This window comes from Acinetobacter sp. NIPH 542, from assembly GCF_000369825.1.
Taxonomy (GTDB): Bacteria; Pseudomonadota; Gammaproteobacteria; order Pseudomonadales; family Moraxellaceae; genus Acinetobacter; species Acinetobacter oleivorans.
In genome coordinates, this window is sequence record NZ_KB850206.1 from 211,901 (window position 1) to 269,571 (window position 57,671).

General features: G+C 38.6%; 52 protein-coding genes, 1 other RNA gene and 1 pseudogene (2 of these 54 running past the window's edge). 29 read left to right on the forward strand and 25 right to left on the reverse strand.

Features of this window, described 5'->3' with window-relative positions; all coding sequences use genetic code 11:
- Positions 1 to 735 carry the 5' portion of an arginyltransferase gene (locus F886_RS06655; protein WP_005303129.1) on the reverse strand. Its footprint begins 81 nt before the window's first position, so only the first 735 of its 816 coding nucleotides appear in the window; its start codon is at positions 733 to 735; the stop codon falls past the left edge of the window.
- A gap of 18 nt (positions 736 to 753) precedes the next feature.
- Positions 754 to 1,485 carry a leucyl/phenylalanyl-tRNA--protein transferase gene (gene aat, locus F886_RS06660; RefSeq protein WP_005303131.1) on the reverse strand — a complete coding sequence of 244 codons (732 nt, stop codon included), beginning with the start codon at positions 1,483 to 1,485 and terminating at the stop codon, positions 754 to 756.
- Between the two features lie 108 nt (positions 1,486 to 1,593).
- Between aat and F886_RS06665 the strand changes: the two are divergent.
- A pseudogene (locus tag F886_RS06665) lies at positions 1,594 to 1,893 on the forward strand (putative quinol monooxygenase).
- A gap of 65 nt (positions 1,894 to 1,958) precedes the next feature.
- Here the strand turns inward: F886_RS06665 and trxB are convergent.
- On the reverse strand, positions 1,959 to 2,909 hold the full coding sequence (trxB, locus tag F886_RS06670; protein ID WP_005303133.1) for a thioredoxin-disulfide reductase: 951 nt from the start codon (positions 2,907 to 2,909) through the stop codon (positions 1,959 to 1,961).
- Between the two features lie 269 nt (positions 2,910 to 3,178).
- On the opposite strand from trxB, the gene F886_RS06675 reads away from it, so the two are divergent.
- Positions 3,179 to 6,220 carry a DNA translocase FtsK gene (locus F886_RS06675; protein ID WP_005303135.1) on the forward strand — a complete coding sequence of 1,014 codons (3,042 nt, stop codon included), beginning with the start codon at positions 3,179 to 3,181 and terminating at the stop codon, positions 6,218 to 6,220.
- Between the two features lie 158 nt (positions 6,221 to 6,378).
- Complete coding sequence (gene rhtC, locus F886_RS06680; RefSeq protein WP_005303138.1) at positions 6,379 to 6,999, forward strand: threonine export protein RhtC; 621 nt, start codon at positions 6,379 to 6,381, stop codon at positions 6,997 to 6,999.
- A gap of 56 nt (positions 7,000 to 7,055) precedes the next feature.
- Here rhtC and F886_RS06685 read toward each other — a convergent pair whose 3' ends face one another.
- The 7 genes from F886_RS06685 to F886_RS06715 all read right to left on the reverse strand — a co-directional run bounded on the left by F886_RS06685 (position 7,056) and on the right by F886_RS06715 (position 12,108).
- Positions 7,056 to 7,595 (reverse strand): hypothetical protein, encoded by a 540-nt coding sequence (locus F886_RS06685; protein WP_005303140.1) that lies wholly within the window; start codon positions 7,593 to 7,595, stop codon positions 7,056 to 7,058.
- A gap of 147 nt (positions 7,596 to 7,742) precedes the next feature.
- Positions 7,743 to 8,030 carry a PA4642 family protein gene (locus F886_RS06690; RefSeq protein WP_003653274.1) on the reverse strand — a complete coding sequence of 96 codons (288 nt, stop codon included), beginning with the start codon at positions 8,028 to 8,030 and terminating at the stop codon, positions 7,743 to 7,745.
- A gap of 84 nt (positions 8,031 to 8,114) precedes the next feature.
- Complete coding sequence (gene minE / locus F886_RS06695) at positions 8,115 to 8,387, reverse strand: cell division topological specificity factor MinE (RefSeq protein ID WP_000896934.1); 273 nt, start codon at positions 8,385 to 8,387, stop codon at positions 8,115 to 8,117.
- A 2-nt stretch (positions 8,388 to 8,389) separates the two neighbouring features.
- On the reverse strand, positions 8,390 to 9,202 hold the full coding sequence (gene minD, locus F886_RS06700; RefSeq protein WP_005303142.1) for a septum site-determining protein MinD: 813 nt from the start codon (positions 9,200 to 9,202) through the stop codon (positions 8,390 to 8,392).
- Positions 9,203 to 9,268: 66 nt separating this feature from the next.
- Positions 9,269 to 9,997, reverse strand: a complete 729-nt coding sequence (minC, locus tag F886_RS06705) for a septum site-determining protein MinC (protein WP_005303144.1) — start codon at positions 9,995 to 9,997, stop codon at positions 9,269 to 9,271.
- Between the two features lie 121 nt (positions 9,998 to 10,118).
- The gene (locus F886_RS06710) at positions 10,119 to 11,165 is read right to left on the reverse strand and encodes a hypothetical protein (protein ID WP_005303146.1); all 1,047 of its coding nucleotides are present in this window, start codon (positions 11,163 to 11,165) and stop codon (positions 10,119 to 10,121) included.
- A gap of 16 nt (positions 11,166 to 11,181) precedes the next feature.
- Complete coding sequence (locus F886_RS06715; protein WP_005303148.1) at positions 11,182 to 12,108, reverse strand: acyltransferase; 927 nt, start codon at positions 12,106 to 12,108, stop codon at positions 11,182 to 11,184.
- A gap of 245 nt (positions 12,109 to 12,353) precedes the next feature.
- Here F886_RS06715 and F886_RS06720 point away from each other — a divergent pair, with 245 nt between their 5' ends.
- The 10 genes from F886_RS06720 (at position 12,354) to F886_RS06765 (ending at position 22,355) form a co-directional block, all read left to right on the forward strand.
- Complete coding sequence (locus tag F886_RS06720) at positions 12,354 to 13,007, forward strand: YiaD family glycine zipper/OmpA-like lipoprotein (RefSeq protein ID WP_005303150.1); 654 nt, start codon at positions 12,354 to 12,356, stop codon at positions 13,005 to 13,007.
- A gap of 193 nt (positions 13,008 to 13,200) precedes the next feature.
- Entirely contained in the window at positions 13,201 to 15,240 is a 2,040-nt protein-coding gene (locus F886_RS06725) for a UvrD-helicase domain-containing protein (protein WP_005303153.1), read from the forward strand.
- Positions 15,241 to 15,263: 23 nt separating this feature from the next.
- Complete coding sequence (dut, locus tag F886_RS06730; RefSeq protein WP_005303155.1) at positions 15,264 to 15,716, forward strand: dUTP diphosphatase; 453 nt, start codon at positions 15,264 to 15,266, stop codon at positions 15,714 to 15,716.
- Positions 15,717 to 15,914: 198 nt separating this feature from the next.
- A complete protein-coding gene (locus tag F886_RS06735; RefSeq protein ID WP_005303157.1) occupies positions 15,915 to 17,333 on the forward strand; it encodes a phosphomannomutase/phosphoglucomutase in 1,419 nt (472 codons plus the stop codon).
- 15 nt (positions 17,334 to 17,348) lie between these two features.
- Complete coding sequence (gene argB / locus F886_RS06740) at positions 17,349 to 18,254, forward strand: acetylglutamate kinase (protein WP_004794131.1); 906 nt, start codon at positions 17,349 to 17,351, stop codon at positions 18,252 to 18,254.
- A 122-nt stretch (positions 18,255 to 18,376) separates the two neighbouring features.
- Positions 18,377 to 19,159, forward strand: a complete 783-nt coding sequence (locus F886_RS06745) for a GNAT family N-acetyltransferase (RefSeq protein WP_004794129.1) — start codon at positions 18,377 to 18,379, stop codon at positions 19,157 to 19,159.
- Positions 19,160 to 19,266: 107 nt separating this feature from the next.
- On the forward strand, positions 19,267 to 20,115 hold the full coding sequence (locus F886_RS06750) for a class II glutamine amidotransferase (protein WP_005303160.1): 849 nt from the start codon (positions 19,267 to 19,269) through the stop codon (positions 20,113 to 20,115).
- 251 nt (positions 20,116 to 20,366) lie between these two features.
- Complete coding sequence (locus tag F886_RS06755) at positions 20,367 to 20,822, forward strand: bacteriohemerythrin (protein ID WP_013198763.1); 456 nt, start codon at positions 20,367 to 20,369, stop codon at positions 20,820 to 20,822.
- A gap of 151 nt (positions 20,823 to 20,973) precedes the next feature.
- Positions 20,974 to 22,041, forward strand: a complete 1,068-nt coding sequence (locus F886_RS06760; protein WP_005303162.1) for a hypothetical protein — start codon at positions 20,974 to 20,976, stop codon at positions 22,039 to 22,041.
- Positions 22,041 to 22,355, forward strand: coding sequence for an RnfH family protein (locus F886_RS06765; RefSeq protein ID WP_005303163.1), 315 nt, complete (start codon positions 22,041 to 22,043; stop codon positions 22,353 to 22,355). The genes F886_RS06760 and F886_RS06765 overlap by 1 nt, the downstream gene beginning before the upstream one ends.
- A 64-nt stretch (positions 22,356 to 22,419) precedes the next feature.
- On the opposite strand, the gene F886_RS06770 is transcribed toward F886_RS06765, so the two are convergent.
- Entirely contained in the window at positions 22,420 to 22,818 is a 399-nt protein-coding gene (locus F886_RS06770) for an outer membrane protein assembly factor BamE (RefSeq protein ID WP_003653245.1), read from the reverse strand.
- A 111-nt stretch (positions 22,819 to 22,929) separates the two neighbouring features.
- Between F886_RS06770 and fur the strand changes: the two genes are divergently transcribed.
- The gene (gene fur / locus F886_RS06775; RefSeq protein WP_004794120.1) at positions 22,930 to 23,367 is read left to right on the forward strand and encodes a ferric iron uptake transcriptional regulator; all 438 of its coding nucleotides are present in this window, start codon (positions 22,930 to 22,932) and stop codon (positions 23,365 to 23,367) included.
- Positions 23,368 to 23,436: 69 nt separating this feature from the next.
- Here fur and F886_RS06780 read toward each other — a convergent pair whose 3' ends face one another.
- Both F886_RS06780 and F886_RS06785 read right to left on the reverse strand, forming a co-directional pair.
- Positions 23,437 to 24,555 carry a PilT/PilU family type 4a pilus ATPase gene (locus F886_RS06780; RefSeq protein ID WP_004641663.1) on the reverse strand — a complete coding sequence of 373 codons (1,119 nt, stop codon included), beginning with the start codon at positions 24,553 to 24,555 and terminating at the stop codon, positions 23,437 to 23,439.
- Between the two features lie 19 nt (positions 24,556 to 24,574).
- Positions 24,575 to 25,612 carry a type IV pilus twitching motility protein PilT gene (locus F886_RS06785; RefSeq protein ID WP_003653239.1) on the reverse strand — a complete coding sequence of 346 codons (1,038 nt, stop codon included), beginning with the start codon at positions 25,610 to 25,612 and terminating at the stop codon, positions 24,575 to 24,577.
- A gap of 126 nt (positions 25,613 to 25,738) precedes the next feature.
- Between F886_RS06785 and F886_RS06790 the strand changes: the two genes are divergently transcribed.
- Both F886_RS06790 and F886_RS06795 read left to right on the forward strand, forming a co-directional pair.
- Positions 25,739 to 26,431, forward strand: coding sequence for a YggS family pyridoxal phosphate-dependent enzyme (locus F886_RS06790; protein ID WP_005303166.1), 693 nt, complete (start codon positions 25,739 to 25,741; stop codon positions 26,429 to 26,431).
- 107 nt (positions 26,432 to 26,538) lie between these two features.
- Positions 26,539 to 27,381 (forward strand): undecaprenyl-diphosphate phosphatase, encoded by an 843-nt coding sequence (locus tag F886_RS06795; RefSeq protein WP_005303168.1) that lies wholly within the window; start codon positions 26,539 to 26,541, stop codon positions 27,379 to 27,381.
- Between the two features lie 122 nt (positions 27,382 to 27,503).
- On the opposite strand, the gene F886_RS06800 is transcribed toward F886_RS06795, so the two are convergent.
- Together F886_RS06800 and F886_RS06805 are read right to left on the reverse strand one after the other, a co-directional pair.
- Positions 27,504 to 31,100 carry an AAA family ATPase gene (locus F886_RS06800; RefSeq protein WP_005303169.1) on the reverse strand — a complete coding sequence of 1,199 codons (3,597 nt, stop codon included), beginning with the start codon at positions 31,098 to 31,100 and terminating at the stop codon, positions 27,504 to 27,506.
- 9 nt (positions 31,101 to 31,109) lie between these two features.
- Positions 31,110 to 32,378 (reverse strand): exonuclease SbcCD subunit D, encoded by a 1,269-nt coding sequence (locus F886_RS06805; protein ID WP_005303171.1) that lies wholly within the window; start codon positions 32,376 to 32,378, stop codon positions 31,110 to 31,112.
- Positions 32,379 to 32,541: 163 nt separating this feature from the next.
- Between F886_RS06805 and F886_RS06810 the strand changes: the two genes are divergently transcribed.
- Positions 32,542 to 33,015, forward strand: a complete 474-nt coding sequence (locus F886_RS06810) for an OsmC family protein (protein ID WP_005303173.1) — start codon at positions 32,542 to 32,544, stop codon at positions 33,013 to 33,015.
- A 76-nt stretch (positions 33,016 to 33,091) separates the two neighbouring features.
- Here the strand turns inward: F886_RS06810 and F886_RS06815 are convergent, their stop codons facing one another.
- Positions 33,092 to 33,469 (reverse strand): VOC family protein, encoded by a 378-nt coding sequence (locus F886_RS06815; protein WP_005303175.1) that lies wholly within the window; start codon positions 33,467 to 33,469, stop codon positions 33,092 to 33,094.
- A 380-nt stretch (positions 33,470 to 33,849) separates the two neighbouring features.
- Between F886_RS06815 and F886_RS06820 the strand changes: the two genes are divergently transcribed.
- A complete protein-coding gene (locus F886_RS06820) occupies positions 33,850 to 34,302 on the forward strand; it encodes an ABZJ_00895 family protein (protein ID WP_005303177.1) in 453 nt (150 codons plus the stop codon).
- An 83-nt stretch (positions 34,303 to 34,385) separates the two neighbouring features.
- Positions 34,386 to 35,291 (forward strand): TIGR01777 family oxidoreductase, encoded by a 906-nt coding sequence (locus F886_RS06825; RefSeq protein WP_005303179.1) that lies wholly within the window; start codon positions 34,386 to 34,388, stop codon positions 35,289 to 35,291.
- Here F886_RS06825 and F886_RS06830 read toward each other — a convergent pair.
- Together F886_RS06830 and hemB are read right to left on the reverse strand one after the other, a co-directional pair.
- The gene (locus F886_RS06830; RefSeq protein ID WP_005303180.1) at positions 35,283 to 36,398 is read right to left on the reverse strand and encodes an NAD(P)/FAD-dependent oxidoreductase; all 1,116 of its coding nucleotides are present in this window, start codon (positions 36,396 to 36,398) and stop codon (positions 35,283 to 35,285) included. The genes F886_RS06825 and F886_RS06830 overlap by 9 nt on opposite strands.
- Before the next feature lie 25 nt (positions 36,399 to 36,423).
- The gene (gene hemB, locus F886_RS06835) at positions 36,424 to 37,437 is read right to left on the reverse strand and encodes a porphobilinogen synthase (protein ID WP_000222569.1); all 1,014 of its coding nucleotides are present in this window, start codon (positions 37,435 to 37,437) and stop codon (positions 36,424 to 36,426) included.
- Between the two features lie 142 nt (positions 37,438 to 37,579).
- On the opposite strand from hemB, the gene F886_RS06840 reads away from it, so the two are divergent.
- From F886_RS06840 to F886_RS06860, 6 genes are all read left to right on the forward strand, one after another.
- Entirely contained in the window at positions 37,580 to 38,077 is a 498-nt protein-coding gene (locus F886_RS06840; RefSeq protein ID WP_005303182.1) for a thioesterase family protein, read from the forward strand.
- A 267-nt stretch (positions 38,078 to 38,344) separates the two neighbouring features.
- Complete coding sequence (locus F886_RS06845; RefSeq protein WP_005303184.1) at positions 38,345 to 39,496, forward strand: EmrA/EmrK family multidrug efflux transporter periplasmic adaptor subunit; 1,152 nt, start codon at positions 38,345 to 38,347, stop codon at positions 39,494 to 39,496.
- A 6-nt stretch (positions 39,497 to 39,502) separates the two neighbouring features.
- Positions 39,503 to 41,029 carry a DHA2 family efflux MFS transporter permease subunit gene (locus tag F886_RS06850; protein WP_005303186.1) on the forward strand — a complete coding sequence of 509 codons (1,527 nt, stop codon included), beginning with the start codon at positions 39,503 to 39,505 and terminating at the stop codon, positions 41,027 to 41,029.
- Between the two features lie 305 nt (positions 41,030 to 41,334).
- Entirely contained in the window at positions 41,335 to 43,320 is a 1,986-nt protein-coding gene (gene ggt / locus F886_RS06855; RefSeq protein ID WP_005303188.1) for a gamma-glutamyltransferase, read from the forward strand.
- Positions 43,321 to 43,479: 159 nt separating this feature from the next.
- Positions 43,480 to 43,838: a transfer-messenger RNA gene (gene ssrA / locus F886_RS19680) on the forward strand.
- Between the two features lie 122 nt (positions 43,839 to 43,960).
- Positions 43,961 to 44,776: an HNH endonuclease gene (locus F886_RS06860; protein ID WP_005303189.1), complete on the forward strand. Its 816-nt coding sequence runs from the start codon at positions 43,961 to 43,963 to the stop codon at positions 44,774 to 44,776.
- A 9-nt stretch (positions 44,777 to 44,785) separates the two neighbouring features.
- On the opposite strand, the gene F886_RS06865 is transcribed toward F886_RS06860, so the two are convergent.
- The gene (locus F886_RS06865; RefSeq protein WP_005303190.1) at positions 44,786 to 45,676 is read right to left on the reverse strand and encodes an HNH endonuclease; all 891 of its coding nucleotides are present in this window, start codon (positions 45,674 to 45,676) and stop codon (positions 44,786 to 44,788) included.
- 147 nt (positions 45,677 to 45,823) lie between these two features.
- Here F886_RS06865 and F886_RS06870 point away from each other — a divergent pair, with 147 nt between their 5' ends.
- Genes F886_RS06870 through F886_RS06885 form a run of 4 tightly spaced genes read left to right on the forward strand, consistent with a single transcriptional unit; the run spans position 45,824 to position 52,005 of the window.
- Positions 45,824 to 46,876, forward strand: a complete 1,053-nt coding sequence (locus F886_RS06870) for a DNA cytosine methyltransferase (protein WP_005303191.1) — start codon at positions 45,824 to 45,826, stop codon at positions 46,874 to 46,876.
- 9 nt (positions 46,877 to 46,885) lie between these two features.
- The gene (locus F886_RS06875) at positions 46,886 to 49,876 is read left to right on the forward strand and encodes an ATP-binding protein (RefSeq protein ID WP_005303192.1); all 2,991 of its coding nucleotides are present in this window, start codon (positions 46,886 to 46,888) and stop codon (positions 49,874 to 49,876) included.
- 3 nt (positions 49,877 to 49,879) lie between these two features.
- Complete coding sequence (locus F886_RS20200) at positions 49,880 to 51,556, forward strand: response regulator receiver domain (RefSeq protein WP_005303193.1); 1,677 nt, start codon at positions 49,880 to 49,882, stop codon at positions 51,554 to 51,556.
- 8 nt (positions 51,557 to 51,564) lie between these two features.
- A complete protein-coding gene (locus tag F886_RS06885; protein ID WP_005303195.1) occupies positions 51,565 to 52,005 on the forward strand; it encodes a very short patch repair endonuclease in 441 nt (146 codons plus the stop codon).
- Positions 52,006 to 52,227: 222 nt separating this feature from the next.
- On the opposite strand, the gene F886_RS06890 is transcribed toward F886_RS06885, so the two are convergent.
- The 6 genes from F886_RS06890 to F886_RS06915 all read right to left on the reverse strand — a co-directional run.
- Positions 52,228 to 52,710, reverse strand: coding sequence for a hypothetical protein (locus tag F886_RS06890; protein ID WP_005303196.1), 483 nt, complete (start codon positions 52,708 to 52,710; stop codon positions 52,228 to 52,230).
- Complete coding sequence (locus F886_RS06895) at positions 52,685 to 53,383, reverse strand: hypothetical protein (protein WP_005303198.1); 699 nt, start codon at positions 53,381 to 53,383, stop codon at positions 52,685 to 52,687. The genes F886_RS06890 and F886_RS06895 overlap by 26 nt, the downstream gene beginning before the upstream one ends.
- A 2-nt stretch (positions 53,384 to 53,385) precedes the next feature.
- Positions 53,386 to 53,925 carry a PAAR domain-containing protein gene (locus F886_RS06900; protein WP_005303200.1) on the reverse strand — a complete coding sequence of 180 codons (540 nt, stop codon included), beginning with the start codon at positions 53,923 to 53,925 and terminating at the stop codon, positions 53,386 to 53,388.
- 193 nt (positions 53,926 to 54,118) lie between these two features.
- Entirely contained in the window at positions 54,119 to 54,403 is a 285-nt protein-coding gene (locus F886_RS06905) for a hypothetical protein (RefSeq protein WP_005303202.1), read from the reverse strand.
- Between the two features lie 647 nt (positions 54,404 to 55,050).
- On the reverse strand, positions 55,051 to 56,397 hold the full coding sequence (locus tag F886_RS06910) for an OprD family outer membrane porin (protein WP_005303203.1): 1,347 nt from the start codon (positions 56,395 to 56,397) through the stop codon (positions 55,051 to 55,053).
- Positions 56,398 to 56,475: 78 nt separating this feature from the next.
- Positions 56,476 to 57,671 carry the 3' portion of an MFS transporter gene (locus tag F886_RS06915; protein ID WP_005303205.1) on the reverse strand. It continues 190 nt past the right edge of the window, so only the last 1,196 of its 1,386 coding nucleotides appear in the window; its start codon lies beyond the right edge, outside the window; the stop codon is at positions 56,476 to 56,478.

A 57,671-nucleotide genomic window follows, 5' to 3' on the forward strand; every position in this document is an offset into this window, starting at 1 on the left:
TAAGGATCTGTTTAAACGGCGCCATTGCCCATCTAGTAAAAGTTCTAAAGGGGTATATTGAGACTTATAATTCATTTTGGCTGAGTGTGGCACCCAGTAACCTAAATAAAGATATTCTAAACCAAGCGATTTTACATATTCGATTTGGTTCAAAATAGAGTACACACCAAGTGATCTACGATGTTCATCTGGATCAAAAAAAGTATAGACCGCAGACAGCCCATCATCCATTAGATCGCAGGTAGAAACACTGATTAAACGGTTATCTTTCCAAAGCTCTAAAAAGAAACTATCTGTACAACTATGTACTAAAAATTTTTCAAACTGATCTAAGCTTGGTGGAAACATGTCACCATCTGCATGGCGTTCATTAATATAGCGTTCATATAAATCATAATGAATTTGAGCAGCTTGCTGAGTTGGCAAAACAGTCATGGTCAGATCTTGATTTCTTTTCCACGCTTTTTTTTGCATGCTGTTCATTTGGAAATCGGCAACTGGAACACGGCAAGATAAGCATTGTCTGCATAAATGGCATTCAGGACGATAAACGAAGTCACCGCTACGGCGAAATCCTAAACGAGAAAGTTCTGAAAGAGTGACCACATCAATCCGATGAATAGGGTCTAAAAACACCATGCGCGCCGATTTATTTTCTAGGTAGCTGCAATCATGAGGTGGAGTAATATAATACTGCAGATCATTTAAAAGGGACTTCGGGTGATATGATTTCATGATTGGTCCCTCCTGTTATCATTCCATTAATTTTGCATCTAACGCTATTGTTTTACTTGAAAATACACGTTCTTGATACTTTTTCCAATTGATAGAGGGGTGAATAATTACATCTTGTAACGATTTTAAGTAGTCTTGACGAGAAAGTGTACAAGCTCCCAAGCTAATTAAGTGACTATTTACAAGCTGGCAGTCGACCCAAGGGAGCTGATTTTCTTGTCCAATCAGCATTAATGTATAAAAAGCCATTTTTGAAACATCAGTTTCATTACTAAACATTGATTCACCGAAGCATCCTTTGCCAATCGTAATGCCGTATAGACCTCCGACAAGTTCGTTTTGATCCCAGACTTCCACACTATATCCATAGCCAGCATTAAACATCTCACAATAGCCCTGAATAATATCTTCGCTAATCCAAGTTTCATCTGCATAACTTCTTGGTAGAGAACATGAGCGAATAACTTCTTCGAAGGCATGATTAACCGTAATTGTATAATCATGTTTTTTCATGTTTCTAAGGAGTGACTTGCTTGGCTTGTAGTTTTGAGGGTAGATCACACAACGAGGCTCAGGGCTCCACCAACAAATGGGTTCATCTTCATTGAACCACGGAAATAATCCGTGGGTGTATGCTTCATATAGGGTAGAAGGGGAGAGATCGGCTCCAATACAGATTAAACCATGACCATCTGGATCGGCTTCAATAGGGTCAGGGAAAATGAATTGAGAGAGTGGAAGTTTCTGCATAAAAAATAAAATGAAATGGAATGGTTCAAAATTAACGTAACTAAGCTTCATTGACAATTTTTATTGTTCAACTTTAGCATGCATGAACGAATAGAAAAGGTTTGCGTGATGCTAAAACTTATTGCAGAAGATTTTATTGATATTAAGAAAATTGATTTGGTTTTACCACTTTATCAAGAGCTTGTTGATAAAACGCGATGTGAAGAAGGGTGTGTCGCGTATGATTTATATCATGATATAAAAAATTTAGGACATTTTGTTTTTATTGAGGAATGGGTAGACCGGGCAGCATTAGATCGACATGTTCAGTCTGAGCACTTTCAACGGTTAGTTCCTTAGATTGACCAATATCAGACGAGGTCAGGACGTTTTACACATTTAGACCATTTTGAAAATATGAAGAGATAAACATCATAAAACATAAAAAAAGACACCCAATCGTTTATTGGATGTCTTTTTTTGCATCGATTAAATTAAGCGAGATTATCTAGATATTTTTCAGCATCTAGAGCAGCCATACAGCCTGACCCAGCAGAAGTAATCGCTTGGCGATAAATGCTGTCAGCGACGTCACCAGCAGCAAAAACACCAGCTACAGAAGTAGCTGTTGCATTACCAGAAGTACCGCTTTGTACTTGAATATAGCCATCACGTAAGTTTAATTGACCATCAAACATTCCAGTATTTGGTTTGTGGCCAATTGCAACGAATAGACCATGTACCTCTACGTCTTGCTTAGAGTCATCTTGAGTTGATTTAAGGCGAACACTTGTTACACCAGTATTGTCACCCAATACTTCTTCAACTTCGTGATTCCAGATAATGCTGATTTTGCCTTCTTTTTCTTTGGCAAATAAATGATCTTGCAAAATCTTTTCAGAACGTAAGCTATCACGGCGGTGTACTAGCGTTACATGTGAAGCAATATTTGATAAATAAAGCGCTTCTTCAACAGCAGTGTTACCACCACCTACAACCATTACTTTTTGGTTTTTGTAGAAGAAACCATCACATGTTGCACATGCGCTTACGCCTTGTCCCATAAAGTTTTGTTCAGACTCTAGGCCAAGATATTGAGCTGTAGCACCAGTTGCAATAATCAAAGCATCGCATGTGTACTCTTCCATATCACCTTTTAGAACAAAAGGACGTACGTTTAAGTCCACTTCGTTAATATGGTCATAGACGAGTTCTGTACCAAAGCGTTCAGCATGTGCTTGCATACGATCCATTAATGCAGGACCTGTTAAACCTTCAGGATCGCCCGGCCAGTTGTCAACTTCGGTTGTTGTTGTAAGTTGCCCACCTAGTTGTAAACCTGCAATCAAAGTAGGTTTAAGGTTTGCACGTGCTGCATAGACAGCTGCACTATAGCCCGCAGGGCCAGAACCGAGAATAATTAACCGAGAATGACGAGCACTCATTGAGGGTATCCTTATTTATTTCGAGAATTTTGAAAATTATACGTGAATTTGCCGATCAATAGCGTTAAATCAATGTGGATAATATTGATCAGGTCAATCGAATTAAGTTATATAACAATATAGAAGTGCCTCATGTTAACAACAACTGTAAAGAATCATGCACCTTTTTTGTAAGAACAGGTGCATAATATAAAGTTCATTCGTTGAAGATCTAGAATGTAGTTCTTCACATCTCTAAACCAATAATTAAATGGGTTACAGGACAGTATATGACTGCGGTGTCGAGTGTTTATGCACAGCGCTTATTGATGACATTATTCTTGGTTTCTTTTGGGATTTATATGTTTCTGGCAACAGTAACATATACACCATTTGATCCGGGCTGGATGCATATTTCCAGTGATACTCAGCAAGTATCCAATGCAAGTGGTATTGCTGGCGCATGGATTGCAGATTTGCTGTTTGGTTTTTTAGGATGGGCAAGTTTGCTTATTCCAATTTTCCTTTTTATTGAAGCAATACAGGTGTGGTGGCCACGTAGTTTTTTAAACCGCCCATTTCGTTATGCTGCACAATTCTTTTTAATTTTGGTTGTGTCTAGCCTGCTTTATTTACATTGGAATGTGCCGGCAGATACTTTAGATAATGCGGCTGGGGGAATTATTGGTTACGAGTTAGGTCAAAGCCTATCTCAATTGCTAACAATTTACGGTGCGACCTTATTCTTACTCGTTTTCGGAGTGGTTTTGTTTACTCTTGCATTTGGGGTGCAATGGAGCAAAACATGGGTTATGCTCAAAGCGACACCAAGCTATTTACAAGATTTATTTTATAAAAACGTATCACCAAACGAATCGGATTATGACTTAACAACTCAGCCTGCTAACAAAGCAGCGGCAGTTAAAGTTGCACAAAACACTGAGGTAAATGCTTCAGATGAAAAAGAAGCGCCAGTTCAATCTGAAGCCACTCAATCACAACCTACAGCAACACGACATGATGCGGTTGCTGAAAGGTTATTTGCAGATGTATTAGCGAAAGAGCAGAGCCGACCTGAACCTGTAGCAGTTGAGCCAGTTGCAAATGCTCAAAACTTTGAACATACGCTTGAGCAAGCCCATAAGCTTGAAAAAGATAGCCAACGTTTAGTGGCTACGGGTGAAGTATGGCGTGCTTTACAACGTGATGATGCGAGTCATAAGCAAGAAATTGATGCACTTTTAAGAGCAGCAGATGATTCAACAGAACAAGCTCCTGCTCATGATCAATTCCAGCAGACTATTTCACAAGTTCATCAAACTCAACCTGCAGCTAAACAAGACCTACATGGTCTTGACTGGAATGATGATGAAATTTTTGATGAGTTGCTTGCTGCGGTTCCAAACAGTAAAACTGCAACAGATGTGCATACACCATTTGTTCAAGATCAACATGTAGAAGCAGAACCAACTTCGCAATCTGTGAATATTGCGAATGAAACATCTTCACCTTTATCAAATGTAAATCAGTCACCTAAAAATTTAGCAAATGAACAAGTTTTTGAAGACTTTGATGATTTATTAATAGATGAAGATATTGCGCCCGCTGAACCTGTCAGAGCAAGTAGTTATGCGCAATCTTCAGCATTTGTAAAAGCTCCTATTCAAACGACTATTCAGGCCGATAAACTTTCAAAAGAAGAGTTTATTGAGGCATGGCAGGAAACTGCGGGGAAACCTCAAGAAAATCTTGATATTGATGAAGATGATTTCGATTTAGATGCGCCATTAACAGATGCAGCTGGTCGACCAATGTCTCGTGCAATGCAGGTTGCCAAGAAGCGTTTGGATTTACCAACTTTGCCAGGTCTTGATCTACTTGATAAGGTTGATCCGAATAAGAAAGTTAACTTCACTGAAGAGCAGCTTTCACGTTTATCTGAATTACTTGAAATTAAGTTACAAGAATTTAATGTTAAGGCTCAAGTGGTTGAAGCTCAACCAGGGCCAGTAGTTACCCGTTTTGAATTAGATTTAGCACCAGGTGTTAAAGCATCTAAGGTAACCAATATTTCACGTGACTTAGCCCGTTCAATGTCGATGGCCTCTGTTCGTGTAGTGGAAGTAATTCCTGGTAAACCATATATTGGGATTGAAGTACCAAACAGTGCCCGTGAAATGGTGCGTTTGATTGAATTATTGGAAACGCCAACATATCGCGATCCAAGCGCATTAATCAGTATGGCGATGGGTAAAGATATTTCGGGGAATCCCGTATTAACTGATTTAGCCAAAGCCCCACACATGCTAGTTGCGGGTACAACGGGTTCTGGTAAATCGGTTGCGGTAAACTCGATGATTTTATCGATGCTGCTTAAATATACACCTGACCAGTTACGTTTGATTTTAATCGATCCAAAACAGCTTGAACTTGCAAACTATAATGATATTCCGCATTTATTAACCCCAGTTGTTACTGACATGAAAGATGCAGTAAGCGCATTGAACTGGTGTGTGAATGAAATGGAACGTCGTTATAAGCTGATGTCGTTTCTTAAAATTCGTAAATTAAGTGACTACAATCGTAAAGTTGAAGAAGCAATTGCGAATGGGGAAGATCTAATTGACCCAACTTGGAAACCAAGTGATTCGGCGACACAAGAACGCGCACCTCGTTTAACACCATTACCATCTATTGTGATTGTTGCGGATGAGTTTGCCGACATGATTATGCAGGTGGGTAAAAAAGCAGAAGAAATGATTACACGTTTAGCGCAAAAATCTCGTGCTGCTGGTATTCACCTATTGCTCGCAACTCAACGTCCATCTGTTGATGTCATTACCGGTTTGATTAAAGCCAATATTCCAACGCGTGTCGCATTGCGTGTAAACAGTAAAATCGACTCGCGTACTATCTTGGACGCAGGCGGTGCAGAAGATTTGCTCGGTCATGGTGATATGCTGTTCTTAGGGCCTGGTAAAATCGAACCTGAGCGTGTGCATGGTGCATTCATCAGCGATGATGAAGTCAACCGCATTTGTGATGCTTGGCGTGAACGTGGTGAGCCGGATTATGTCGACGAAATCTTGACTCCATTTGACGAAGAACCGACTTCACGTGGTTTTGAAGAGGGGGAGGGAGGTTCTGACCGTGATGCACTTTATGATCAATGTGTGTCATTTGTTTTAGAAACTCGTAAAGCTTCTACATCGTCACTACAGCGTAAATTTAGCCTTGGTTATAACCGTGCTGCTCGTATCATTGATCAAATGGAAGAGAACGGCATTGTGAGCGCAATGGGGCCTAATGGTAAGCGAGATATTTTAGTTTAAGAACTTATCTCAATAAAAAAAGCCTCTCTGGAGGCTTTTTTTATAATTTAAATAAACTGAATCTATTTATAAAATGACTTAAAGATTTTAACGTATAGTAAAAAATGCTAATGTATTTTTCCTAAATAAATAACAACGAATTAAATCTGGAGGAAAACATGTTACTTGCTCTAATCACGTTAGCTTTTATCCATTTTTGTGCACTTATTACTCCAGGACCTGATTTTTTTCTTGTATCTCAAACAGCGATTAGTCGATCACATAAAGATGCTATGTTAGTGGTGGGTGGTATCACAGCAGGTGTTATGTTTTGGGCATGTTTAGCACTGATGGGATTAAATCTTATTTTTGAGAAAATGGCTTGGTTAAAACAAGGTTTACTCATCGCCGGTGGCTTATACTTATGTTGGTTAGGCTATCAGATGTTACGTTCGGCATTTTCAAAAAATCAGCAAGAAGATAATGTTGCTGTAGAGCTACCAAAAGCACCTTATCTATTTTTTATTAAAGGCCTGATAACCAATCTATCAAATCCTAAAGCTGTTATTTATTTTGGTAGTGTTTTCTCTTTATTTTTAGCCAACCCTCAACTTGATCAGGTTCATTGGCTGCTCTTTATTATTGTCACAGTCGAAACAATTTTATGGTTCTGCTTTGTGACTTTTATTTTTTCATTACCAAGTTTTAGATCGGCTTATCGTAATTTTTCAAAATGGATTGATGGTATTTCCGGTGGCATTTTTACCGTGTTTGGTATTTTCCTCATTGGAAATCGATAAATTGAGATAAGAAAAAAGCCTCTTGAAGAGGCTTTTTTTAATTGCTAAATTTTAGATCACTTATATAGAAATAATATAATAAAACTGACAATAATCAGTAGCCACATGATAGATCCTATAATGATTAAAATGATTTGAGGTGTATTGAATTTTTCTTGCTCAATTGTCGTATTTAATTGTTTTTGTGCATAGTTCAACGCTTTAAATGCTGGTATTAAAAATATAATACTGCATAGAGAGATAAGCCAGTAAGGATCGGGTAGGCTAGCTAGTAAAGATGTAATTAGATATGCTAAATACATCCAACCTGAAGAGAAATCATTAGTATACCCTTGTTCTTTGGCGTAGTTTTTTATGTGATTAAATAGTGAATATAAAAAGAATATAGAAAAAATTGCACGAGCAGCAGGCATAATATTTAAATTATCTTTGATTAGAAAAAATCGCCATGCTTTAAACATCCACCAAATTGGGTATAAACCAAAGGAAATTAAGGATAGAAAGATAAACTTATTAACACTAATAGTTTTTAAATTTTCTATATGATTTGATTGGATGGGTTGTGTTTGTTTTAAATTAATAGGTTCTGGGTTCATAAATTTATATTTAGAATAAAATGGTGTTGATGACTTTAAGATTATTTGTAATAAATGTAAATAATTTAGGAAATTGAATAAACCACATAATCTATCTCTTAAGTTTTACTAAGATAGATTATGCAGTCTTATTCAAATAAAAAAAGCTTAAGCAAACTTTGCTAGAACTTCTAAAAATGGTGCCGATTGACGCGGAAATTTGGCAATCACATCATGGATGCGTTGGCCTTCAGGGTCTTTGGCATTAATATCGCGTCCGTCCGCAATAAATTGAGTCAAAAGACGTTCATAGTCTGTTGGACGCATATGTTTGAATGCATGGTAGAGCACATGAAAATCTGCGTTCACACCCGCTGGCGGAAGTTGGTTGAGGTAGGCAAAAACACGCTCATCGGACCATTCTTCATTGAAAGTTGCTGGCTGTGATAATGCCATGACAATCTCCTCAGTTTTAAAAAAGGCAAAATAACTTGCGTTATTTTGCCTTGATTCTGTTTTATTGAATAGTCAGAAATAGAATTATCGTTCTTCAGGTAAATTGATATTCATTTCTAACATTTCGATATTAGCTTCGGAGCGAACCTGCATTTGGATATGCTGTTCACCTACACCGCTGACATAACGACTAACCACTTGCATGATTTCTTTCTTCATCTGATCAATCTTGTCTTGGCTTAAACGGCGGCCTAAACCTTGTTCAGAAGCAACAATAACTTTCAAACGATCTTTGGCAGTTTGAGCACTTGATGGTTTTTCTTCACTGCTAAATAATTTACTCCAGAATCCTGCCATATCTACGCTCCAAATAGTCGTGCTAACCAGCCTTTAGGTTGAGCTGTGATGTGTCTATAAGGACGGTCTTCACCAAGAAAGCGAGCAACCAAATCATCATACCCCTGACCAGCTTTAGTTTCTGAATACAGAATTACTGGCTTACCTTCGTTTGATGCTTGTAATACACTTGGACATTCTGGAATAACACCTAATGTCGGTACGCGTAAAATATCTTTAGAAATATCATCAATGGTCAGCATTTCCTGACGGTCTGCACGTTCAGGGTTAAAGCGTGTAATACATAAATGTTTACGTATACGTCCTTCGTTTTGTTCAACCTTTTTGGTTTTGCTATCTAACATACCAATAATACGGTCAGAGTCACGTACTGAAGAGATTTCAGGGTTTGTTACAATGATTGCTTCATCTGCATGATACATGGCTAAAATCGCACCACGTTCAATACCAGCAGGTGAGTCACAAATGATGTAATCAAATTCTTGAGATAGCTCATCAATAACACGAGCAACACCCTCGTCGCTCAACGCATCTTTATCACGTGTTTGTGAAGCCGGCAAAATATAAAGGTTTTCGATATCTTTATCGCGAATAAGGGCTTGCTGCAGACGCGCTTCGTTGTTAATCACATTGACAAAATCATAAACAACACGACGCTCACAACCCATAATTAAATCAAGGTTACGTAAGCCTACATCAAAATCAATCACAACAGTTTTATGACCACGAAGGGCTAAACCTGTTGCAAAAGATGCGCTCGTTGTAGTTTTACCTACACCACCTTTGCCTGATGTTACGACAACAATTTTGGCCACCGAATCCACTCCTATTATGGTCATTCACCCTTAAAAGGGCTGTTTTTTGGTGATTTGCTTAATAAACTAAAGTTCAATCGCTTCAAATTCAAGCTCTTGCTTTTCATTTAAATAAATATGTACTGGTTTTTTTACCACATGTTTAGGGATATCATCTGCGACACAATACGTTCCGGCAATGGAAACGAGCTCAGCCTCTAAAGATTGGCAAAAAATACGTGCAGCTGCGTGCCCGCCCGCACCAGCAATGACTCTACCACGAACTGTGCCATAAATATGTATATTTCCTGATGCAATCACTTCAGAACCACTATTCATTCCAGCTTTTAAAATAATATCGCCGTTATCTTGTACGAGGGATTGGCCTGTACGTAAAATTTCATCATGATAAGAGGTAATATGAGCAACCGCTATCTTGTTTAGTGGTTTTTTTGTTTCTGCTGAAGACGATTCAGGAGCGGTAGCAGGTTTTTCTACAATTGCGACTTGTTCTGTTGTGGCTTTAATGCGCTGTAATGGTTGATCTGCCGGTAAAACAGGGAATTGAATAGCGCGAGCTTCATCTCCCAAAATACCATCGATTACCGCCATAGGCTGTAGACCCAAGCTCACCAGAAGTTGAATTAATGCAATTAACTCTTGCTCAACCGTACTATCAATAATTACTAAAGTTCCTTGATAGGAACCTTCATTTAATATATTTGATAATTGCTGGCGGATCACATCATGATCATTGGTATCGAAGGTTATCCTGCTAAAGTTAACCATTCTGCCGGTAATCCGGATATCAGCCATAAGTCTTCCTTCAAGGCGTTAAAACGAGCTGTAATATCGTTAAGTTTATTGTAAATAGAGCAAATGCTAGAACAAATCGTGCCAATTCTCTAGCGTGTTTAATAAAAAATTAAGTAAATGCTTATTCTTTGATTCGATCATACTCCGCAAGCGTTTGTTGCCATTGTTTGACCTTGACCTGTTTTCGTACAGACTCCAGTGTCTCGAACACGACAGATTCAACCAATTGCTCAAGCTGACGATTATTAATATTTATTTCACTCACTTTTTGAGAAATTAATTGATAAGTAGAATTCGGACTGTTTGGTGATCCTTCAATTAAAGGTTCAATTAAACCTGCACTAATATTTTCACCTAATCTTTGGCCAATACTTTGAATTTGCTGTTCAATACGACCACCGACTAAAGGAATTAAGCGTAATAATTGGGTTAGCTCAGGTGTATCTACTATGGCCTGATCTACAATTTTCCCAACACCTTTTGTTATTGTCGGTTTTTGTTCTTTTAAAGCAGTCGCTAAAGACTCTTGTAATAATGCTGTTAGGGTAGCAGTAAATTGCTCACGATGATGATTAACTAAGTCGTGAATAATCTGTTTATGGCTAGAACTGGTTTGAAGTTCATATCTAATGCCATCAATCACGGTAATAACAACACGATCAGAAAGTTCTTCCATTACAACGCGATAGTAAAATAATCCAGTCTTTCTCCAGCTTTCCGGAATAACTCGATAGCCCATTTCGTGTAAACGATAAGCAATAATCCCAGCTCGGAATAAACGTAGAAAACGAAGCTGAGGAATAATGGCTAAAATTTCATACCAGTGAATAAAAGGGAAAAAGAACCAACGTTTATGGTGTTTATTGATGATTGCAATGCTCCAGCGCACGAGCAGCTCAACAATTAAAAAACCAATAAACCAAGCTTCTGATGTGATCACCCACGGGTGTAGTGAATTACGGTAAAAGCTTAATATCTGGGGCAAATGAATGTGTTCAAAGAACCATGCCCCAATACTGCTCATTAAAAAGAAATTTGTAGCAAGACAGAACAGGTTAAAAATAATAATAAACACCATAAAGATGTCATAGATCAAAAACAGCTTAAACGAAAGGCTGTTTGGATCTACATGATGATATTTCGTTTTTTTCCCAGCGCTGTTTTGCATAATAACGGATGCTTTCTTAAATATTTGTAGAGGTATATTGAGATTTCATTTGCTCAATAAGTTGATCTTTTTCGGTCCAGATTTCATGCACCCATTGTTGAAAACGTTCACGGTAAACCGCATCGTCTTCATAGTTGCCGCCAAGCACCCAGTCTGGAATTTCAATTTTACGCAAATTTACTGCAATTCTTGAAACATCACCAAGCCAGAAATCGCTATATCCAGGAACGCCATTCGGATAGACAATTGTCATATCAACTAAGGCATCAATTTTGTCACCCAAAATATTCAAGGCAAGTGCCAAGCCACCTGCTTTTGGTTTAAGCAAATGCTTATATGGCGATTTTTGCTGGTCATGTTTTTCTTGAGTAAAACGAGTACCTTCTAAATAATTCAATAATGTGAAGGGCTGACTTAAAAGCTGTTCACAAGCTTTACGTGCTTCCATCATGTCACGATCTTTAAGTTCAGGATTCTTTGCAATCTGTTCTTTTGTGTGACGTTTCATCATCGGGAAGCCTAGAATTTTAAAAGCTTGCCCAACGAAAGGAATAAAGATGAGTTCCCATTTGGTAAAAAAGCGGGTGAGTGGCATACGGGTTAAACCAAAATATTGATTCACCGTCGTATCAACCCAACTTTGGTGGTTACATGTCATGAGATAACGACCTTGCATATTTAGGTCAAGTCCCTCATCAATCGTGATATCCCATTTCAGATTTGGTAAAACATGGTCAATTAACCAATTATTTACCCCTAACCAGCTATTTGTAATTTGAATATTGGTTTCATCTATTTTAGATGATTTTTTTAAAAGCTTAGTCAGACCTAGTGCAAGAACAGGTGGACCATGAAAAAACGTACTTCCTGTAATGACTGTACCTACAGTGAGTCCACGTGTAATTTTTTTTAGCGCAGATTGCTTATTGGGTGCAGTTGACATATGAATGACCCCGAATGTCTAAAATCCATAGAAAAGTTGTTCAACTATAACTGTCATAATATGAAATACAACGATATCTTAGACAACAATGAAGAAATTGTGATGAGGTAGCATCTTAAAGTGCATCAAAATATTACAAAAAAGTAACTAAACTGTTTATTATTAACAAAATATCAATGTTTTATACTTCCTTTTTGTTTCATTATTCACTCAACAACAAAACACTCAAAGTGAGGAGGCATGCAATGCGTGCATTAGTTATTTCAACAGTGGTAGGGGCAGCAGTAGTACTTTCTGGTTGTCAAACAACAGGTAACAACCTTGGTGGCGTTGAATACGATAAAGCCGCATTAGGTACTTTAATTGGCGCAGCAGCTGGTTACGGTATTTCTAAATCAAGTGCAAACTCTAGCCGTCAAAACAACCGTGCTGCAGCAATTGGTGCAGTTCTTGGTGGCGCTAGTGGTTTATACCTTGACCAAAAAGAGAAAAAATTACGTCAACAAATGGCGGGTACTGGTGTAGACGTTAACCGTAATCCAGATGGTTCTGTTCAATTAGTTATGCCTGGTAGCATTACTTTTGATACAAACAAATCAAACATCAAGCCAAACTTCTATTCAACTTTAAACAAAGTTGCTCAAACTTTGGCTGAAGATAACAAGAGTGCAATTCTTGTAACAGGTTATACTGATAACACTGGTAATGATTCAATTAACATTCCATTATCACAAGCACGCGCTCAATCAGTACGTAGTTATTTAGCTAGCCAAGGCGTATCTGCTAGCCGTATCGACGCGCAAGGTTATGGTTCATCTAACCCGATCGCAGATAACTCAACTGCATCTGGCCGTGAACAAAACCGTCGTGTAGAAATCAGCATTTATGCTAAACAATAAGATTTAGTTTATTGTTTCAAAAACCACCTTCGGGTGGTTTTTTTATGGGTGCAGTATAAGAAATAATCACGACATTCTGCGGCGCATAAATTGCATTATTAGACATCATTTATACATATCCGTAGATTTACTATTGGGATTCTAAAACAGAGATGACTATAATCATGCTCGAAAAATTAAGAGGTAATACGCGATGTCATCTGCCAGTCAATTGAACAACAAGCAAGAAGAAGCCATGAAATATACTCAGGGCCCTTTATTGGTGCTTGCTGGTGCTGGTTCAGGTAAAACATCGGTAATTACTCGTAAAATTGCCTATTTGGTGCAGCATTGCCGTATTCCAGCGCATCGTATAACCGCGATGACCTTCACAAACAAAGCTGCACGTGAAATGAAAGAGCGTGTGACCAAGCTTTTGTCACGTGAAGAATCAAAAGGCTTATCGGTTTCCACCTTCCATACTTTTGGTTTAAACCTTTTACGTTTAGAACTTAAAAATTTACCTTTAAAAGCTAATTTTTCGATTTTAGATGCAGATGACTGTAAACGTATTTTGATGGATCTGATGCACCGCGACAATTTGTCGGGTGCAGAAAGCAAAGAATTAATTGCCAAGGCAATGAAGAAAATTTCAGATTGGAAAAACGATCTGATCGTGCCAGAGCAAGCACATTCAACTTGTGAAACACCTGAAGATGTACAGTTTGCGCATCTTTACCAACTTTATGAACGTAATTTACGTGCTTACAACGCTGTTGATTTTGATGACTTGATTGTTATGCCAACACGCTTATTGCAAGAAAATGCAGAAGTACGTGATAAATGGCAAAACCGTGTTCGCTATTTATTGGTCGATGAATATCAAGATACCAACACAGCCCAGTATATTTTGGTCAAGCTTTTAGTTGGGGTGATGGGGCAGTTCACTGCGGTAGGTGATGATGACCAGTCGATCTACGCGTGGCGTGGGGCTAAGCCTGAAAATATGGCTTTGCTTAAACAAGATTTCCCAAATTTACATATTATTAAACTTGAACAGAACTATCGTTCAACGAGCCGTATTTTAAAAGCTGCCAACTGTGTGATTCAAAATAACCCGCATATTTTTGATAAGAAATTGTGGAGTGATAAAGGGCATGGTGAGGTTATCCGAATCATTACATGTCGTAATGATGATGATGAAGCAGAACGCGTGGTCAAAGACCTACTTACTCATAAGCTCATGAACGGTAAAAACTGGAAAGATTATGCCGTTTTATATCGTGGTAACTTTCAGGCGCGTGTATTAGAAACACAGCTTCGCCAAATGCAAATTCCGTATAAACTCTCTGGCGGTACATCGTTCTTCGCTCGTGCAGAAATTAAAGACGTGATGAGTTATTTACGTCTCATTATTAACCCAGAAGATGACAGTGCTTTCTTGCGTATTATTAACACGCCTAAACGTGCGATTGGCCCAGTTACTCTTGAGAAGTTAGGTTTATTCTCACAAGAAAATAATTTGTCTTTACTTGGTGCTTCTGCTGATCAACGTTTAAGCATGGTGCTTCCTAAAAAGGCAGAAACTCAGCTTCATGAATTTGCTGATTTTATCGCGACATTTACGCGTGAATTGTTAGAAGATGATGAACCTGTGCCTAAAGTTCGTCAAATGATGAACGAAGCGGGTTATATGGATTACGTTCGTGAACAGTCTGCAACACCTGCACAAGAGAAAAGTAAGCTCGATAATATTGAGAATTTATTTACCAGTATTCAAAACCTCATTAACCGTGCAGAAGACGTTGATGAAAAGAATATTGAAAGTGTCATTCGAAAACTGGTTCTGCTTGACCTCTTAGAACAGCAGCAGGAAGAAGAAGATACGGACAAAGTTAACTTACTTACTCTGCATGCTGCAAAAGGTTTGGAATTCCCTTATGTGTACATTATGGGGCTCGAAGAAGAACTATTGCCGCATAAAAACTCGATTGCAGCAGAAACCATTGAGGAAGAGCGCCGTCTCATGTACGTGGGAATTACCCGTGCACGCCAAGGTTTAACGTTAACACTGGCAGAACAGCGTAAAAATGGTGGACAGATGAAACAAATGACCCCAAGCCGCTTCCTTGATGAACTTCCGCAAGATGAGCTCGAGTGGTTAGGGCGTAAAAAGAAAATTGCGGCTAATGTTGATCCTAAAGAACAGGCTCAACAATATCTGGCAAATTTAAAAGCTTTATTAAAGCGTTAATTTTTTAATTTTTAGGAAATCCCATGAAAGTTCAAGTGAAATTGCTCGATCCGCGTTTAGGTAAAGAATGGCCTTTACCTTCATATGCAACAGCAGGTTCAGCGGGTTTAGATTTACGTGCCTGCGTCGATGAAGCAATTGATATTGAACCAGGACAAACTGTTTTAGTTAAAACAGGTATGGCAATTTATATTCATGATGTAAATTTTGCTGGTTTAATTTTACCGCGTTCAGGTTTAGGTCATAAACACGGTATCGTGCTTGGTAACTTAGTTGGTTTGATTGATTCGGATTACCAAGGTGAATTGATGGTTTCAGTTTGGAACCGTGGTCAAACAATATTCCGTTTAGAACCAGGTGAGCGCTTGGCACAATATGTTTTAGTGCCAGTTGTACAAGCTGAATTTGAGCAAGTAGAAGAATTTGAAGAAACTTTACGTGGCGCTGGTGGCTTTGGTCACACAGGTAAACAATAAGTTTTTTAAAATATTAACGAAAATCAAACGCCTGTTGAACAGGCGTTTCTTTTTATATCTTGAATGTTACAATGGATTATATTACAACACGCTTTACTCATATTCTTTTAACTTTTTTAGCAAACAAACCTTTCAAAAATTTTGAATAATCTATGTTTTTGCGATAGATCGGATTGATCTTTAAATAGAAGATACGCTATGAATGTAAGACACTCATTTCCAAAAAGTATTTTTCGTGCTTACGATATTAGAGGCAAACTTTCTTACTTAACCGCGGACGTTGTTCGTTCGATTGCCTACGGATTGGCACAACAATACAAACAAGCAGAACAAACTCAATTAGTGATTGGCTATGATGCCCGTCTCACAAGTCCAGCCTATGCACAATTAATTGAAGAGATTTTAGTAGAACAAGGTTTAAAAGTTACCAACATTGGTTGTTGTTCATCACCAATGATGTATTACATTGCGAGAGATTTTGGTGGCAATGGCATTATGGTGACTGCAAGCCATAATCCAAAATCGGATAATGGTATTAAGTGGATTTTAAAAGGTGAACCGCCGTCTCCTGAAATGATTCAGCAGGTGGGTGACGAAGCTCAAAATTATGTACCAGCTCATTCCATTTCTGTACTTGAGTTAACCCTACCTCAATTTAAAGCTGAATTTTGCCAGAAATACCAGCAAGCCATTTTTAAAGATATTCAATTAAAACGTCCTTTAAAAGTTATTTTAGATGGTTTACATGGCTCTGCTGGACACTGTTCAAAATTAATATTGGAAAAAATGGGCTGTGAAGTCATTGCTTTACGAACCCATCCGAATGGCGAGTTTCCAGATCATGCACCAGATCCTTCGCATGCCGCTCATTTAACTCATTTGCGTAAAGCCGTGGTTGAGCAGCAGGCAGATATTGGCATTGCTCTGGATGGTGATGGAGACCGTGTCGTTTTAGTCGATGAAAAAGCCCAGATATTGACAGCAGACCGTTTGTTATCACTTTTTGCGCAAATGTGCTTAGAACAACACCCCGAGCAAGAAATTGTTTTTGACGTGAAATGTTCACGCATGGTTCAAAAAACGGTCGAACAACTCGGCGGAAAAGCAAAAATGATTCGCACGGGAAGTAGCTTCTTAAGAGCTTATTTATCTCAGTCAAATGGACGCGCCATTTTTGGTGGAGAATATGCGGGCCACTACGTTTTTAATGATGGGCGTGGTTTCGGATACGACGATGGTCTATATGCTGCATTACGTGTAATGGAATATTTTACTCAATCGAGTGCGACAACAATTTCTGAATTGTTTGCTCCTTATCCAGAAAGATGTTGTACCGAAGATACCTATATTGGTACGTATCAGTCTGATCCAAAGTATGTATTACAAGATATTGAAATTTTAAGTCATCGTTTAGGTGCCCGCATCAGTAAAATCGATGGCGTACGTCTTGATTTTGATGATGGTTTTGGCATTATTCGAGCATCAAATACTGGTGAATATTTTACAGTAAGATTTGATGCAGATAATCCTTTACGATTAAAGGAAATCCAGCAAAAATTTGTAGATATGTTGCAAGAGCACTATCCGCAAATTGCACAAGAACTTTCAGAGGCCTAAGTAAGGAGAGGCGTAATGCCCCAACATCAGCATATCGGTGTCGACAAAGCAAAAATCTTGATTGAAGCTTTGCCGTATATTCAACGTTTTACTGGTAAAACGCTGGTGGTGAAATACGGTGGCAACGCGATGACTGATCCGGAGCTCGAAAGTTCATTTGCTCGCGATATCGTTTTACTTAAAACTGTCGGGTTAAATCCGATTGTTGTTCATGGTGGTGGACCACAAGTAGACTCATTTTTAAAGCAGTTAGGCCGCGAGTCTGATCGTATTGACGGTATGCGTGTAACTGATGCTGCAACCATGGAAGTGGTTGAAATGGTATTAGGTGGTAGCGTAAATAAATCAATTGTTAACCTGATTAATAAACATGGTGGCCGTGCAATTGGTTTAACAGGGAAAGATGGTAATTTACTTCGTGCCCGTAAATTACTTATGGAAAAGCAAGAAGAAGACGGTTCTATCAAACATATCGACTTGGGTATGGTTGGTGAAGTGACTGGCGTTAAAACAGATGTATTGGAAATGTTCACTCAAAGTGACTTTATTCCAGTGATTGCACCATTAGGTGTGGATGAAGAAGGCAATACTTATAATATTAATGCTGATTTAGTTGCAGGTAAGGTTGCAGAAGCACTAGGCGCTGAAAAGTTAATTTTGCTTACCAATATTACTGGTGTGCTTGATGAAAATAAAAATTTGTTAACTGGTCTTACTACGCAAGAAGTTGATCGCCTCATTGAAACAGGTGTGATCTATGGCGGTATGATTCCTAAAGTAGGCTGTGCACTTGATGCTGTCAAAGGCGGTGTTGTAAGCGCACATATTGTTGATGGCCGCGTACCACATGCAACATTGCTTGAAATCTTCACTGATCATGGAGTGGGTACACTCATTTCTAATCGCACTAAAACAGCTTAAGAAATCCGCTATTCTCAATAAAAAGATCACCCTAGGTGGTCTTTTTTTATACCACTTTAGTTTGGTCATTTTTTTGTCATGAGCTTTGACTAGTGTAAGGGGTGTCACTAGGAGCGTTCATTATGCTGGAAAAATTTAATCAATATCGCCAAACCTGGACTTTACCTTTAAATCGTCATAAAGCAATAAATCAGACACAATTTCGTTTTGAATGGGTTGATAATTTAAAAGAATTACAAGATGTACAGCGGTTTCGTGCACAACAATTTAGCCAACAATTTGGAATTCATTTTGAAGATAACTTAGACCAAGACATTTATGATTTTGGTTGTGAGCATGCGGTCTTACGTGAAAAGTGGACTGGAGAGATTGTCGCGTATACCCGTCTAAAATTATTTCAAGGTCATGAGATTGCACAAAGCTACAGCGCACATGAGTTTGATATTGTTCCTCAGTTATCACATCTTCCTAATGTGTTGGAAATAGGGCGTACCTGTGTTCATCCTCGCTTTCGTAATGGTAAAGCATTATCGACACTGTGGTTGAACCTTGCACCGAAAGTGCTATGGTCAATGCGCGCTAAATATTTAATGGGCTGTGTCAGTATTCATTTGCAAGATAATTTGGCTAGAGCGTACTACACGCATCGCCAGATTCAGCAATTATCTGAAAGTAAAACCATTGATATCCGTTCGAAAAAAATCTACGAACCTGAATATCCTGAATTTAGCTTTCCACAAGATGAGCGTATGCCGAAACTATTTCAAATGTATTTGAGCATGCAATCAAAACTATCGAAACAGGCTTTTTTTGATGAAGAGTTTAACTGTCTAGATTATTTTGTATTTCTTGAAGTGAATAAAGTGGCGACTTCATTTGTCATGAATAAAATGGGTCAGCGTTAATCATATGTTCTATTTTCTAATAGCCAGCACATATTGAGATTTGCAAGCAATTTTACTCTCATGCACAATAGAGCAGATGGGGTAATTAGAAGTAGTTTAAAAGCGATATGTGCCAGCTATTAGGAATGAATTGTGCAACACCAACGGATATTACTTTTTCTTTCCGTGGTTTTTCACAGCGTGCAGGAATTACCTCAGACCATAGTGATGGATTTGGTATCGCATTTTTCGAAGATAAGGCTTGCCGTTTATTTGTCGATAACCAGTCGGCAGTTGAATCTCCAATTGCCGATCTTATCCGTAATTATCCTATTAAATCACGTAACGTGATCGCGCATATTCGTAAAGCGACTCAAGGTAAAATCACTTTAGAAAATTCTCATCCCTTTATTCGAGAGTTGTGGGGGCGTCATTGGATTTTTGCCCATAATGGTGATTTACATGACTTTGATCCACCACTGAGTGGACGTTTTACGCCAGTGGGGAATACAGACAGTGAACGCGCATTTTGTTATTTGCTCGATCAACTTGTTGAAGCTTTTGGCTATGAAGAACCAAGCCTTGAACAGATATTTGAAGTATTAGAAAAAGTTTCGCCACAAATTGCTGAGTACGGTACATTTAATTATTGCTTATCGAATGGCAAGGCATTATTTAGTTATGCGATTACTAAATTACATTGGTTGGTTCGAGAATATCCATTTAATCAGGCTCATTTAATTGATTTAGATGTTGAAGTCGATTTTAGTCAGGTAACAACCCCTGAAGATCGTGTGGCAGTAATAACAACTGAACCTTTAACACATAATGAAAACTGGACAGCTTATCAGCCTGGTGAAATGATTTTATTTCAACATGGTGAGCCAATTAAAAAAGCAATTACTCATGTAGAGAGATTAAAGCGTGAGCAGGAAAATCCTGAACTTAAGCGTATTACTCGTGCAGATCAATATTAATATAAAGTATATTTAAAATATATAAATAGAAATATCTATATATATTAGTCGTTTAATAATAAAGTATTTTGTTTAAAAAATACTTTATTATTTTAGTTGGTTAAATTTTTAAAAAATAAATAAAAACAATAATTTATGTTTAATATGATTTTTATATGATAAACCCGACAAAATAGCTTTGTTTTTATTTATATTCTTTAAATATATCATGATGTTTGTGCAACAGTCATTGAACATCATTGGGGAGATGTATGAAAATGAAATGGGCTTCAGAATATAATACGGGTATTGATGTTATTGATGAGCAACATAAACGAATACTTGATTATATTAATGAAATTGATGATGTAAAAGATGATGAAGATAGACGTCGAATTAAAGATGTTTTAGATAATATTATTGATTACACGCAATCACATTTTACTTTCGAAGAAAGTTTGCAAGAGGAAGCAGATTATAAATATCGTGTACCACATAAACGTGTACATGACTTATTTATTAAAAAAATAGAGTTATATCGTGAGCGTTTTGAAATGGGACATACTGTTGAAAAAGAGCTACAAGAAATTTTAGCAAAATGGTTAATTAACCATATTCAACATGATGATGCTGATTATGTGGGGGCGGTAAAAGAAAATATGATGGGAATTATTAGAGAAAAAGAAAAGAAGAAAGGGAAAAACTGGTTTGCTCGGTTTTTCGCATAACTTAAATAACAAAACTTATAATTTTAGTTAGCGCAGCAAACTATCGTTTCGGTAGTTTGCTTTTTTTATTGAGCAAACTTTGATTTTCAGGCATGAGACGGGCAAAATATCTATAGTCTTTTTCAAGGAATGCATAATGCAGGACATACCTATGTCACGATGGTTATCGCCCCTGATGGCGTTTTGCTTGTCTTTCATCATTATGGCGACATTGGCACCCGCTATGGGGATCCAGATTGATCGTCAAATCGATTTCTGGTTATTGTGGTTGGGCACAATGCTGCTATTGGCTTTGCCAGTTTGTTATTTAGAAATTGCTTTAGCAAAACGGTCAAAGACTACTGCTCTAAATGCTTTATCAAGTTTAACTCGTGAAGCAGATAGTTCACCAAAATGGCGTTTGGCTGGTTGGCTTGCAGTTATTTTTATTCCATTTTTAGCCGGGAATGTACTTAGTACTGCTGGTAATTTACTGACAGTACAGCTCAATAACAGTATTTCTGGGCAAATTGTTTTTGCTGGTCTTGCAGTTGCGGCTTTAATTTTATCTTTTATTCCACGTCAGATTTTAATTGTGTTAATGACAGTCGGTGTAATCGCTTCTCTTGTGCTAGCTAATACAATGGGAACGACTTTACAGCCTTGGCATTGGACAAATGTTGAGTTTAAAGAGTGGGGTAATGCAACTGTACTTGCTCTTGTTGCAAGTGGTTTAGGCTTAGGACTTTACTGGCAAAATAGCTTGTCTGTAATTCACTCTCAAGAAGGCGCTACCCGAACTGTACTTCCAATCTGGTTAGCTCAGTTAATTGCTGTCGTAGCGTTTGGTTTCTTTTCTCTTCAAGCACAGCTTCCTGTTTTTACCTGGATTTTTACTGCGGTAATGACAACAGCGCTGTTTATTCAACTTGCTAAAGAGCAGCTTGCTCAACGTCAACTGATGTACGTTTTACAATGGGTGATTATTGTTGTAGCAATTGCAGTTTGGGCTGTGCCTGAACTTCACGGCATCTTTACGCTGATTTTGATGCTTTGGGGATTACTCATTTGCTTGATCTATGCAATTTTTGCTGGTTGGATTATGAAAATTAGCCACTTGCGTAAATCAATGAATTTTAGCAATGAGTTGTTCTATAACTTGTGGCGTATTGCGGTACGTATTGTTTTACCGCTTTCAATTGTAATTGCCATGATTGCGGTAGTTGGACAAATTATCTGATGGAAAAAGCTCAGCAAGTGTGGGTTGCTTTTGCAGCCCCAGAGCAACAGTTTTTAGTTGCTGTTCCATTTGAAGCTGGAATGACAGCATTACAAGCAGTTGAAGCGAGTGGGTTGCAGACACAGATAAGTTTGCCGGAGCCATTACAACTTGGCATATTTGGTGCAAAAGTAGAAGCTGATGCAGTACTACAAGCGGGTGATCGGGTAGAGGTCTATCGGCCTTTAACGATTAATCCGAAGGATATACGCCGTAAACGCGCCGAGAAAAATCCTGTGGGGCGATATATTAAAAGTAATCGCTTAAAGCAATAAGCCCCATAAATAAAACCCCTCGAAGTATTTCACTTGAGGGGTTTATTTTTATTAGAAAAAACGATTATAGTGGTGGGGCAGTTAAAATCGCTTCTTTAGAAGCAGGTAAACCTGGTTGCGACTCTGGAATAGTTTCTAAACCTTCAATTTTAGTTACTGTGCCAGTGCCATCAAAGTAAATTTTTAAATGCTGACCATGTGCTGCGGGGATTTTTGCCTTTTTAGCATAAGTTCCCGGGATATAGTTGTAAATGTAGTCCCAACGCTGAGGATTAAGTGGATCAGTCACAGTTGGACTACCAAGCAAAAAACGCACTTGCTGGAAATTCATGCCGACTTGTACTTGAGAGGCCTGAGCTTTGGTCAAAGGAGTCCCTTGAGGAATATCAACCTTATATACACCAAAGATTGAACAACCAGCAAGGAGTGAAGTGACTAATAACGTCAGCACGAGTTTTTGCATTTTGCTACACTATCCCAATAAATTATGATGCATTTGATCAAAGGATAGATCATACTTCATCTAAATTCTATTGCCTATTCCAACTTGAGATTTGTTGAGAGACCTTTTTTCATGCCTATTTCCAATCAAGATTTGCGCAAAGCTGGACTTAAAGTTACCCTTCCACGAATTAAGATTTTGGAATTATTAGAAAATTCAAAGCAACATCATCTTAGTGCTGAAGATATTTACAAGACTTTGTTAGAACAAGGGGAAGATGTCGGTCTTGCGACAGTTTACCGTGTGTTAACACAATTTGAAGCTGCAGGTATCATTCAGCGTCATCATTTCGAAAATAATCATTCTGTTTTCGAAATTATGCAAGAAGATCATCACGATCATTTGGTTTGCCATAATTGCAACAAAGTTATTGAATTTACTAATGATGTTATCGAGAAGGAACAGCATGCTGTAGCAGACCAACATGGGTTTACCTTAACGGGTCACTCATTAAACCTCTACGGTTACTGTAACGAACCTGAATGTCAGGAAGTTCTGCGCAAGAAATAATCGTTTTCACATAAAGAAAACAAATAAAAAAGGAAGGTTACGTTTAACCTTCCTTTTTTTATGAAGAAATTACTGTCGGTCGAAGGTTAAATGCTGATTTGTGCCTGCAATTTGATCAGGTCCTTCTTCGGCAAGCTTAATGGTCAAACGTAAATCGTTCGGTGAGTCGGCATGTTTTAATGCATCTTTATAGGTAATTTGGCCTGCTTTATAGAGATCAAACAACGCTTGGTCAAAGGTTTGCATACCGAGTTCACGCGAACGTTTCATTAAATCTTTAATTTCATGAATTTCGCCTTTACGAATGTAGTCTGAAATTAATGGCGAGTTAATCAAAATCTCAATGGCTGCACGACGTGAATTGCCATCTGGTGTTGGAATAAGTTGCTGCGCAATCATGGCCTTTAAGTTAAGCGATAAGTCCATGTAAAGCTGACTGTGGCGGTCACTTTCAAAGAAGTGAATAATACGATCGAGCGCTTGGTTGGCGTTGTTAGCGTGCATCGTAGCCAATACAAGGTGACCTGTTTCAGCAAAGCCAATCGCGTAGTCCATAACTTCACGAGATCGAATCTCACCAATCAAGATTACATCTGGTGCTTGTCGCAAAGTATTCTTTAAGGCAATTTCAAATGAGTCTGTATCAATGCCGACTTCACGTTGAGTAATGATACAGCCCGCATGTTCATGGATAAACTCGATTGGGTCTTCAATGGTAATGATATGACCTTTAGTGTTGTGGTTACGATAGCTAATCATTGAAGCCAAAGAAGTCGATTTACCAGTACCTGTCGCACCAACAAAAATAATGATACCGCGTTTGGTCATCGATAAATCTTTAAGAACGGGCGGTAACTGCAAGTCATCAATTGAAGGAATTTTAGTTTCAATTCGACGTAGTACCATGCCTGGCATGTCACGCTGCTGAAAAGCGCTCACACGAAAGCGGGCCGTTTTATCACGGTTCATAATGGCAAAGTTACATTCACGAGTGTCCGCAAATTCTTTGCGCTGCTTTTCGCTCATGATGGAATGTAAAAGTTGACCAATAACGTCTCCTGAAAGACTATTTTTTGAAATTGGAACAATTTGCCCGTTAATTTTCATAGATGGTGCAACACCATCTGTAATAAAAAGATCGGATGATTTTTTTTCAACCATGAGGTTGAGTAAGTCATTAAAATCCATATTTATTCTCTAATTATTTTTATAGGAATGATTCGGGCTGTTTTGCAGCAGTACGTGCAGTTTGTGGGCTAATCACACCACGAGATACCAAACCTTTTAAGCTTTGGTCGAGTGTCGTCATGCCATGATTTGCACCAGTCTGAATTGATGAATACATTTGTGCGACTTTATTTTCACGAATTAAGTTACGAATGGCAGGAATACCAATCATGATTTCATGTGCTGCCACACGCCCACCGCCGTTCTTCTTAAGTAGGGTTTGCGAAATAACAGCCTGTAAAGATTCAGACAACATGGCACGAACCATGTCTTTTTCTTCGGCAGGGAATACGTCAATCACACGGTCAATGGTTTTTGCAGCTGAAGTCGTATGAAGTGTACCAAATACCAAGTGACCGGTTTCAGCAGCGGTAAGTGCTAAACGAATGGTTTCAAGGTCACGCATCTCACCGACTAAAATAATATCTGGGTCTTCACGCAGTGCTGAGCGTAGTGCTTCATTAAAGCCATGCGTATCACGATGCACTTCACGTTGGTTAATCAAACATTTCTTCGACTGGTGTACAAATTCGATTGGGTCTTCAACCGTTAAAATATGGTCATAACGATTTTCGTTAATATAGTCCATCATCGCTGCAAGCGTAGTTGATTTCCCTGAACCTGTTGGTCCTGTAACTAACACAATGCCACGTGGGTAATCACAAATATCTTTAAAGATTTGCCCTAAGCCTAAATCTTCCATCGTGAGTACTTTTGATGGAATGGTACGGAATACTGCACCAGCACCGCGGTTTTGGTTAAATGCGTTAACACGGAAACGAGCAACATTTGGCACTTCAAAAGAAAAGTCAGTTTCAAGCTTTTCTTCGTAGTCTCGGCGTTGTTTATCATTCATGATGTCATAGACCAGACGGTGAACATCTTTATGATCTAGAGCCGGTAAGTTAATGCGACGGACTTCACCATCAACGCGAATCATCGGTGGCATGCCAGCAGATAAATGTAAATCGGACGCGCCATTTTTCACAGAGAAGGCGAGTAGCTCTGTAATATCCATAATTTCCCCAAGTAAATCAAAATATGTCATTATTTTGTAGAATAATATACGGCTTTCACCGAGGCTTACCAACACCTCGCTTTAGGTGAAAAGCAAAAAAGTTTTTTGAAAATGAGAACCTTGTCAATGAATTACCTGCAAGATGCGCGGCAGCACGTATTACAGCAAATCAGAGTTGCTTGTGAACATGCTCAGCGTGCGCCTGAAACTGTGCAACTTTTAGCCGTATCAAAAACACATCCGAGTGAAAGTTTGCGTGAAATGTATGCAGCAGGACAAAGAGCATTTGGTGAAAACTATTTACAAGAAGCTTTAGACAAAATCGAAGCTTTACACGATTTAGAAATTGAATGGCATTTTATTGGTCATGTTCAGCGCAACAAGACTAAACATTTGGCAGAAAAGTTTGATTGGGTGCATGGTGTAGATCGTTTGATTATTGCTGAGCGATTATCTAATCAACGATTTCAAGATCAATCTGACTTGAATATTTGTTTGCAAGTGAATATTGATGGGCAAGACAGTAAAGATGGTTGTGCACCAGATGAGGTTGCGGAGTTAGTCGCTCAAATTAGCCAATTAGCAAAAATCAAACTACGTGGTTTGATGGTAATTCCAGCACCAGACAATACAGCTGCTTTTGCAGATGCTAAAGCCTTGTTTGATGCTGTGAAAGAAAAACATGCCCACCCAGAACACTGGGATACATTGAGTATGGGAATGTCAGGTGATTTAGACGCTGCGATTGCAGCAGGTTCAACCATGGTACGTGTAGGAACGGCTTTATTTGGAAAGCGTGATACAGTTGAGAAAAAATGACTTTTACAATTTAGATAAACGTTTTGTCGGGTAACTGTAATTTGTTAATTTAAATTTAATTTTCCTAGCTTATAACCCAAATATTTTAATATTTGAGTGTGTAATGTATGGATTTATTGCATGTTTTTATTCTGGCAATCATTCAGGGATTCGCTGAATTATTGCCAGTTTCTAGTTCCGCACACGTTATTTTAGCTGAAAAGTTAATGGGGTATGATCCATCTGCACCTGATATGACCTTCTTACTTGTGATGTTACATACAGGTACGATGTTTGCAGTGATCGTTTACTTTTGGAAATCTTGGAAAAAAACCTATTTTTCTTCATGGGAAAGTTTTAAGAAGCAAGCCTTCTATATTATTTTGGCAACGCTTATTACAGGCGTGCTCGGTTTAGCGCTCCAATCTCTGATTAAACATGTATTCTTCGGCGGTGCGAGCAGTTTCGAAATTGAGCATTTGTTTAGTAACTCCAAACTCATGGCAGCTGCGCTAATTTCGGCAGGTGTTCTGATTATTTTATCTTCGCGTTTAGATCGTGGTCAGCAGGGTGAAATTAGTTTGCGTAGTGCTTCTATTATTGGGGCTGTGCAGGCTTTATGTTTGCCTTTCCGTGGCTTTTCACGTTCTGGTGCAACCATCTCTACAGGTTTATTTTTAGGTGTATCTCGTCAAAAGGCTGAAGAGTTCAGTTTTGCGTTGGCTGTGGTACTAACACCAGCAGTAATTTTAAAAGAGTTATATCGTTTAATTCACGCTCAAGGCTTACAAACCGTAGCTCATGGACAAATGTTCCATTCGATGGTTCCAAGCCTATTGGGCATGTGCTTTAGCTTCGGTGCTGGTCTTTTGGCGCTAAAATGGTTGTCTTCATGGTTAGAACATGGACGCTGGCATTTGTTCGGTATGTACTGTATCGGTTTTGCAGTTGTCGTACTCTGCGTGAATTAATTTTTTGATGTTTTAAAAATAAAAAATTAGTACAAGACCATACAAGAAATAAAGGGGCGTAAATAATACGCCCCTTTATTCTATAAGATTCAATCAAGTCTAAGATATGAAATCCTAATAAATTAGCCTACGACTTCAATTGTACTTGCGCCAGCACCAAGTGGTTTCACTTGAATTTGTACAGGAATACGCTCATGCATTTCTTGAATGTGCGAAATGAGAATGACCTGACGTCCCTGATTTTGCAATTGATCTAAAGCATTCATGACCATGTGCAAAGAAGAAGCATCCAAAGTACCAAAGCCTTCATCAATAAACAGAGATTCAATTTTCATTGAACCCGAGGCCATATTGGCAATTGCTAACGACAAGGCAAGGGCAGTTAAGAATGATTCACCGCCAGATAAAGAGGCAACAGAGCGGGTTTCTCCATCCATATCATGGTCAATAATCGCAAGGCTTAAAGACTGATCTAGACGTTTTAACGTGTAACGTTGAGAAAGCATCGCCAGTTGCTGATTGGCATGTTCCACTAAAATATCTAGGTGATATTGCTGAGCATAGTCACGGAACTCTTTACCTTTAGCATCGCCAATGAGACCTGAAATTTTGCTCCAGCGATGTTCTTCTTGCTGAATATTTTGAATTTGCTCTGCATATTGTTGCTGCTTCGCAAGGTTTTGCTGGTGTACTTCAAGTTTAAGCTTAAGCCGATCACGTATTTCAAGTTGTGCTTTAAGCTCTGCAATATTGTCTTGAATGAGGCTAACAAGCTTTTCATGTTCAATATCTGGTTGAGTTTGTAAGTGCTCGCTTAATTGCTCTTGCATGGTCTTAAGGGCAGAAGAAGCTTCACTTAATAAACGCTCAGCATGATTAAGTCGGTTACGAATGTCTTGCTCTTGGGCTGAATTAATCTGCATGAGCGCTGTAAGGTCAGATGCTTGAAAATCAGCGTGAGCTTTTAACCAGTTTTGAATTTGCTCATCAACCTGCTGCTGATGTTGTGCAGTGTGTTGATGTTGATGCTTGAGCTGATCGAGCGATTGTTTCTGCTGCTCAAAGTGCTGTCTGGTTTGTTCGAAACGTTGTTTAGCCTCATGATACGTCGTTTGTTGCTGCTGACGTTTAGCGTCGTGCTCAATTAACCATTCGTGCGGTTTAATGTCAGCGCGGCCAGTCATTTGTTGAATGAGCGACACCGCTCTTTCATTATTTTGTTGGCCTTTAAGCGTAATTTCTTTGAGATTTTGATCGATCTCATCAATTTGCTTGGTCATTTGTTCAAGGTTGGCAGCTAACATTTTAAGTTCTTGTTGCTGCTGTTCAAAACGCTGTGCAAGCTGTTCTTGTTGTTCAAGCTGCTTAGCACGTGTGTCGAGAATCGCCCAAGTCTGCTTAGCCGTTTGGCTACTCGACTGCTGCCATGAATGTTGTTCAGCTTCAGATAAACACTCAACAATATGTTGAACTTGTTGTTGCCATTGCTGTGCCGTATTGAGCAAGCTTTCATTACGCTGAATAGTTTGAATAAGCTGATTGTGTTGTTTAATCGCTTGGGCTAAACGCACGTTTTCTGAGTCAAATAAATTTATGGCAGTTTGCGTGGTTTGTCTGAGTTCGTTAAACGTTTGCAAGATTTGTTCAGGAGTTTGATTAAGCTCAATGTGTAACTGATTGAGGCTAAACTGCTGCTCAAGTTCTTGCTGCAAGCTTGATTGTTTGGCTTTAAGTTGAGTTAAGTATTTCTGAACTTGCTCAAGCTCAGCAAGACACTGGGTAAGCGCATGTTGTTGGTTTTGCCATGCGTTAAATTTAGTTTGTTCTAGCGCTACTGCTTGTTGCTCTTGTTGTTGCTGCAAGTCGAATAAAGCTTTAGAGACCGCACTGTCATCAACACGATAGGGGTGATGTGTGCTTCCACACACTAAGCAAGCTTCGCCGTCTTTAAGATTGGCCCGTAACTGCTCAATATTTTCGGTGTGTAATAAACGCTGCTGTTGCAGGATCTGCTGTAACTTTTCACGTTCAGTTTTTGCTGTTTGGTACTCTTGCTCAGCTAACTGGCAAAGGGTTTTAAGTTGCTGCTCTTGCGCAGAGGTTTGAGTATGTTTTTCAGTGAATTGCTGAAGCTCAGCATATAACTCATGATAAATTTTTATTTTTTGCTGAATCAGATCTAACTGAGTGATTTGAGCAAGTTTCTGATCTTTATCTTTACGCTGTTGTTCAAGTTTTAACTCAATCTGTTCAACTGTGCCTAGTGAAGTTACGAGTTGTTCGAGTTCACTTTTAGCTTCCGACAGCTTTTGGCGAGCAAGGGCAGGGTTACCAAGCTGTTGTTCAATCGCTTGGTAATTTTGAATAAATTGCCCAAGCTGATGCAGATGTGCTGACAGGCCTTTGTCCAACACAGCATATTGCTGAGTTTGGGTAAGTTGCTGTTGAAGATGAATTTGGTTCTGCTCAAGCTGTGCAATGTGCTGTTGCACAGTGTTTTGCTGCTGGTGCAGTGGACTGAGTTTTTGCTCAAGTACATGTCTTTTTTCTTTGCACTTTTTATATTCATCGGCAATAAAAGCACGTTCCTGAATGGACTGTCGAACTTGATTTAAAGCATGTTGATGCTGTTGCTCAAAATCGAGCGTCTGTTTGAGTTCTTGTTCTGCAAGTTGATATTGTTTTTGTCCCGTTTCAAAAATTTGCACCAACTCATTAAACTTGGTCTGAGCTTGCTGAATTTGTGGCTCAAGTTGTTGTAGCGTTTGTAAATTTTGAGATTGCTGAAAAACTTGTGGGCGTATTTCAGAGAAAACTTCGAGTCGTTTTAATTGCTCACGCTCACCAGCCAATTGTTGATGGTGATTTTGCTGGGTTTGAAACTGCTGCTGTTTAGCTTGAACTTCTTGCTCAAGTTTTACTTTACGCTCAAACCACTGTTGTTGTTTGTCTAAAACATTTTTCTGTTGTTCTAACTGTTGATGGTTTTGCTCGGCTTGCTGATATTGCTCGGTAAATGCAGCAATCTCTTCATCAGACAAAATTTCGATATGGCCTAAGAACTCTTCAAGCTGTTTACGCTGCTTTGCAATATCTGCTGTTTTACGAAAAGCCAGCTCACCAATTTTGGCGAAAATGCTGGAGTTAGTCAGGTACTCGAGTAACTCACCGCGTTCGCTGTCTCGTGCTTTTAAAAATGCAGTCACTTCTGACTGGGCAAGTAACACGGCACGAGTAAACTGTTCAAATGAAAGCTGGGTAATTTGTTTAACTTTTTCATCAACCGCTTTGGCTTTGTCGGCAAGCACGACACCGTCGGTCAGGCATTTTAAGTGGCGCTGCACACTTTGTAATTTACCGTTTGGGTTTTCACGTGCCCGTTTAATTTCCCAACGTGCCAAATAGTGTTTTTGATCTTGTGCGATAAAGCAAAGCTCAGCGAAACCATATCCTGTACCACGGCGTAAGACAGTTAAAGGTGAGTTAGTGAGTAACTCGGAACCATCAACATCTTTTAATTTGCCATCGCTGTCTTTAAGGCGAGGAACCCGATTAAACAAAGCCAGACACATGGCATCTAAAATGGTCGACTTACCAGCCCCCGTTTTCCCCACAATCGCAATGAGACCCGCATGGGCGAGAGGTACACTTTCAAAATCAATAAAGTGTTCATCAGAAAGAGATGCCAGATTTTTTATTCGAATGGATAAAATTTTCATGACATATCCTTAAGGGGTTGCATCATTTTCAAGATTTTTTTGTGCCTCTTGTACCAGACTCAGAAAATCTTTTAAGACAGCATCATCGGCGCTGTAACCTTGTTTTTCCCAAATATTCTGAAAGAGTTTTTCTGGTGTTGGCGGTTCAAGTGCAATGTGCTGGGTGGTATTTGAATCGGTAGTGTCTTTATTCACATATTGACGTGAAATACGCACTAAACGGTAGCGGTCAGGCGGTAGAGCCGCTTCAAACTGCTGACGTAAATTCGGCTGTGGCGGCGTTAAACTATAATATTCAATATCGACATATTCACGGTGGTCAATATTCTCAATCATGCCGTTTGGCAGCGCTTTGAGTTGTTGTAGTACCTCGTTTAGCTCACCACGAATGCGGTGCAATTGTATGCAACGTGGAATTTCTACAGCTTCAAATTGCAAACGGTTGTCTGTGTCTTGAGTCGGGTCGATTTTGACCTCAACCACTTGGTGCTTATAGTTAATTTCACTAAAAGAAAGCGGAATGGGTGAACCGCTATAACGAATGTGCGGCTGACCTACTTTTTGTGGTTTATGTAAGTGCCCTAAAGCGACATAGTCGACAGCATCTTCAAATAAAGTCGTCGAAAGTGCCTCTTCATTACCAATAATAATTGGACGTTCAGAGTCAGATGTTTCCCCACCTTGCATATGCGCATGCGACATCAAAATCAGGGCTTGGTCTGGTGTCTTGCGACGTTTGGCTTCTGCAATGAGTTGCTGGTGCAAATAGGCAATCGCATTTTTGCTATTGGTGGTATTTTCATTAAAGCCCGTAATTTCGGCCGAGCGTAAAAAAGGCAGGGCAAGACACCACGCCACAATATCTTGATTTTGATTATAAATAGGTAAAAGTAGTCGATCGAGGTCTAGGGTTTTGTCTTCATTCCAGCGAACCACGCCCACGGTTTTTGCGTTGTATTTTTCTAATAGTGGCTCGACCTGTTCAATACGGTAGCCTGAGTCATGGTTACCCGCAATCATGAGTGTTTGCATGTGTGGTGCAATACGGTGAGCATCTGCTAAAAATTGGTAGAGTTGTTTTTGTGCTTGAGAACCCGGGTTAATGACATCAAAAATATCGCCGGCAATGAGCAGGGCATGCGGTTGTTTTTCTTTAATTTGAGTAAGTAACCAGCTTAAAAATTGTTGGTGTTCGTAGTGGCGTGAATGATTATAAAAAAACTGCCCCAAATGCCAGTCAGAAGTATGTAGAAAATGTACGGACATAGAAACAGACATCAAGCCAAAATAAACACAGATACGTTAGCATAAATTGGCAGGAGATTTTATCAAGACATTTTAAAGTGCTCGTTATTTAAGCCTAAGTTGAAACTTAAATTAATTTTTCACTTTAAACGCTGCTTTGTTACTATCGACTTAAACCATGAACTTTGAGAACAAAATGACCATTCATGAATACGAAGTAAAAATACAGTGGGAAGGCAATACAGGAACAGGCACTTCTTCTTATCGTTCATATAAAAGAGACTTTAGTATTCAGCATCCGCAAAAAGCCACGATACAAGGTTCATCAGACCCTGCCTATTTAGGCGATGTGACCAGATGGAACCCAGAAGATTTATTGGTTGCATCAGCTTCAGCTTGTCATAAACTTTGGTATTTGCACCTATGTGCAGTCAATCATATTCATGTGTTGAGTTATGTCGACCATGCACTTGGCTTTATGGAGGATGCAGATCCAGTTAAACGTGGTCACTTTACCCAAATTATTTTAAGACCAGAGATTGTTTTGGAAAAAGGTGCCGATCAAGAGCTTGCTGCAAAACTACATGAAGAAGCGCATCATGAATGCATGATTGCCAATTCGGTAAATTTTCCAATTACATGTGAAGCCAGCTTTAGCTTTGCTGAATAATTAATATGAAATAGCCACCGATAACAAGGCGGTGGCTATACATTAAAAAAATAAATAGAGTCGTTAAATAAGATCTTTAAGCTGCATTTTCATCGACTTGGAAAATACCAAAAACGTTGTGGTCTAAATCGACAAAATAGCCATGCCAAGCACGACCGGGAATGGCGAATTTATCCATCGCGACAATACCACCTTGCGCTAAAATTTTTGCAGCCACTTCATCGAAATTTTCGACCTGAACCGAGCAGGTAAATGCATTGGTGCCATATTCCATTGGCGGAGTTTGGGCTGGGCGTTTTAATAGTCCACCCATAATTGAAGGCGTTTCTATACGGTAATATTCAATCGGTAAGTTTTCATCGAGTTTAAATTGCCAGCCAAACACAGCTTGATAAAACTGCGCATCGCGGGCAGGGTTTGAAGACTGGATTTCAAAATAGGCAATATTGTTCATATTATTTAAAACATATTTTTATGGTGCAAAAAGTATAAGCATAGCCTTTATAGCCACGAAAGGACTATTGTGTATGGTGAGCGTAAAATAAATGAAAATGCTAGAAAATAAAAACCGACGATTCGAGTGATGAGAGAATCGTCGGTCAAAAACTTCATCAAGGGTTTCGGCTGCTAACAAAACCTAATCCGAAGGAAGGAAAGAGTCGTAATGAAAGGTCACCGAAACAATTTTGCGGATGCCGTGCAAAGGAAGTATTCGGTTGCTGCGACCTTATTACCCTATATAACGTCAAGAGATTCGAATTGGTTGACAGAAAAATGAAAAAAAATCGAAAAAAATTTATAATTATTTTTTGAACCCATAAATTAGGCAAAAATATGACCAAATTACGTACTTACTTTCTCTGGTTTTTTTGTTTATGCATCGTACTTACCTTAATTGTAGGTGTGGTTGCAGCACTATTACCAGCGAGTGTAGGCGGTATTTTAACAGCCGTTCCATATTTAGGCGCAATGATTTTTGTCTTATTTAAATTTTTAAAGAAAGAACGCCGTGCACCGACTGTACAAGAAAAAAAGAAATTTACTTTAGGTTTTACCCTGATTTTTTGGGGCTATAACTTATGTGGTGTTTTATTTGGTCTGTTTTTATTTGCTAGAAAAGACCCAGAGATTTTGCAGAACTTTATGCTTTACCTCAAACAACCTCAGTTCTTGAGCATTATGGTGATCATGCTTTTAATGTTAGCTATTCCCCTTTATTTAATTACCTATTGGTTTTATGGCAAACAGGCACAGCGAATGGCAGACAAAATGTTTAATGTGCACTAGATCACTACAAAAACAGCTACGATTAAATATAAATGAGTCTTATATAATGAAATAAAACTTGTGTCCTCGGTTTTGGAGGAAATATGAATAAGAATGTATTAATTACAGGTGCAAGTGGTTTTATCGGAACGCATTTAATTAAGTTCCTGCTGCAAAAAAATTATAACGTGATTGCTGTGACACGGCAGACTGGAAAGAAATCTGACCATCCTGCCTTACAGTGGGTGCAAAAATTTGAAGATATTTCGACACGTCAAATTGACTATGTAGTGAATTTGGCAGGCGCAAATATTGGCGAAAAACGCTGGACCGAGTCACGTAAAAAACAACTCATTGAAAGCCGTGTAAACACGACCCGAAAGTTATATGCATGGCTCAAGCAATCTGAAATTTTTCCAGAAGTGATTGTCTCTGGCTCGGCCATTGGTTATTACGGGATTGATGATCAAGAAAAGTGGGCAGAGGTGTGCACAGAACAAAGCCCGCCACAGCCTATTTTTATGTCTGAGCTTTGCCAAGAGTGGGAACATGCAGCTTTAGCAGACGCTCAGCAAAATACTAAAATTATTCGTTTAGGTGTAGTCTTTGGGCAGGACGGTGGCATTTTGCCTAAAATGTTGCTTCCGATTCGTCTCAATTTAGTCGGTCAAATTGGTCATGGTCGTCAGCCTGTGGTTTGGGTACACATTGAAGACGTGTTAAACGCAATCGAGTTTATATTTAAGCATCCTCAATCTGCCCAAATTCACAATGTCGTGGCGCCAGAAAACGTGTCCCAAAAGGTATTTGTTGAGCAAGCTGCTGAGGTTTTGAATAAGAAACCATTGTTGTCAGCACCAAGCACGGTTTTTCGCTGTTTGTTGGGGGAACAATCGCAATTGATTTTGAATGGTCAATACGTTAAACCCGAAGCCCTGCAAGCAGAAGGATTTGAATTTGCTTATCCTCAACTAAAAATGGCTTTAGAGAATGTACTCGCGTCAGGCTAAGATTTTATTTTGCAAGCGCTCTGGCGAATAAGCTTTGGCATCCACTAATGTCGGTTGACCCAACATAAGCTGACGGAGCAATTGTGCAGAGCCTGCGCCCATACATAACCCATTTCTAAAGTGACCAAAGTTTGCCCATAGGTTATCCATTTCAGGCATTTTGCCAATGTACGGAACGCCATTTGGTGAACTTGGTCTGAGTCCTGCCCAGCGCTGTACAATCGGGAAATCGGCCAGTTCAGGCACCATTTCTAAACACGCTTCTAAAATATTGTGCTGGGTGGTTTCATCGGTAGAGGTGTCAAAACCACGATGTGCCATGCTAGAACCACACACAATATGACCGTCCATACGAGGAATCAAATACATCACTCGATTCATGCACATGGTCGGTAGCCAGTGAGCAGGGGTTTTAAATAACAGCATTTGACCTTGAACAGGTTCGACTGGAATTTCGAGTTGTAATTGTGAGTTCCAGTAATGGCTCCAAGCTCCCGAAGTTATTACAAAATGGTCTGCTGTATGTTTACGTCCATCTTCGGTTTGGAGCGCTTGTATCACATCGCCTTGTTGAATCAGTTTTTTAACAGGAGTGTGTTCAAAAAACTCAACATTTGGATGTTGCTTTAAATAGCTAATCAGGGACTGCAATACACGCGGATTACGAATATTAGACAGTTCGGGGAAATAAATCGCTTCTTGGAAGTGATCTGAAATATGTGGATTAACTTGTTCTAAGGCATCTCTTTGTAAATATTCACAGCGCTGCATCGGTTCTTGATGCTGCTCGGCGTAGGAAAGCCCGATGTCAAAATCTTCTTCATCAAAAATTAGCATGCCTGTGTCATGAATTTCAAAATCAATCCCTGTAACAGGGTAGAGCTTTTGGTTCCATGCTTGATAAGAGGCTTTACCAAATTGAGCAAGTTGGTTCACTGCATGCACATAGCGCCACGGGTACATCGGAGAGAGAATGCCTCCGCCAGCCCAAGAGGCTGCTTGTCCCGCTTGTTGTTGATCAAAAATACTGACGGTACAGCCTTGTTCAACCAACTCCAGCGCAGACATTAATCCACTTATGCCCGCGCCAATAATTGCAATATGCATGCAGTGTTATCCTTTCTCTGCGAACTTAGTTCATTTCCTTGAGTTTTTCGGCAGCGGTTTCTGCAAAGTAAGTCCAGATCCCGTCTGCACCAGCGCGGCGACAGCACATGAGTGATTCTAAAATCACTGAATCTGATAACCAGCCATTTTGAATTGCGCCAGCTAACATCGCGTATTCGCCACTCACTTGGTAAATGAATGTTGGAATACCAAAGGTATCTTTCACTTCACGTACCACATCCAGATATGGCATGCCCGGTTTTACAATCACCATGTCGGCGCCTTCTTGAATATCAAGCGCGATTTCATGTAACGCTTCGGCACGGTTGGCAAAATCCATCTGGTAGTTATATTTATTACCACCTTTTAGGTTGGATGCAGAGCCAACAGCATCACGGAACGGACCATAGAAGCTAGACGCATATTTTGCAGAGTAGGCCATGATGTTGGTGTAGATGTGACCATTGGCTTCTAAAGCCTGACGAATCGCGCCAATACGGCCATCCATCATGTCACTTGGAGCAATCACTTCGGCACCTGCTTCAGCGTGACTTAAGGCTTGTTTAATCAAGCATTCTACAGTCTCGTCGTTTAGCACATAGCCAGTTTCATCAATAATGCCGTCTTGACCATGAGTCGTGTAAGGGTCGAGGGCACCATCAGTAATTAACACCATTTCTGGTAATTCTTTTTTAAGTAAACGGCAGGTGGTTTGGACTAAACCATCTTCACGCCATGCAGCTTCTGCGGTGAGGCTTTTATCTTCTTGCGGGGTAACTGGAAAAAGAGCCAGTTTTGATACACCCAATTCCAGAAGTCTTTCAGCTTTTTTCAGTAACAAATCTGCCGACAAACGCTGAATGTTTGGCATACTTGGAATATCTTGGGTCTGATTTTGTCCCGGTAATACAAATACTGGATAAATCAAGTGATTGGTAGTGAGCTGTGTTTCGCTGACCATCGCACGCAACTGGTCATTTTTACGGATACGGCGCATGCGAGTGGCTGGAAATGCAGGACGATTGAACGTATAAGTCATAACAATCTCGATGTTCGGTATTACACTAGGATAGGTTGGCGGATATTCCATTACTGTCAACCGACTGCTGTATTGTAGCCCCATAATGCTGGATTTGTACAAAATTATGGGTGTTTATCATGCTTTTAAATTTAGGCAATGTATGAGTGATGAAAAGAAAAATTGGACTGGGAACATCCATTTAGGTGCTAAAACTGACCTAACTGTGGTTCTCAACCAATTATGTAAGGCGTTTAATAGCTCTCCTTTTTTTAAGCATAGTGGAATGATTATGCGTGTGGTAGATGGCCACATTGAAGGCTATATCGAGATGCAACCCAACCTGATTGGTAATCTGGCATTTCAGATTTTGCATGGTGGCGTTGCTGCAACCTTGCTCGATAGTATTGGCGGAATTGTGGCCATGGAACATCTCTATCGCCGTTCGACCCCAGAAACTTTAACTGAAACGATTAAACAAGTGTCGCGTTTGGCAACAGTCGATATGCGTGTAGATTATTTAGCACCGGGACGTGGTAAGTATTTTATTGCCCGTGCTGAAGTGTTACGTTTAGGCCGTAAGGGCTGCACAATGCGTATGACCATGGTCAATGATGAAGAGAAAGCTATTGCTGCGGGTATTGCTTCATATGCCTATTAAGCGATGAATTGAACCCTTTAAAAGCGCCGAGTGCGCTTTTTTTAGTGTTTGAAAAGCTAAAATTTTTACAAAAACTTTGAGATAAACATTAATTTAATTAGAACGAACGCATGAGTTATAAATTTTTATTCTCATATTATGAGGTTTTAGCGTTAAAATTAGCTCCTTTGACAATGCGATATGTCTTGTTTATAGAAAAATAAAAACTCTATAGCAAGGTGTAGTGCGAGATTGATGGCAAAGCCAACTCATCTTTAGGAACATACCATGACTGATGCACAAAGCAATGTAGAAGAAACAGTGCCAACAACATCTGCCTCGGATGACAACAATCAAAACAAGCGCAAAAAATTTCTTGGTTTTTTTGCGCTGATTTTATTGATCGCCGCTATTTTATATGCAATTTGGGCATTATTTTTAAACAACTCCGTGAGTACGGATAATGCTTATGTCGGTGCAGAAACCGCGCAAATTACTTCAATGGTGAGCGGTCAGGTCGCTCAGGTTGTCGTAAAAGATACTCAAACGGTACATCGTGGTGACGTGCTGGTTCGTATTGATGACCGTGATGCCAAAATTGCATTAGCGCAAGCTGAGGCAGAACTTGCCAAAGCAAAACGCCAATACAAACAAACCGCAGCAAACAGTAGTTCTTTAAACTCTCAAGTGGTGGTGCGTGCTGACGAAATTAACAGTGCCAAAGCACAGGTTGCTCAAGCGCAAGCTGACTACGACAAAGCTGGGTTAGAGCTCAACCGCCGTGCACAACTTGCCGCGTCTGGTGCAGTATCTAAAGAAGAACTCACTAAGGCACAAAGTGCAGTTGAAACAGCCAAAGCAGGGCTAGAGCTTGCTAAAGCAGGTTTAGCGCAAGCGTCTTCAAGTCGTAAAGCTGCCGAAAGTACCTTAGCTGCAAACGAAGCCTTAATTCAGGGTGTAAGCGAAGTTTCAACACCTGATGTACAAGTTGCGCAGGCACATGTTGAACAAGCTCAGCTTGATTTAGAACGTACTGTGATTCGTGCGCCAGTTGATGGTGTAGTAACACGTCGTAATATTCAAGTTGGCCAACGTGTAGCACCGGGCACCAGCATGATGATGATTGTGCCGCTGAACGATTTATATGTAGATGCAAACTTTAAAGAAAGTCAGTTGAAAAAAGTCCGTCCGGGTCAAATCGTCACACTTACTTCAGATTTATATGGTGACGATGTTGAATATCACGGCAAAGTGATGGGCTTCTCTGGTGGTACAGGCTCTGCCTTTGCCTTAATTCCGGCTCAAAATGCAACAGGTAACTGGATTAAAGTGGTTCAACGCTTACCAGTTCGTATTGCACTTGACCCAAAAGAACTTGCTGAACACCCACTGCGTGTTGGCTTGTCGATGGAAGCAAAAGTCGACTTATCTGCGAAGTAAACGCTTATGAAAACGCAAACACCTTTTGCCGAACTAAGCGGTGGCCGTTTAATACTGGCAGCGTTTGTTATTGCCTTGTCGAACTTTATGGTCGTGCTCGATACGACCATTGCCAACGTATCTGTACCGCATATTACCGGTAACCTTGCCGTTTCAAGTACACAAGGCACATGGGTTGTTACGTCGTATGCAGTTGCAGAAGCGATTTGTGTACCTTTAACGGGTTGGCTTGCAGGGCGCTTTGGAACTGTTCGGGTTTTTATTTTTGGCCTGATTGGTTTTACCATTTTTTCTTTCTTGTGCGGTCTAGCAAATTCGTTAGGGATGCTGGTGTTTTTCCGTATTGGACAAGGTCTATGCGGTGGCCCCCTCATGCCACTCAGCCAAACCTTGCTCATGCGTATTTTCCCTCAAGAAAAGCATGCACAGGCGATGGGCCTATGGGCCATGACTACCGTCGTTGGACCAATCTTAGGACCAATTTTGGGTGGTCTGATTAGTGATAACCTGTCTTGGCACTGGATTTTCTTTATTAACATTCCGGTCGGCATTGTTTGTGTTTTAGCGGCAATCCGTTTGCTAAAACCCGCCGAAACAGAAACAATTTCTTTAAGAATCGATACCGTCGGTTTAGGTCTGTTAATTTTGTGGATTGGTGCATTACAGCTCATGCTCGATTTAGGGCACGAACGCGACTGGTTTAATAGCACCAGCATTGTGGTATTAGGCTTAACTGCCGCCATAGGCTTTGTGGTGTTCCTCATATGGGAGCTGACCGACAAACACCCCGTCGTGGATGTCAAAGTCTTTAGGCATAGGGGCTTTGCAATTTCGGTACTGGCCTTGTCGCTCGGCTTTGGTGCGTTCTTTGGCAGTATTGTACTGATTCCGCAGTGGCTGCAAATGAACCTTTCTTACACTGCCACGTGGGCCGGCTATTTAACCGCAACCATGGGCTTTGGTAGTTTGACCATGTCACCGATTGTGGCAAAGCTTTCAACCAAACATGACCCAAGAGCACTAGCGAGTTTCGGTTTAATTTTGCTGGGCGGGGTGACCTTAATGCGGGCATTCTGGACCACAGACGCCGACTTTATGGCACTGGCTTGGCCGCAAATCTTGCAAGGTTTTGCTGTACCGTTCTTCTTTATTCCACTGTCGAATATTGCACTGGGTTCGGTACTCCAGCAAGAGATTGCATCTGCTGCGGGTCTTATGAACTTCTTAAGAACTATGGCAGGGGCAATTGGTGCTTCAATTGCAGTCACCGTGTGGGACGACCACGCCAAAGTTGCACGTAGTGAAATGGTGTCAAACCTAAATACTGCTGAAGTTCAAAATAACCTTTTGCAAAATGGTTTTACGGCTGACTCGACGTTGGGAATCATTTCAAACCTCGTCGATAAAGAAGCGATTACCATGTCGGCAAACCATGTATTTTTGCTGTTTGCGATGGTGTTTGTCTTTGCGGGGCTGGTCATTTGGCTGTGTCCAAAACCCAAAGGAGATGTCAGCGGAATGCCATCTCACTAAACACAAAAAAGCATCTCTTCGGAGGTGCTTTTTTTAGCTCTATTAAAAAATAGAGCGAGTCTATAAATGGTAGATTTTGCCTGTATTTCACTAAATAAAGCATGCCAGAATCGGGCAGATCAAATATAAAAGCGTGTAATATCAAGCAAGGAGGCTTAATACAGGGCACAGGATAAAACGCCCTTAAACATTCAATATTATAAAACCTTATTTTTATCAAAGATTAAAAAAACTTAATACCTGAAAACAAAGAAGCTTGCATGGCAATTGCATGGATAGGCAGGCGTATATATTGGAGTTATCACGTGAATAAAAGATATTCATTTTTGTTCAGTAGTTTATTAGCAGTCGGTTTATTACAAGGATGTGGAGATGACTCCTCGTCAGATCAGCCCAAGGATGATTCAAATACAACCCCGCCCAATTTAATTGTAGATAATGACCCGACCAGTTGTAGCAAACTGGCACAAGACGGTTCAAGCGTGGTGGTCGGTTCAAACCAAAATGGTGACCCAGCCGCGCCTGAAGGTGCATCGGGTTATAGACTTGGTAACACGGTTAAATACGCAGATAAATATATGGTGGTGGCAAACACACCACTTGCGGTAAAAGCTGGTTGTGATGTTTTAAGAGCAGGTGGTAGTGCAGTCGATGCTGCCGTTGCGGTACAAGCGGTGCTGGGTTTAGTCGAGCCTCAATCGAGCACCATTGCTGGCAGTGGTTTTATGATGTATTACGATGCCAAAACCAAAAAAGTCACTGCTTATGATGGCCGTGAAACCGCACCAGCCGCAGCCAATGAATATTATTTAATTCGCCAAGATATATATGACCCAAATTCACCAGCACCTGTACCAAGTGCCCGCCGTAGTGGGCGCTCGATTGGTGTGCCGGGTGTGATGCGTTTGCTTGAACAAGCACAACAAGAACATGGCAAGCTTAAGTGGAACCAGCTTTTTGATGAAGCCATTGGTTTAGCTGACAACGGTTTCCGCATTCCGGGCCGCTTGGCAGATGCAATTGCAAGCAATGCAAACAGCTTAGCGCTCGATGCAAATGCAATGGCAACCTATTTCTACCCAGATGGTTCACCTCGTAAAGTCGGTGAGACCATGACCAATAAAGCCTATGCAAAAACCCTAGAAGCACTTGCCACGCAAGGTGCAAATGCGCTGCACACCGGTCCAATTGCTCAAGCGATTGTGGCAAAAGCAGGACAGACGTTAGGGGATGACCCAGCAAGAACTCCAATTACCCCAAGCTTAATGACCTTGCAGGATTTATCGAACTATCAGGTTAAAAAACGCGACCCGATTTGTACAACGTACCGTGACCGTTACTATGTGTGTACCATGCCACCTCCATCTTCGGGAGGAATTGCGGTTGCGCAAACGCTGGGTATTTTAGAAAACTTTGATATGTCGCTTTACCCACCTAAAAACCCTGAAAATGAAGGTGGTGTACCTGATGTAATGGGCGTACATTTAGTGTCTGAAGCAGAGCGTTTGGCCTACGCTGACCGTGACAAATACGTGGCTGATACTGATTTTGTCGCTTTACCAGCACAGGGTATTGCAAGCTTTATTGATAAAAATTACTTAAAACAACGTGCAGCACTGATTAACCCGAACCAGAGTATGGGCATCGCACCAGCGGGTAATTTCAATCCAGCTTCGGGTGTCGACACGACTGTTGAACACGGAACAACTCAGTTCACGATTGTAGATGCCTATGGCAATGTGGTTTCAATGACATCGACTGTTGAGTCGAGCATGGGTTCATTCCACATGGTGGATGGTTTCTTGCTGTCAAATCAGTTAACTGACTTTAGCGCCAACCCACTTGATAGCACTGGGGCACTGGTTGCTAACCGTGTGGAAGGTGGCAAACGCCCAAGAAGTACCATGGCGCCAACTTTAGTGTTTAAAGGCACTACGCCAGATGAGTTTTATATGGCAACAGGTTCACCAGGTGGCGGTACGATCATTCAATATGTAGTTAAAACATTGGTAGGTGCGCTGGACTGGAACTTAAATGCGCAGCAGGCCACTTCGCTTGTAAACTTTGGTGCGACCAATAGCAAAAACACCAATGTGGATAGCTCGAATGTACAGCTTTCTTTGCTTGATTTGATTGAAGGCTTAAAAGCAAAAGGGCATGGCGTTGCCAACACTGCGCAAACCAGCGGTATTTCAACGATTATGAAAGTAAATATAAATAATCAAAGCAAATACGCAGGTGGGGTAGACCCACGCCGTGAAGGTATTGTGTTAGGCAATGGTGCTTTATAGACCAAACTTTAAAAAAGCTGTCATTTTTGGCAGCTTTTTTATGTGACCCTTGAAAAAAACAAAAGACACTCAATTATGTAAATATGTTCATCAGTAGCAGACTGTTGATAAAATGCACAGTATTTTATTTTAGTTATGCTATGATGTTCAGACATTCATGGGGATGTTATTGGCTTCGACGCTGGTGATGAAACTCATAGATGCATGCCGAGAGCGCATTTTCTCTCGTAAATCAAATTTGCATATTTTAGTCGCAAACGACGAAACTTACGCTCTAGCTGCCTAAGGGCAGTTTGTCCGCTTCCTAGAATACTTGTGGTTTAGGAACCCGACCGTAGCGCACGCACACAAGTCCGTATAGAGTCAAGCCTCGGGGCTTTATACCAAACTTAGAGGATCGCACCTTGTACCCTGTTCGTCGGGTCACAAGGTGTTAAAACAATAGACGATATCTAAGCATGTAGTATTCTCGAGCGTAATGCTGGCGGACGCGGGTTCAACTCCCGCCATCTCCACCAAGATTCGTGAAAAGCCCTGAAACGTAAGTTTCGGGGTTTTTTATTAATGTAGATTTTAAATTATATAATTATCATGAGTTATTATTAGCAACTTATTAAAAATAATATAAAGGAAGTGAAAATTGTTGATAAATAAAAATTTAGATTTCTGGCCTTCAAAGGGTTTATGGAGTAGAGAGCAAACTATATTAGCTTTATTTTGGTATTATCAATTACCATTTGGAAAGTTACATGCCAGAAATCCATTAATTATTAAATGGGCTGAAATGATTAACCGAAACTCTAATGCACTTGCGATGAAATTGGTTAATCTCGCAAGCCTTGATCCTATAATAATTGCTAGTGGGCGTAGAGGTATGGGAAATACCTCTACTTTAGATAAAGAAGTGTGGGAATACTACAGTAATAGATTGGAACAATTAACATTAGATGCAGAAACTCTTCTTAATAATTTAAGTAAGGCTTCTGAAAGTCTTATATATGATCAATATTCTCAACTAGAAGAATTGAATACCGATAATGATTACTATGGTGAAGAGCGAGAAGTTATTACAAGGCAGCGTATACGTCAAAAATTTTTCCGCTCTACTATTTTAAGTAACTTTGAAGAGAGATGTTGCATTTGTGGATTAGCAGAACCACGGCTATTGGTTGCAAGTCATATTGTGGGATGGGCAGATGCGCCTGATAAGCGATTAAGTCCTCATAATGGTCTGAGTCTTTCTCCGCTTTATGATAGGGCTTTTGATCAGCATCTATTAACATTAAGCAATAAATTAGAAGTAATGATTTCGCCTAAACTTCATAAACTTGCAAAAACAACATTTTATAATATTGGACTGTCAGAGATAGAGGGTAAATCAATTGTTTACCCTATTAGATTTGGAATTGATATGGATTTACTAGCCCAACATCGGCAAAAATTCCTGGATTTATAAATTTTCTTTTCAGGATTTTTTATAAGAATACCAAGTTTGATATTTATTTGATGTGTATCCATGTTTATCACGTTTTTCCAACTGATTACACTCTATACATAATAATTGTAAATTGGTGATATCATTTAGACCATATAAACTTAATGGTATCATGTGATCAAAATTTTTAATATTAGCTAAATTTATTAAGCCAGTTAAATCTTTTTTACACAAAGTGCATTGCCCTCGGTCTCTATAATATACAGCTTGCTGTGCCCACTTAGGAGGATTTATTCTTTTAAGTTTTCCATTTTCATCAAATAGTTTGTTTAACAAATCTTGATCATATACTTCCTCTTTATGATAATTAATATTTTTTTCAATTATAGAGGATAAAAAACTATTAAATGTAAGAAGGAGTTGTCGATTCATAAATAAGATGTGGAATATTTCTTTAACTCTTTGGTCTATTAATTTTTCATATTCATTAGTTAGATATAGTTCTGACATAAATTCATCTACATCATCTTTATCGGCTTCAATAAATTTTTTATCTTTATGTTCAATATAGTCTATAAAAGATTCATATTTAATTTCATAATAATCAAAGGCTAATTCAATTGGTAATTTTGTTGGCTGTAAACTTTTTAAAGCTTCAGGAATACCTTGAAAATCTAAAAATATTCGTTGTTCATTTTCTAGGTCATACTCTTCGGCTTGTTCAGAGTGTATTTCATCTAAAACATATTCAATGAATTTATGAAGAATAGAATATTTGTCATAGGGCATAGCTAAAAACAACCAGTCTTCATCGCAAGAAAAACTTTCTAATTTCAAAAGATAATCAAAAGGATTTCGTATAATTTGGTCGATAATTCCGCATATTTCATATGTTTCATAGAATCTAGCTTGTATATTCATTTCTGAGTTATTAAAAATTGGTTAAAGATAAAATTTAAACTTATTTTTTATAGAGATTGAACTTAAAAATAAGTTTTTATTACGTAAAAAACTAAACTTTGTTATAATAGTGGACTTGCTGTAAAAATAAAATGTTTAGGTAGGAAATTGAAAGTAATAGATTTTTTCTCGGGTTGTGGCGGTGCGAGTGAAGGACTCCGACAGGCTGGATTCAAAATTACAATTGGATTGGATTTTGATGAGAAAGCTGCCAAGACGTACCAAGCCAATTTTCCTGAAGCTTCTTTTTTCCATGCTGATATTCGTACAGTAAATGAAACAGAATTTACAAAGTTTTTTAAGAAAAAAAATGTTCCCAAGGAACCGGTTGTTTTTGTTGCATGTGCTCCATGCCAACCTTTTTCTACCCAAAATAAATTAAAATCTGAAGATGATATAAGACGTACACTTTTAGATGAAACTCACCGCTTTATTAAAAAATTGAAACCAGAGTATATTTTTATTGAGAATGTGCCAGGTATTCAAAAAATTGATAAAGAGAAAGATGGCCCCTACAAGAGATTTATTAATTTCATTCGAAGTGAAAAATATGATTTTGTCGAGTTTATTGCTAGATCGGAAGAATATGGTGTTCCGCAACGTAGAAAAAGATTTGTACTTTTAGCAAGTAGACTTGGAAAAATAGAACTTCCTGAAAAAACTCATGGACCAGGGTACCTGCCTTACGCAACAGTACGTGACTATATTGGTCATTTCCCTTCAATACAAGCAGGTGAGTTAAACTCTACAGATAAATGGCATAGATCACCTAAATTAAATGATAAGAATTTAGAGCGAATTCGATGTACACCTGAGGGGGGAGATAGAAGAAATTGGCCTTATCGCTTAATTAACGAATGCCATAAAAAACATACTGGGCATATGGATACATATGGGCGTATGAGTTGGGATAAAGTGGCACCTACTTTAACAACTAGATGTTACAGCTATTCAAATGGACGGTTTGGCCATCCAGATACTAAACAAAATCGAGCTATTAGTATTCGAGAAGCTGCAAGTTTACAAACATTCCCGGAAAACTTTATTTTTGAAGGGAGTTTAGGAGAAGTTGCGCGTCAGATTGGCAATGCAGTTCCTTGTAAAATGGCAAAACAATTTGGACTATCTATTTTAGAACATTATAAACATTATAGAGGTTAAAAAAATAAAATGGCTAAGATCAGAACGAAAGCTAGAACTTTGGATATGTTGGGGAGACAGCAAATTGCTGGGATTCCTACTGCTTTGAGTGAATTATTTAAGAATGCTCATGATGCTTATGCTGATAATGTTGAAGTAGATTATATTAGAAAAAGAAATCTTTTAATTTTAAGAGATAATGGTTTAGGAATGACTCTTAATGAGTTTGAAGAGCGTTGGTTAACTATTGGAACAGATAGTAAATTTGAAGATGAAGATGCTTTAGCCCAACCCGTTGTAGATAATGAAAAGAATAAAAGGCAGGTAATGGGTGAAAAGGGAATTGGACGTTTAGCCATTGCTGCTATTGGGCCGCAGGTGCTAGTGATGACTCGTGCTAGACGAGGAAATGAGTTAGGTGAACTTGTAGTTGCATTTGTAAATTGGACTCTTTTTTCTTTACCTTCTCTTGATTTGAGTGATATTGAAATTCCAATAATTACCAAAGAATCTGGTAAAATTATTAATTTAATAGAAGTAGAAAATCTGAAAGAACAAGCTAAAAATAATATAAAAAGTTTGAGTAATAAAATTTCGATTAACAAAATTAATAATATTTGTGAGCAAATTGATAGTTTCAATTATGATCCAGAATATTGGAAAGATCAGTTGGAAAAACTAGATGATAATTTGAATTTAACAGAGGAAAGAGGTTATTTATCACTAGATGGTGAGGGGTATGGTACACATTTTATTATTTCACCAATTGATGAAGTGTTAGATACTGAAATTGATGTTAATTCTGAAGAAGAAGTATCTAAATTAAAAAAAGTATTATTAGGTTTTACAAATACGATTAAGGACGATAGGGATTTACCTATTAAGGCTCGTTTTCGGGATCATAATTACCAAGGACAGTGTATTGATCATCTAGATGAAGATAATTTTTTTACTCGTGAAGATTTTAACTTGGCAGATCATCATTTTGTAGGAAAATTCGACGAATATGGGCAGTTTCATGGATCTATAAATATTTTTGGAAACTTATCCGAAAATATTACTATACCTTGGATGAATGGTGGAAATGTTCCTACTAATTGTGGTGCCTTTGAAATACATTTGGCAAGTGTGCAAGGACGAGCTAAAGAAAGTAAATTAGCACCAGAGTTACATAATGAGTTAAGTAATAAAACGAATAAAATAGGTGGACTATATATTTATCGTGATGGAATACGAGTATTACCATATGGAGGACCTGAGTTCGATTTCCTTGGTATAGAATATAGAAGAACGAAAAGAGCGGCTGATTACTATTTTTCATATCGTAATATGATTGGTTATATTGATGTAACAAAAAGGGAAAACTCAAATTTACAAGAGAAGGCGGGACGTGAAGGATTTATTGAAAATAAAGCTTATAAACAATTTAAATCTATTCTAGAAAACTTTTTTATTTTTATTGCAAGTAATTATTTTACTGAACGCGGCGAAATGTCCGATCTATTTATGGAACATCGTAATAGAAATAAAGAAATTAATGAAGCTTTGGAGAAGCGACAAAAATTAAAATCCGCAAAAAGAAAACGTCTTCAAGAAAACTTAAAAAAGTTTTTTGAAAAATTTGACGAGGGTATGTGGGATGTGGAAATTTCAAATTTAAGAGATGAAATTTCAGATAGAATTAATCTATTTAATTTAAATGAAGCAGATTATGATGATTTTATTTTTTCTTTAGAAGAAAAGTATAAGAGAAAATTATACGAAATTCGTGAAGAAATTAAAATTAATATTCCTACAGGAGTAGGTTTTGGAAAAGAATTAACGCGTCAAATTGATTATCAAAAACTATGCTCACGTGAAGTAGAGCAAAGCTTAAATACTTTACAAGACTGGTTTAATAGTAGATTGGTATACTTGGAAGACTTATATGGGAATCGGAAGAATTTAAAGAGAAGATTAGTTGATTCTTTTATAGCTCAAGAGGAATTGCATAAGAAAAAGATAAATGAAATATATAGGCAGACAGAGGAGTCTATAAAATCTCTTACATCATGGGCAACAGATGAGATCAAAAAAAGTCGGACTCATTCTTATGAGACTTTAATACAAGTTAAAGAAGAGTTTGCTTCAACAAATTTAAGTGAAAAAAATACACAAGAAATTTATGATCTTAAAAAAACTTTAGAAACTAAACTTGATAGACTAACAGAAGAAGTTATTGAAAAAATTGATAGATTAAACTCCCAAATTAATGTAACAAAAGAAGGTTCACAGGAAAATCAAGTTTCTTCTGCTCAATTAACAGCAGTATTAGAAGCAGAAAATGAACATCTAAAAGAGCAGCATGAAGAAAATATTGAAATGATTCAATTAGGAATGGCTCTAGGTGTAATACATCATGAATTTAATAATAATATTATTTTTGTGCGACGTGGTATAACTGAATTTAAACCTTGGGCTGAAAAAAATAAAAATTTATACTCAATATACGAAAAAATTAGAGTCGGTTTTGATCATTTGGATGGATATTTAAGAATATTTACACCTTTATCACGACGTTTAAGTAGAAAGCAGGTGGAAATTACAGGTAAATCATTATCTACATTTGTAAAAGAAGTATTCTATGAGAGATGCGAGAAAGAGAATATTATATTGGAAATAACAGAAAACTTTATCAATTATAAGACTTTTGGATATACTTCAACTATATATCCAGCTTTTGTAAATATTATTGATAATGCATTATATTGGGTACTTAAAAGTTCCGGGGAGAAAAAAGTAACTTTAGATGCTCAGGATAATTCTTTTATAATAAAAGATACAGGTCCTGGAATACAAACAATTGATATAGAGAATATTTTTGAATTTGGTTTTTCTCGACGAATAGGAGGGCGGGGTATGGGATTATATGTAACTAAACAAACTTTAGAAAAAGATAATTTTAGAATAACTTTAGATCCTTATGATCCATCATCTGGTGCTGTTTTTAGGATTTTTAAAGATATGGAAGAGGATATTTAATATATGACAATATTAGCCCAGTCTGAAAATTTCTTAGATATTTCTCGCCATATAGTAGAAAAATTTATTCAGTCAGTTGTAGCGGTTGATGACCAAATGGTATTTGATGCTAGACCAATGGATTCTTCTGTACCCGATGAAATTATAGAACCAGATTTTAATGATATCAGTACAGGAATAGGTGTTATTCCTAATGTTCAACCAACTTATAGGGATTTGGATGATAATAAATTATATTATCAAGACTTATCCTCTGAATTTGCTGAAAAGGCGATTATTTGTAGTGGTTTAAAGCCCTTTGGTGAAGAAGAGTCTACAGTAAATGCAATTGTAAAAAGTTCTAAAAATTCAGATATTACAATATTAGATTGGCAAATGGAAAAAGACCAGGATATTGGTCGTATAGCTACTAAATCAATTAAAGAAATTATAAATTATGATATTGAACATAAAGGTAGATTACGATTAATTGTGATATATACTGCTGAAGATAAAAGTACGGTATCGGATAAATTATTAAAAGAACTTAATGAACATAATCCTTGTTTAGAAAATGAAATAAAAATAAACTTTTCTAAAGATGAGCTGAAACTTTGTAGTATATCTATTATTTCTAAGCATACTAATGAAAAGGATCTATCAGAACAAGTAATTCAACTATTTACTGAATTAACTGTGGGGATTCTATCAAATGCAGCTTTAGCATCAATTACTGAAGTAAGAAACCAAACCCATAATATCCTTTATAAGTTTAATAAAAATTTAGATACAGCTTATTTATCACATGTCTTAGGTTTAATTTCCTCTCCAGATATGAGAGAACAGGCTCATGAAGTTGCTATAGATTATGCTGTTGATTTAATCTCAGAAGAGATTAAATCTGAACTACAAACTAGTATTCATATTAAAGACTCTCTATCTAAGAAAGTATTAAAAAGTTGGCCAAGTTTTGTTAATAAAGAAAATAGAAGTGATGGTTTTTCTATAAAAGTTGGTGAAACCCCTGCAGTGAAATTTGGAAATCTAAGGATGGAAGAATTAATTACTGTAGAAAATGAAACTAATTTAAAAGCTATATTAACGCAAGAACCAAAATTTCATACAAAGAAAGGCAAAACTATTTTAGACTTTTTTAAAGACAATGTTATTGAGTTATCTATTAATGATAAAGATTCATCTAATGAGCATTTAGAGTTAAGTGCGATAGAATGTCTACGCAGAGATAACCGATCTTTAACTAAAGGTCATTTGCCAGTTTTAAAGCAAGGAAGTATTTTAAAGCTTAATGAAGATTATTATATTTGTATTCAGCCGATATGTGATAGTGTGAGATTATATCATGAAACAAGCTTTATTTTCTTAAAAGTAGAGAAGGTGGATGGAGTTAAGTTCTCTCATGTAATTCGTCAAGGTGAAAATGAATATAAAAAACTTAAGCTTAAAAAAGCTTCTAAATTTATAGATATAATTCATTTTAATCCAGTAGAAACAAGAGTAGTCCAAGCTGAAAAAAAAGAGGAAAATTATATCTTCAAATGTAGCAAATTTAAAAATGAATATGAATGGTGTGGTGAGTTTAAACAACCAATATATCAGGAAATTGTTAACTCAGTTTATGCTAATTTATCTAGAGTAGGGTTTGATTCATTTGAGTGGTTAAGATTAAAGAAACCTGACTAAGTACTATTATGGCTGATATCGTGAATAGTAAAATTCGCTCACAAATGATGGCGAGTGTCAAAAGTCGTGATACAAAACCTGAGATACAAATTCGACATATGTTACATCGTATGGGGTTTAGATACCGTTTACATGTCAATCATCTTCCAGGTAAGCCAGATATGGTTTTTCCTAAATATCGTGCTGTAATTCAAGTTAATGGTTGTTTTTGGCATGCACATGGATGTGCAAAGTCAAAATTACCAAAAACAAGAGTGGAGTTTTGGCGAGAAAAAATCGGAAAAAATAAAGAACGAGATAAAATGAATATTGAGAAATTGATCATTCAAGGCTGGCGAGTATTGGTTTGGTGGGAATGTAATACAAAAAACTCTGAAAAATTTAAGATTTCTTTGGAAAAAGCTGCTGAATGGTTGCTTAGTAATGAGCCTTATATGGAAATAGATTAATTATAATTCTGTAATTTGAAATCTATATGTAAAATTTAAAAAGATAAGTCAACTTTTTGGGAAACTTCTAAGCTTTCATACACAACTGAACCTTAAGTTTTTGCACTGCTTTAGAGTAGAACACTATTATAGCTATTCTTACTTTATCTTTAGACGAGTAACCATCCCATCAAAATTCTCAATAATAAGCCACTTATGATAAGTGGCTTTTTTATTGACTCATTATTTACGGCAATCGTCAGGTCCTAGCTCATCTTTAGTATAAGTAGAATTTATTTTTTTTAGCCACACTTGCTCTTTAGAGTTAAGCCAAGCATAAATATCTTTATAGTTATTTTGTTCTTCAGGCGAGATTATATCTTTTGTTTCGCGAGCAAATTTTGCCATCCAACAGATTTTATTTAATTTACTCGTATTCAAACTTTCTTCAATAATATATCCATTGCCAGCCCCTTCCTCAAAAGCTTTTAATGCATTTGCTTTTGTTAATGTTGCATAAACTAAAGATTTAGTGATATCACTATTTTTTTCTTGAAGAGCATATCTATACACTCGGTAATCTGTAGTTATTACACTGACTGCGCCACGCCCTGCATTAACTAAAGCTTCTCTATCGTTATTTACTTGTGTATTTGCACAACCATTAATGAAAAGCATAAACAGAGGAGCACAAATAAATTTAATATAAGTTTTGGTTGCCAACATTATGTGGGTCTCCTGAATATTCTCTATTTTGCTTCATAATTTGGATCATTTTAGGATTATAGTCTTGGCCAAAGACTTTTTTGAACATATTTCGGTTGATGTGTAGGGGGCCGTGATTCATTTGTAAATCTGCTAAGTCCCTAGTTGCAGTAACAACATCTAACTTTTTAAGCGTATCTTTCAAATCTTCGATTTTAGAATAAATTTCTTTACCTTGATCAAATTTACTTAAATTGCGTAATTCAAGAAGTTCATCGACCGCAAACGTACTTAGAAAGCGTACTTTAAAAGCTGTACTTTGAAACTCTCCTACAATTCGAGGAATCTCTTTTACTGAGTGTTTTAGCACATAGTTTTGAAATTTTATGTACATTCGGGTATGGAAAGCGGGGTCACTCATGTAACCATCATTAAGTTTATTAATATCCCATTCCATACCAAAACGAGCTGCCATCAGCATTTCGATTGTATTATCTGCGACCTCTGCCCAATGCTGAATGCTCATCATAAAATTATAAGGTCGAACCATCGCGTAATTACGAACTTTAATATGATCATTACAAAGTGGCTCAGTGATTTCACAAACTTTTTGCTCGTTCGGATACGAGTCCCATGCGGGTGAAGAGCCAGGGATATTGCGGCGATAAGGGTTCCCTAAATTATTATCTGACATTTTTATTCCCACTTAGCCATTGGCTTAGATAAATCAAATGTTGTTAAATCGACTTCTTTTGCTTCTGTGCCTGTTTTGATTAGCTCTGTAAAACCACTTTTATCGGTAAACCCTTCGATTTCAGTGCCGTCAGGTCCTTTTAATTTAAAATATTGCTGTGCAAGTGGTTTGCCAGTTTCTTGATCTTTAAACTGAAACTTGAGTCCATGCTCGTCAGTCTGAAGAACAAAATTATCTTGAGCTTTACTCGCTGGCGAACTTTGAGCCGAACCACCACCATTGTCTTGAACTACTAAGTTCTGTTGTGGAAGTAACTTACAGCCACAGGAAAGAGAGTCGTTAACACGCGCAGCAGCTTTACCAAAGATTTGCATATACGGGTCGCCAGACACAATAGTTGCAACAACTTTATGAGTGGGGCAGGTAGCTTTGTCACCGACGCAAGCAACGGGAATACCGTCGACTAGGAACATACTGTTCCCAGAAATTACTTGACCACCGCCACTAGTGGGGCAGCCTATTGTTATATATGGTGTTGCCAAACTTATTCCTTCTTATCTTTATGAAGTGCCAAAAGCATACCAAATAGGGGGTAGACAATACTGTATATTTTTTATTGTTCAGTTAAGAACTATTCCCCCAAGGCCCCCGTGCCACAACAGAACTTTAATTTTTTGCGCTGATTTAAAGTAATCCACCATTGCGACACAGAGATAAGGGAGCTAAACCAAACGCTTAGCCCATGTCTTCTTTATCGCACCGCCGCATTACGCTAAAAAAAGTAGGGGCAAAGTCCTGTGGGAGAGCAGGACTTTGCAAACTGACATGTTCTAGACGTTGCATGAGCTGAGGCGAATACATTTGTTCAAGCCGTTGGTAAATACAGTCGCAACTGGCTGGGGTGTGCCCACCAGAGAGGCAAATTTTTTCAAAATCCTGCTGAGTGTGAATGTCGCAACCAGAAACACCGTAATCGCCTATTAAAAGACTTAAAGCCAAAATAGGTTTATAAAGTTTCATATTATTCTCGTGATAATTTTCACTAAGTTATTAATAAAAAATAAGCCGCTTATATTTAAAGTATTAAAATCATTTAAAAAGGGAATAGTTAACCCGCCTGAAATACAGGAAAATAAAATGATTAAAATTTTAAAATAAAAGTATTTATAAATTTAAAATATTTTAGGTGAGAGAAAGCCTAAATTTTAAATAAATAAAATTACGAGAGAGGATAGGGGATTAATATAAAAAATGGCATGGTCAACTCCTAGAATTTATGGAGCTCTACCACCAAAGATCACCGTCAATTGATTATGGTGGTAGAACGAAAGGGGGTTGACAGACCGGACATACAGAACCAGCACACCCGAAGGTGTCCCCCTTCCGCCCTACCGCAACATGAGGGGGACGGTGGTTTTCACACAAATTTCTCCCTCAGAAGGATAAATCTGATGTGCTGTATGTAAAACGGTCTGTCAAAACCGACTAGCAATGTGTGCCAGCGGGACCATAATAATCATAAGTTTTTAACAGGTCAATTCAATTTAAATAAAATATTATAAAAATTTTAAATATAAATTTATATTTTAATTAAACTCAAAAGTTAATCTATTTAAAGCAGTAAATTAATAAGGATAATAAAGCTAAACTAAACGTTTAGCCTGTGCTTAAAATGTATAACGGTAATTAATAAATACTCGGTGCTGGTCCCAATCTTTCCGAGACATTCCATTTATTTTTTCACCTAGGTTTGCATTTTCAAACTTTGACTCATAATGAAAAAATGAATAACGCACATCTAAGTTTTTTACCCAAGGCAAGGCATAACTCACCGTAAAGTCAAAATAACGCTCTTTACCTTCAATATCACTGCTGATGTTACTTTGGTGAGCGCCAAAGCCATAAATATACTTCGCTTCAGTTTTTAAACCTTTCACGTAGTCTTTCCAGTTATATTTCAAGCGAAGGGCAACGGCGGTTTCATCGTTATTGGTAAAGTCAGGACCAATGGTCGCAGAGGTCGGAAACGGGTTAGTCCCGTGGTCTTGCGTTAAAACCGAGTTGCGGTCGGAGTGCACGGCAAAGTTATCTTCTATCCAAAAACCATCAAACTTTGAAACGGCAATGCCGCCTTCAATATTATTCTTGGCTACATTTACATCGACAAAATAACCATTCCCACGGTTGTTAATGTCTTGACCTTTGACACAGTCCAGCTCGGTTTCGGCACCGCATTTAAACAGCTTGCCATCGTCACGCGAGAAAAAAGCACCTGTGTTAAATGTCCACACCAAGCCATGCAAAGGCAGTTTATATTGAGCAATCGCCCCATACTTTTTTAAATAATCTTTACTATTTAAATATTCGGCATTCACGCTCCAGTTTTTGTACTGATATTTGGCACCAAGCAAACCGACATAATCAATTCGCTCGTCATTTTCAGTCACCAGTTTTTCAAAACTGTCCATGCTACGCGGTTTCCAGCGGTCATAGTAAGCAATGTAAGTCTGTAGCTGATCATTCAGTTGAAACTGCCCACTCGCACCCGAAAAAGTGTCGGGCACCGCGCGGTTATTGGTGCTTTTAAGTAACAGCGAATCTTGCAACTGACGGCCTAATTTAATTTCACCTTTATCGCCCAGTTTTGCTTTGATGTAGAGCTGCCCTAAAGTCGCAAAGTTTTGGTCAAGCTTGCCGTTATTTTCGACCTCTAAAAGCTGAGCGCTAGGCTTGCCAGAGTCAAATAACTTGGTGACTGCATAGAGTGAACCATCTACTCCAAGCCAGTCCCACAAGTAAGGTGACTGATAATTTAATTCAAACCCTAAAGCGCTTTGTTCATATTCACTCGACGAAGGTGAAGGGTTAGCAAGCGTGGGGTGAGCAGTGCCTTCATCGTTCCAGTAACGGGTGTTGAGTTTTAATTCTAACTTGCCAAATTCTTGAGGAAGCTCTGCATACGCATTGCTTACACTGCCTAAACCAATACAGCCCCATAGCAAATATTTATTCATTTTAAATTCCTTTTTTAAGCATGAATAAGCCCTTTGCCTAACGCTGAGGTTAGGCAAGCTTTTTATGAAATGGATGAATTAAGGAGAGAGTTTTTCGAGCACTTGGCCTTTGGTTTCAATGGCAAACAAGAAGGTCACTAGGCCACCAATGAGCGCCACAACGGCCAGTACACTAAACACATATTGAATGCCGTAACCACCAACAACCAGACCCACCATAACAGGTCCAATTGCAGAGCCGGCACGTAACCAAGCGGTACTAAAACCGATGCCCATCGCACGTAGGCGAGTTGGGTAAAGTTCGGCAGCGTAAAGGTATAAAGAGAATGAAATAGTTTGCAAAATCGCATAGCTAATCGTTGCAAAAATTACAACTTCCATTGCCGATTTTGCGCCTAAAACCGAAAGGCTCATGAGCGGAATGATCGCCAAGAAAAACGCTGCACTGTACCAAGGACGACGGCCGACTTTATCAATCATTAACGCACAGATAATAGAAGCAATCACACCCACACCCGAAGTAATCCAGCCATAACCTAAACTGGTTTGCAGCGACAGGCCAAAGTGTTGTTTGTAAAGAGATGGCAGCCAAGTCACCATGGCATTGTTCACCATATATACGCAAAACCACATGCCCCACAGAGTAAAGGTACGTTTGCGGTAAATGCCACGGAACAGCTCACGCCAGTCGGTTTTTGCCATGCCTTGCGGGTTAATTTCTTTAACCAGTGGTTCAGGCAAAGTTTTACCGCTTTTAATGGCACCCTCTTCAAAGCTTTTGACGACTTTATCTGCTTCTTTAAAACGGCCTTTTGAAGCCAGCCAGCGTGGTGACTCAGGCAAGAAAAACCGTAAAGGAATCACCAGTAAAGATGGAATTAAGCCTACAATAAACATGACTTTCCAGCCGTAAATTGGCATCAGGAAAAATGCAGCCATGCCTGCAAACATAAGACCAAGTGGGAATAAAACTTCGTAGAGCAAGAAAAACTTACCGCGCTTTTCTGCACCAATAAACTCATTAATATAGGCACTTGCAACAGGCACTTCACCGCCTGTTCCAACACCTTGCAAGAAACGGAAAATTAACAGTGACATTCCGCTCCACGCAAACAAACAGGAAATGTCCATTGCCACAAACAGTAAAATGGTAAAAGACAGCACTTTTAAACGACCGACTTTTTCGGCAAGAGAACCAAAAAAGATCGCACCAACCAGTTGCCCGACATAGCCCGCGGCAATGATCGCACCGACATAGGCAGGTGTCAGATGCC

Excerpts from the sequence above, each read along its gene's own strand:
- F886_RS06865 (WP_005303190.1), bottom strand. The coding sequence starts at position 45,676 with ATGAATATACAAGCTAGATTCTATGAAACATATGAAATATGCGGAATT.
- F886_RS06710 (WP_005303146.1), bottom strand. The coding sequence starts at position 11,165 with ATGCAAAACAGCGCTGGGAAAAAAACGAAATATCATCATGTAGATCCA.
- trxB (WP_005303133.1), bottom strand. The coding sequence starts at position 2,909 with ATGAGTGCTCGTCATTCTCGGTTAATTATTCTCGGTTCTGGCCCTGCG.
- fur (WP_004794120.1), top strand. The coding sequence starts at position 22,930 with ATGCCTATTTCCAATCAAGATTTGCGCAAAGCTGGACTTAAAGTTACC.
- F886_RS06780 (WP_004641663.1), bottom strand. The coding sequence starts at position 24,555 with ATGGATTTTAATGACTTACTCAACCTCATGGTTGAAAAAAAATCATCC.
- F886_RS06760 (WP_005303162.1), top strand. The coding sequence starts at position 20,974 with ATGTCACGATGGTTATCGCCCCTGATGGCGTTTTGCTTGTCTTTCATC.
- F886_RS06725 (WP_005303153.1), top strand. The coding sequence starts at position 13,201 with ATGTCATCTGCCAGTCAATTGAACAACAAGCAAGAAGAAGCCATGAAA.
- F886_RS06905 (WP_005303202.1), bottom strand. The coding sequence starts at position 54,403 with ATGAAACTTTATAAACCTATTTTGGCTTTAAGTCTTTTAATAGGCGAT.
- F886_RS06685 (WP_005303140.1), bottom strand. The coding sequence starts at position 7,595 with ATGAACCCAGAACCTATTAATTTAAAACAAACACAACCCATCCAATCA.
- F886_RS06840 (WP_005303182.1), top strand. The coding sequence starts at position 37,580 with ATGAGTGATGAAAAGAAAAATTGGACTGGGAACATCCATTTAGGTGCT.
- F886_RS06850 (WP_005303186.1), top strand. The coding sequence starts at position 39,503 with ATGAAAACGCAAACACCTTTTGCCGAACTAAGCGGTGGCCGTTTAATA.
- F886_RS06820 (WP_005303177.1), top strand. The coding sequence starts at position 33,850 with ATGACCAAATTACGTACTTACTTTCTCTGGTTTTTTTGTTTATGCATC.
- F886_RS06875 (WP_005303192.1), top strand. The coding sequence starts at position 46,886 with ATGGCTAAGATCAGAACGAAAGCTAGAACTTTGGATATGTTGGGGAGA.
- F886_RS06805 (WP_005303171.1), bottom strand. The coding sequence starts at position 32,378 with ATGTCTGTTTCTATGTCCGTACATTTTCTACATACTTCTGACTGGCAT.
- F886_RS06890 (WP_005303196.1), bottom strand. The coding sequence starts at position 52,710 with ATGTTGGCAACCAAAACTTATATTAAATTTATTTGTGCTCCTCTGTTT.
- F886_RS06885 (WP_005303195.1), top strand. The coding sequence starts at position 51,565 with ATGGCTGATATCGTGAATAGTAAAATTCGCTCACAAATGATGGCGAGT.
- F886_RS06675 (WP_005303135.1), top strand. The coding sequence starts at position 3,179 with ATGACTGCGGTGTCGAGTGTTTATGCACAGCGCTTATTGATGACATTA.
- F886_RS06745 (WP_004794129.1), top strand. The coding sequence starts at position 18,377 with ATGCTGGAAAAATTTAATCAATATCGCCAAACCTGGACTTTACCTTTA.
- F886_RS06800 (WP_005303169.1), bottom strand. The coding sequence starts at position 31,100 with ATGAAAATTTTATCCATTCGAATAAAAAATCTGGCATCTCTTTCTGAT.
- rhtC (WP_005303138.1), top strand. The coding sequence starts at position 6,379 with ATGTTACTTGCTCTAATCACGTTAGCTTTTATCCATTTTTGTGCACTT.
- F886_RS06765 (WP_005303163.1), top strand. The coding sequence starts at position 22,041 with ATGGAAAAAGCTCAGCAAGTGTGGGTTGCTTTTGCAGCCCCAGAGCAA.
- F886_RS06785 (WP_003653239.1), bottom strand. The coding sequence starts at position 25,612 with ATGGATATTACAGAGCTACTCGCCTTCTCTGTGAAAAATGGCGCGTCC.
- F886_RS06910 (WP_005303203.1), bottom strand. The coding sequence starts at position 56,397 with ATGAATAAATATTTGCTATGGGGCTGTATTGGTTTAGGCAGTGTAAGC.
- F886_RS06815 (WP_005303175.1), bottom strand. The coding sequence starts at position 33,469 with ATGAACAATATTGCCTATTTTGAAATCCAGTCTTCAAACCCTGCCCGC.
- F886_RS06845 (WP_005303184.1), top strand. The coding sequence starts at position 38,345 with ATGACTGATGCACAAAGCAATGTAGAAGAAACAGTGCCAACAACATCT.
- F886_RS06720 (WP_005303150.1), top strand. The coding sequence starts at position 12,354 with ATGCGTGCATTAGTTATTTCAACAGTGGTAGGGGCAGCAGTAGTACTT.
- F886_RS06895 (WP_005303198.1), bottom strand. The coding sequence starts at position 53,383 with ATGTCAGATAATAATTTAGGGAACCCTTATCGCCGCAATATCCCTGGC.
- dut (WP_005303155.1), top strand. The coding sequence starts at position 15,264 with ATGAAAGTTCAAGTGAAATTGCTCGATCCGCGTTTAGGTAAAGAATGG.
- minC (WP_005303144.1), bottom strand. The coding sequence starts at position 9,997 with ATGGCTGATATCCGGATTACCGGCAGAATGGTTAACTTTAGCAGGATA.
- F886_RS06790 (WP_005303166.1), top strand. The coding sequence starts at position 25,739 with ATGAATTACCTGCAAGATGCGCGGCAGCACGTATTACAGCAAATCAGA.
- hemB (WP_000222569.1), bottom strand. The coding sequence starts at position 37,437 with ATGACTTATACGTTCAATCGTCCTGCATTTCCAGCCACTCGCATGCGC.
- F886_RS06715 (WP_005303148.1), bottom strand. The coding sequence starts at position 12,108 with ATGTCAACTGCACCCAATAAGCAATCTGCGCTAAAAAAAATTACACGT.
- F886_RS06830 (WP_005303180.1), bottom strand. The coding sequence starts at position 36,398 with ATGCATATTGCAATTATTGGCGCGGGCATAAGTGGATTAATGTCTGCG.
- F886_RS06690 (WP_003653274.1), bottom strand. The coding sequence starts at position 8,030 with ATGGCATTATCACAGCCAGCAACTTTCAATGAAGAATGGTCCGATGAG.
- F886_RS06755 (WP_013198763.1), top strand. The coding sequence starts at position 20,367 with ATGAAAATGAAATGGGCTTCAGAATATAATACGGGTATTGATGTTATT.
- F886_RS20200 (WP_005303193.1), top strand. The coding sequence starts at position 49,880 with ATGACAATATTAGCCCAGTCTGAAAATTTCTTAGATATTTCTCGCCAT.
- F886_RS06810 (WP_005303173.1), top strand. The coding sequence starts at position 32,542 with ATGACCATTCATGAATACGAAGTAAAAATACAGTGGGAAGGCAATACA.
- F886_RS06750 (WP_005303160.1), top strand. The coding sequence starts at position 19,267 with ATGTGCCAGCTATTAGGAATGAATTGTGCAACACCAACGGATATTACT.
- aat (WP_005303131.1), bottom strand. The coding sequence starts at position 1,485 with ATGCAGAAACTTCCACTCTCTCAATTCATTTTCCCTGACCCTATTGAA.
- minE (WP_000896934.1), bottom strand. The coding sequence starts at position 8,387 with ATGGCAGGATTCTGGAGTAAATTATTTAGCAGTGAAGAAAAACCATCA.
- F886_RS06735 (WP_005303157.1), top strand. The coding sequence starts at position 15,915 with ATGAATGTAAGACACTCATTTCCAAAAAGTATTTTTCGTGCTTACGAT.
- argB (WP_004794131.1), top strand. The coding sequence starts at position 17,349 with ATGCCCCAACATCAGCATATCGGTGTCGACAAAGCAAAAATCTTGATT.
- F886_RS06795 (WP_005303168.1), top strand. The coding sequence starts at position 26,539 with ATGGATTTATTGCATGTTTTTATTCTGGCAATCATTCAGGGATTCGCT.
- F886_RS06770 (WP_003653245.1), bottom strand. The coding sequence starts at position 22,818 with ATGCAAAAACTCGTGCTGACGTTATTAGTCACTTCACTCCTTGCTGGT.
- F886_RS06825 (WP_005303179.1), top strand. The coding sequence starts at position 34,386 with ATGAATAAGAATGTATTAATTACAGGTGCAAGTGGTTTTATCGGAACG.